Here is a 57,671-nt window from a genome sequence, read left to right on the forward strand (position 1 = left end):
ACCCTGGTCGGAGCGCGGGCCAAGGCGCGGCTGCTGCGGGACCTGGCCGACGTCCTCTGAGCCGTCCGTACGCCCCCGGCGCGCCGACTGCCGCGCGTGCCGGGGGCGCGGCCGGGTGGGGGAGCGCCGGGCCCGCCCTCACGGCCGGATGCCGTCCAGCGTCGTCCGGAAGCCTCGGATCAGGGCGGAGAGGCCTGCCTCGAAGGCGAGTTCGCGGAAGTCGGGCGGGGCGTGCAGGAGGGGTTCCAGCCCGGCCGGCAGCTCCTCGGCCGGCGGCGCGGGTGGGCGCGGCTTCTCCAGGTGGAGGGCCGAGCCGATCAGGAAGTACTCGACGGACTGCACGACCGGGAGCACGTGCTCCTCCGGCCAGCCGGACGCCCGCAGCACGGCGAACGCGTCGGCGTAGGCCTGGAGCGCCGAGACGGCCCGGGTCGGCCGGCCGGCCAGCAGCGGCACCATGTTCGGGTGGGCCGCCAGCGCGGCCCGGTAGGAGCGGGCCCAGCGGTCCAGCGCGGCCGTCCACGGGCGGATGTCCGGGTCGAGCCGCATCTCGGCGACGATGAGATCGCAGATCCCGTCGATGATCTCGCCGCGCCCTGAGACGTGGTTGTACAGGGACGGGCCCTTGACGCCGAGTCGGGCCGCGATCCGGGTGGTCGACAGTGCCGCCGACCCCTCCTCGTCGACCAGCGCGAGCGCAGCCCGCATGATGCCCTCCCGGGTCACCAGCTGCCGCGACGGCCTGCCCATCCGCTCTCCTCGCGCCCTGTCGGCCGCCGTGCGGGTTTCCCGGCACCCGGGGTCGAACGGCAGCTGCGGGCCAGTGTACGGTCGGCCACATAAAACTACTGGCTCTAGTTTTAGGGGCGGGCCGGAGCCGCTCGGCTCGGGCCGACCCCCGCCACTCCCGGTCTCGCCGCTTCCGGCCGGTGTCGCGACTTGCATAGTGCTGACAGGTTGTCAGTAACATGCCAAGGCAAGGCGATCCTGTTCCGCCTTCCCGACCCACACGCTGAAGGTGACCCCTCCGCATGCCCGTGCGCACCCTCGCTCTGCCCGCACTCGTTGCCACTGCCCTGCTCACACTGTGCAGTTGCAACCCGACCACCCCCGCAGCCCCGCCGGCCGACCCCGCCAACGCGGCCGCCCCGGCCGCTGCGGCCCTGACCGGCACGCAGGACCCCACCTCGGACCCCACCTCGGACCCCACGGCGGACCCCGCGGCGGCCCAGGCGGTCACGCTGGTCGTCCCGGCCGATGCCACCCCGGCCACGGGCGCCGACGCCCGGACCACGGGTACCGGAAGCCCGGCGTCCGCGTCCGCCAAGAGCCCGACGGCCGAGCCGTCCGCCTCGGCGCCGTCTGCCCGGCCCGTGGTGGCCGGTAACCCGAACCTCGCGCTCGCCTCGTACGACAAGCAGACCGGCAAGGCTGTTCTCGCGGTCACCGCCACCGCCCCCACCGCCCGTCCCACCGCCACCCCCACCGCGCGGCCCACGGCGACGGCCTCGGCCCCTGCCGCCGCCCCTGCCCCCGCCACGCCGGCCGTTCACCCCGGCGAGCTGATCGACAGCCCGCCGTCGGCCGCCGCGCCGCACGGCGCGCTGCTCGCGATCACCGGCGTCCAGCCGGCCGACCATGGGAAGGTGGAGGTCAGCACCCGGCCGGCCACCATCTCGGAGCTGCTCGGCCGGACCTGGGCCGACGTCCGGACCGCCCTCGACCCGCGCAGCATCAAGGTCACCCCGCAGGTCAAGGACCTCAAGGTCTCGTACGTTCCGAAGCCCGACGGCGGCAGCGGCTCCGCCTCCGCCGCGCTGGAGCTGGACGCGAACAACAGCATCCCGCTGCCGGACGGGTCCTCGGCCAAGTTCTCCGGCGCGCTCCGACTCGACCCGGCCGTCGACTTCTCCTACCAGGGCGGACTTCTCGGTCTCCAGAAGGCGAAGGTCGGCTTCGACCTCGGCGCGCACGCCGACTGGCACGTCACCGCCGGTCTCACCGCCGCCGGTGGGCCGGTCAGGATACCGATCGCGACCCTCGCCGCCAGCCCGGTGGTGATGGTCGGTCAGCTGCCCGTCGTGGTCTCCCTCAACCTCGCCGTCTACGCCGAGATCAGCGCCGACGGCACCGTCACCGTCGACGCGGCGCAGACCGTGGACGGCAACTGGGCGATCCACGCCGACTACACCAAGGCGGGCGGCTGGACGAGCGCCACCGAGCCCGTCACCACCACGGTCTCGCCGGTCCGGGCCAGGTTCGCCGGCAAGGCGGACGTCCGCACCGCCCTGGTGGCGGACGGATCGGTCGCGCTCTACGACACCCTGGGCGTGAAGGCGACCGTCGAGCCGTACCTGCGCGCGGCGGTGGACGGGAAGGTCAGCATCGACACCAGCGGTGCCGCGCCGACCGTCGACGGCACGGCGGGCCTCTACGGCGGGCTCGACGTGAACGGCGCCGTGATGGCGCGGATCGCCATCCTCGGCACCCCGCTCTTCGAGAAGGACCTTCCGTTCGAGATCTACCGGCACGAGTGGCCGATCGTGACCCGGACGGCCGGCGCCGCGCCGGCCCACTGACGGTCACCCACTGACGGTCGCCTGTCGGGCAGGGCAGGTCCGCCCGCACGCCGAACTCCGGGACGGGACCTGCCCGATACGGTCCCAGCCCCTCGTACGCCCCCAGCGCGCCGACTGCCGCGCGCCGGGGGTTCGGCGACGATGGGCGCATGATCCGAATGACCGAGCCCGGCGCTGCCACCGGCCGGATCGGCAGTAGCAGTAGGGGAGTTCGGGCAAGGGCGTGGGCGCGAGATCAGGGCGCGAGCAGCTCGCGGGCGTCGTCCGGGGCGTGCTGGGGGGCGGGCTGCGGGCCGCGCCGGCCGAAGAGCAGGGCGACCAGGGACAGTCCGAGGGCCGCGCCGGCCGTCTGGGCCAGCACGAAGGCCGGGACGGAGCCGGGGGCGATGCCCGTGTAGGTGTCGCTCAGCGCGCGGCCGAAGGTCAGCGCGGGGTTGGCGAAGCTGCCGGAGGACGTGCCCCAGCAGGCCGCCCCGATCCAGGCGGCCACCGCCACCGGTGCGTACCGGCCCCGGCCGCTCCGCAGCAGGCCGAAGACCAGCAGGATCAGTACGCCGGTGGCGAGGCCCTCGGCCAGCCAGAGGTGCCCGGAGGCGCGCTGGTGGCCGGAGAGTTCCACGAACGGGTGCTCGAACATGACGTTGGCCAGCCCGACGCCGACGATCGCGCCGCCCAGCTGCGCCAGCACGTACGCGCCCAGCTCGCGGGGGGTGAGGCCGGTGCCGGCCCGGCGGTCGGTCCACCAGGCGGCGGCGGAGACCAGCGGGTTGAAGTGGCCGCCGGAGACCGGCGCGAGCAGGGCGATCAGGACGGCCAGGGCCAGGACGGAGGCGAGCACGTTGGCCAGCAGCTGCACCCCGCCGTCCGGGCTCAGGCCGCTGGCCTGGATGCCGGAGCCGACCAGGACGGCGGCCAGCACGGCGGTGCCGACGCCTTCGGCGGCCAGGCGTCGGGACAGGGGTGCGCTCATCATGCCGCCATGCTCCCAACCCGGCCCGTCGCGGACAATTGGTTGGTGTACCCAAGCAAGCGGCCCCCGAGGGGTGCTCGGTTCGGAGACTCGTACGGGTGCGGAACCGCGCTTGACCCTGACGCAACGGGAGGCAGCAGGGTTGGCAACGACAAGGAGGGAGAGACCCGGTGAGCAGTTACTCGGTGGGGCAGGTCGCCGCGATCGCGAAGGTGACCGTGCGGACCCTGCACCATTACGACGGGATCGGGCTGCTGTCGCCCGGCGGGCGTACTCCGGCGGGCTACCGCCGGTACCAGGACGCGGATCTGGACAGGTTGCAGCAGATCCTGTTCTACCGCGAGCTGGGATTCCCCCTCGAAGAGATCGCGGCCATCCTGGACGATCACTCGGTCAGCCCGAGCGCGCACCTGCGCCGGCAGCACCAGCTGATCGGTGAACGCATCGAGCACCTCCAGGAGTTGGCAACGGCCGTCGAACGAGCGATGGAGGCACAGAAGATGGGAATTCAGCTCACCCCCGAGGAGAAGTTCGAGGTCTTCGGAGCGGAGTACGACGAGGACTGGGAGGCCGAGGCGCAGGACCGCTGGGGCGGCACCGAGGCCTGGAAGCAGTCCCAGAGCCGCACCGGCGGGTACACCAAGGCGGACTGGGAGCGGATCACGGCCGAGATGCACGAGATCAACTCCCGTCTGGTGCAGGTCTTCGGCACGGGCGCGGCCGCCGACAGCACCGAGGCGACGGACCTGGCGGAGGTGCACCGGCAGCACATCACGGAGCACTTCTACGACTGCCACTTCGCCATCCACCGGGGCCTCGGCGAGATGTACGTCGCGGACCCGCGCTTCGCGGCGAACTACGAGAAGCTGGCACCGGGCCTGGCCCAGTGGTTCCGCGACGCGATCATCGCCAACGCGGACCGGGCCGAGGCGGCCTGACCCCGCCGGCCGGGCCCCCGGAGGACGAGGCAGGGCCTCCCGGTACGACCGGGAGGCCCTGCCTGGCGTGGTGCCGTGTGCTGCCGACTACGGGAGGTAGGGCACGGTGAAGTAGCCGAAGAGGTCGGCGACGACGTCGGTGTTGCCGGTGTGGTTGTAGATGTCGATGCCGCCGTTCTCGGCGACCGGGGTGGTGACGTGGTTCGGGACGGTCTGTCCGGCCGTGAAGTTGAGGTTCGACGTGCCGGGCTTGGTGGTGCCGTCGGCCCAGACGGTGAGGTACCCGCCGGTGGTCGACCCGGTGCTGGTGACGTTCAGGACGGCGGCGCTGGTGCCGGCAGGCGCGCCGGTCGGGACGACGAGCTTGCCGTCCGGGCCGAGCGTGCTCTTGGCGGTCCGGGTGTCGACCAGGCGGGTCGGGGCGACCGGGGTGAAGAAGCTGTCGGCGTTCGGGCTGTAGGAGCCGAACACGTCGGCGATGACGTCGGTGTGGCCGGTGTGGTTGTAGAGGGTGACCTTGCCGTCCGCGCCGATCGGCACGATGACCTGGTTCGGCACGGTCTGCCGGGCGCCGAAGTTCACGTTGCTGGTGCCCGGCCGGGGGGTGCCGCTGGGGTAGGCGGTGAGGAACCCGCCGGTGTCGGAGCCGGTGGCGGTCAGGTTGAGAACGGCGGCCGTCGCGTAGCCCGGGACGCCGTTCACGCCCGCGACCTGGATGCTGATGCTGCTGTCCGGGCCGAGCGTGTTCTTGGTGGTCCGGGTGTCCAGCAGGCGGCTCGGTGCGGTCGCGTCGAACCCGTTGCCCGGGCTGCTCTGGTAGAAGCCGACCACGTCCATCACGACGTCGACGTTGCCGAAGCGGTTGAAGACCGACAGCCGCTCCCAGTCACCGAGCGGGACGGTCACCAGGTTCGAGATGTTCTGGCCGGCCTTGAAGTTGACGTTCGAGGTGGCCGGGACCTTCGGGCCGCTCGGGTACACCGTGAGGTAGCTGTCCTTGTCGCCGCCCACGGCGGTGACGTTCACGACGACCGCGTCCGGGTGCGGCATGCCGGCCGGGAACGCGAGGTACGGGTTGACCTCCATCGACTGGCCCTGGCCGAGCCGGGTGCCGGTGTTGGGGGCCTTCGGGGACCGGGTGTCGAGCACCCGGTACGGGGTGACCGCCGTGTAGCCCATCGGCGCGTAGAGGGCGTTCACGGTGCTGGTGACGGTGGCCTTGGCGCCGGACTCGTCCGTGACGGTGGCGGTGACGGTGTACCCGCCGGGCTTGGCGTAGTTGTGGTAGCTGAGCGCGTTGGCCGAGACGGGCGTCCCGTCGCCGTAGTCGACCTGGAAGCTCTTGAGCCGGTAGGGGGCCGTCGACTTGTTCAGCTCGAACTGGTAGCTCAGCGGCCCGTTGCCGTTGTCCTTGGCCGAGGTGATCTCCAGCTTCGGCACGACCGGGCCCGGGTCGGTGACGGTGATCTGGTACGGCGTCGCCACCTTCGTCACCGACTTGTCCGTGGCATCCGTCGCCGTCACGGTGATCACGTACTGGCCCTTGGCCGTGTACGCGTGGGCCGCCTGCGGCGTGCTGCTGGGGACGGGGTCGGTGCCGTCGCCGAAGTCGAAGCTGTACGTCGTGGTGTCCGGCCAGTTCCGGGTCGACACGACCTTGGCCGTCACCTGCATGGGGTGCGGTCCGTAGGTGTTGTCCGCCTGGACCTGGAAGGTCTTGAACGGCTGCAGCTCGATCGCGCCACGGTCGTAGAAGCCGTTGCCGGTGTCGGGCCGGTTGAGGTCGTCGGCCCGGGGGTTGCCCATCAGGTCGGTGGCCAGCTCGCCGGGCGCGGAGGCGTCGGCGGAGTCCGTCGCGGGCGAGTCCCCCGACGGGACGACCAAGGTGTTCGCCACCTGGGTGACCTGCAGCTTCGGGTCGTCGTTGATGTCGTGCGCGCCCTGGCCGGTGGCCGTGTGGAAGGCCGCCGGGGTCGGGTAGCCGGCCGGGCCCCAGGCGTAGCCGGTGCCGGAGCCGGTCGGGCGGACCACGTTGTAGTCGACCTTGGTGCCGCTGACGGAGGCGGCCGAGACGGAGAGCTCCACGGCGTGGGCCGGGTCCTTCACGCCGAAGTCCGACCCGGTGATGATGTTGTTCTCGACCGTCGCACCGCTGGAGTTGCCCGCCAGCGAGATGCCCAGGCTGTTGTTGCCCTGGAGGGTGTTGCTGGTCACGACCGTGCCGGGCGCGTCGGTGACGACGATGCCGGCGCCCTGGTTCCCGCTGAGGGCGTTGGTGGTGACGACCGTACCGGTGACGCCCTGGTCGACCGCGATGCCGGCGGTGCCGGAGTCGCCGATGCTGTTGCGGCTCACCACCGAGTCGGTCGTCCGGCCGCTCAGCCGGACGGCCGGCGAGTTGGTGAACGTCCCGTTGTAGGAGGAGTTGTGGTCGACCGTGATCCGGTCGGAGTCGGTGACGAGCACCGCCTCCTGCGGGGTGTCGAAGATGAAGTTCCGCACGGTGACGTCGTGCACACCGGACAGCACGAAGGCGTGGCCCGTCTTCGTCTTGCTCTGCCAGTAGTCGATGCCGACCTGCGGCATGTTCTCGGGGAGCGTGCTGTCGCCCGTGAACGTGATGGGGTGCCCCGGCGTGCCGGAGTTCTTGACGGTGACCTGCTCCGGGTAGGTGGCCGGGCCGGCCGTGACCTGGACGGTCTGGCCGGCCTGGACGAGGTTCGCGGCGGCCTGCACGGTGCAGAAGGGCAGGGCGGCGGCGCCCTGCCCGGCGTCCGAGCACTTCCCGGGCGTGTTGTCGACGAAGAGTGTGGTGCCGGCGTCCGCGAAGGCGGGTATCGGCATGCCGATGCCCGCCAGTACGGCGGCGGCGACGGTGGCGAGTCCGGCGCGGCGGCGGATGGACAAGAGATGTTCCCCCTGAAGATGTGACTGTCCGGCCCGCGACGGCATCAACCGCCGTGAGCGTGCACAGCGTTCCACACCCCCCACCCGCCCCCGGCGCCCAGGGTCTCCCCGTCACCGACCGCCGGACGCCCTCCCGCCGGCCGGGGCCCTGCGGGTCGCGGAGCGGCCGCCCGGGGTGTCCCGTCGGCGGTGCAACCGGGGTGAGCCGCACGGCTGTTGTGCGAACCGGCTGCCCGGTACTCCGGGGCCCGCCCGGTGCACGCCTCCGGCTTTCGACAGAGCGGCACCTCATCCCCAGGTCGCATGCCCGCCCGCTCCGCCGCCCCGGACAATTGGCCGATGGCCCGCACCTCCCGAAATCCGTTCACGGCCCCCGGCGAACCGGGCCCGGGGCTGTGGCGCGCGCTCGCGGAAGTGGCCGGCGGCGCGGTGCTGGTGCTCCTCACCCAGCAGATCGTGCGGGGCGCCGGTCCGTCCGGCGGGGTCCAGCTCCTCCTCGGTCTGCTCGCCCTCGCCCTGCTCGCCGTCCGCCGTCGCCTCCCCACGACGAGCCTGCTGGGCGTCTCCGTCGTCGTGGGCCTGCTGCCCGCCGCCGGGCTGCCGGCCGCCGTGACCGCGTACACCACGGCCCGGCACCTGACGGTGCCCCGGCGCCGGAGCACCGTGCTGCTCGCCTCGGCCGTCCTGGCGACGCTGGGCTGCGCCGTCTTCGCACCGGTCATCGGGTTCGGCGGCCACCCCTTCGGGCTCGCCCTCGGCGCCGCACTCGCCGCCACCACGCTGGTGGTGCCGGGACTGCTCGGCAGCTCGGGCGGGCAGGAGGACCGGCTGCTGCGGGCGCTGCGGGACCGGGCCGCCGCCGCGGAGGCGGCCCGCCGGCTCACCGACAGCGAGTCCCGGATGCACGAGCGGTCCCGGATCGCCGCCGAGATGCACGACCTGGTCGGCCACCGGCTCAGCCTGGTCTCGCTGCACACGGGCGGCCTGGAGCTGGCCCTGCAGCAGGAGTCGCCCGAACTGCGCGACGAGGCGGCCCTGGTGCGCCGGGCCGCCGGGGACGCGATGCGGGAGCTGCGCGAGGTGCTCGGTGTCCTGGGCCCGCTGGGGCGGGACACCGGTACGGACGCCCTGACCGACACGACGGGCACCCGGGCCGACATCGAGGCGCTGGCCCGGGAGTCGCGCAGCGGCGGCATTCCCGTCGAGCTCGGCTGGCAGGGCCCCGACCTGGACGACCGCGCGCCCCAGGTGCGGCGTGCGGTGCACCGGGTGGTGCGCGAGGCGCTGACCAACGTGCACCGGTACGCGGCCGGAGCCGCCGTCACCGTCGCGGTCACGCACACCGACGACCGGGTCGAGGTGCTCGTCCGCAACGGGCGTCCGCCGGTGGCCCCGGAGGCGGCGACCGGCCTGGGCTCGGGGCGCGGCCTGGTCGGGCTGCGGGAGCGGGTGGCCCTGCTCGGCGGCACCCTGGAGGCCGGCCCGGCGCCGGACGGGGGCTTCGCGCTGACCGCGCGGATCCCGGCCCGGCCGCACCCGGCGGCGAACCTCGCCACCGCCGGCGCCGCGCCGCCCGGACAGCCCGCCGACTCCTGCCCGGAGCAGTCACCCGACCGGTTCCAGCGCCGTGCCGTGCGCGCCCTCAGCGGGTTCCTCGGCCTCGCGGGCGTGGGCGTGCTGATGATGTGCGGCCTCTTCCTGGTCGTCCGGACCTTCCCGGAACCCGACCAGCGCGGTCAGCAGCGTCAGCACCAGCAGCCCAGGATCGGGATGTCCCGCGCGGAGGTGGAGCAGGCCGTGTACGGGGACAGCACACCGGCGCGGGCGGCGGCGACGGGCCGCGAGCCGGCCCACCCGGCGGCCGTGACCAGCTGCATGTACTCGACGTACTCGGCCGAGGACTCCACGGCCCCGGCCGAGTCCGCCGTGCGGGGCCCCGACCGCCTCGCGATCACCCGTTACTGCTTCCGTGGCGAGACCCTGGCCACGATCGACCACTTCACCGTTCCGATGGTGTCGCAGACGCCGCCCTGGGAGTCACCGTGACCGAACCCCCCGCCCCCGGCAGCCGCCCGGTCCGGGTCCTGCTCGCCGACGACGAGGAACTGATCCGGCACGGGGTCCGGCTGATCCTGCGCCATGCCGAGGGCATCGAGGTGGTCGGCGAGGCGGCGAACGGCGAGGAGGCCGTGCGGATCGCCGGCGAGACCCGTCCGGACGTCGCGCTGATCGACATCCGGATGCCCGTGCTCGACGGGCTGGCCGCGATCGAGCGGCTGCTCGCACTCGACCCCCGGCCGCAGGTCGTCATGCTCACCACCTTCGGCGACGAGCAGAACGTGACGCGCGCCCTGCGGTCCGGCGCCACCGGCTTCCTGCTCAAGGACGACGGCCCGCAGGAGCTGATCAGCGCCGTCCGGGCGGCCGCCGCGGGCGACGCCGTCCTCTCGCCCGGAGTCACCCGCACCGTCATCGCGCAGATGCTCGACGGCGGTGCCGGTACGCCGGGCCCCGGAGGCGGGTCGCCGTCGGCGGCCGGCGCCGACCCCGGCGGGCGGCTCGCGGCGCTCACCGCCCGGGAGCGCGACGTCCTCGTGCTGCTGGGCCGGGGCCTCGCCAACGCGGAGATCGCCCGCCGGCTGGGCATCGGCGTGGGCACGGTGAAGACCCACGTCAGCGCCGTCCTGGTGAAGACGGGCACGGACAGCCGCGTCCAGGCGGCACTCCTGGCGTACCGGGCCGGGCTGCTCTCCTGAGCAGCGGGCCGGCCCCCGGTCTCTGCCGTCGGACAGAGCCGCCCGTCCGCCCAGCGGGCTACCCGCGGCCTCCGGGCCGACCATCGGCAGAGGCCTCGGTCACGCCCTGAGGCCTACGGATCGGGCAGGACGGCGCGTCGAGGATGAGAGGCAGTCGCACCACCTCCTCCTCGTACTTCTGGAGCTGACATGTCAGTGCAGGCAGCCGATCCCGCGCCCGCCCACTCCGGCCGCTCCGCGACGGATTCCGCCGCCGCCCGGGCCACCGGGCTGAGCAAGGTCTACGGCCAGGGGGAGACCCGGGTCGTCGCCCTGGACTCGGTCTCGGTGGAGTTCGGACGCGGCCGGTTCACCGCGATCATGGGCCCGTCCGGCTCCGGCAAGTCGACACTGATGCACTGCATGGCGGGCCTCGACTCGGTCTCCGCCGGCTCCGCACGGATCGGCGACACCGAGCTGTCCGGTCTGAGCGACCGGCAGCTCACCCGGCTGCGCCGGGACAGCGTCGGTTTCGTCTTCCAGGCGTTCAACCTGCTCCCCACACTGACGGCGCTGGAGAACATCACCCTGCCGATGGCCATCGCCGGCCGCAGGCCGGACCAGCGCTGGCTGGACTCGGTCGTGGCGACCGTCGGCCTCTCCGGACGGCTCGGCCACCGCCCCGCCCAGCTGTCCGGCGGCCAGCAGCAGCGGGTCGCGGTGGCCCGCGCCCTCGCGTCCCGGCCGGAGATCGTCTTCGCGGACGAGCCGACCGGCAACCTGGACTCCCGGTCCGGCGCCGAGATCCTCGGCTTCCTGCGGCACTCCGTACGGGAGTCGGGCCAGACCGTCGTCATGGTCACCCACGACCCGGCGGCCGCTGCCCACGCCGACCGGGTGGTCTTCCTCGCCGACGGCCGGCTCACCGACGAGCTGCTCGCACCGACCGCCGAGGGCGTCCTGGACCGGATGAGGCAGTTCGACACCAGGGCCCGTACGAGCTGACCCGGCCGCCCGAGCCCCGTCCGGACTTCCGCTGCCCGCACCAGAGTTGGGACCGCCAGCCATGCCGTCACCCATGCCTTCACCCATGCTGCGCACAGCCCTGCGCAACGTCCTCGCGCACCGAGCCCGACTGGTCATGACCGCCCTCGCGATCACGCTCGGCGTCGCCTTCGTCTCCGGCACCCTCGTCTTCGGCGACACCGTCACCCAGGCCCTGCGCGGCGCCTCCGCCAGGAACTTCGCGGACGTCGCCGTCTCCGTCCAGGCCCGGGTCAGGTGGGACACCGACGGCACGGCGAACGGCGGCCGGTCCACGACGCTCACCGCCGAGCTCGCCGACAGGGTCCGTACGGTGCCCGGCGTCACGTCCGTGCGCCCCACCGTCAACGGCACCGCCACGTTGGCCGCCAAGGACGGCCGGCCGCTGAACGCCGACGACAGCTGGCAGAACCTGGCGACCAACTACGCACCCGACCCCCGGCAGGGCGGCCGGGACAGCCGCTACCCCGTCAGCGCCGGACGCGGCCCCACGGCCGACTCGGAGATGGCCCTGGACCGCCGTACCGCCGAGAAGGCCGGCTACGCCCTCGGTGACTCCGTCCGGTTCGCCACCACCGGCCCCACGCTCACCAAGAAGCTGGTCGGCACCGTCGACAGCGACGACCCGCGAGTCACCGCGGGCGGCAGCCTCGCCCTTTTCGACACCGGCACCGCGCAGCAACTCTTCCTCCGCGCAGGACAGTTCAACGAGCTGCTGGTCGCCTCCGCACCCGGCACCGACAACCAGGAACTCACCGACAGGATCCGCGCGTCGCTGCCCGCCGACGGCCTCACGGTCACCGGCGGAGCCCAACTCGCGCGCGAGCAGGCGCAGCGGATCGCCGAGAGCACCAAGCAGCTCACCCGGATGCTGCTGGCCTTCGCCGGGATCGCGCTGTTCGTCGGCGTGTTCGTCATCGCCAACACCTTCAGCATGCTGATCGCCCAGCGACGCCGTGAGACCGCGCTGCTGCGCGCCGTCGGGGCCCTGCGCGGCCAGGTCGTCCGCGCGGTCCTCGCCGAGGCCGGGCTGCTCGGACTCGGCGCCGCCGCGGCCGGCATCGCGCTCGGGACGGGCGTCGCGGCCGCCATGAGGCCACTCCTCGACGCGGCCGGCGCGGGCCTGCCGGACGGCCCCCTGGTCGTCTCCACGGGCGTGTTCGGCTGGTCCCTCGTGGTCGGCGTCGGCGTCACCGTGCTCGCCGCCTGGCTGCCGGCCCGCAGGGCCGCGAGGGTCGCACCGGTGGAGGCGCTGACCACCGTCGACCAGGCCCCGCCCAAGCGCGGCCTGCTGCTCCGCACCATCCTCGGCGGGCTGCTCACCGGCCTTGGTGTCCTCACCGTGCTGTACGTCTCCACCCAGCGCAGCGGCGGCGACGGCAACCTCGAAACCGCCGGACTCGGCTCGGTGCTCACGTTGACCGGCATGATCGTGATCGCCCCGCTGCTGTCCCGGCCGGTGGTCCGGCTCGCCGGGGCGGTCGCCACCCGGCTGTTCGGCGTCAGCGGCAGGCTCGCCGAGGAGAACACGCTGCGCAACCCGCGCCGCACCGCCGCCACCGCCTCCGCCCTGATGATCGGACTCACCCTCGTCACGGGCCTGACCGTGACCGGCAGTTCGACGGACAGCGCGCTCGAAGCGGCGGCGGTGCGCGGCCTGACCGCGGACTACAAGGTCTCCAACGCCACCGGCGGCGGCATCGACGCCGCACTCGCCGCGAAGGTCGCCGAGGTGCCGGGCGTCGCGGAGGCGGTGCCCGTCGCCGAATCGAGCCTGGCGGCCCGGGGCCAGGGCGGCACGCTCACCGGCGCGGACCCGCAGCGGCTCGCGAAAGTCTTCGACCTGGAGTTCAGCAGCGGCTCGCTCGCCGACGTCGGCCCCGGCAGGGTCGCGCTCTCCGCCCAACTGGCCAGGGCCACCGGCCTGTCGAAGGGCGACACCTTCCAGGGCACGCTGGGCTTCCGCGACGACAGGCGGCTGACCGTCGTCGGCGTCTACCGGCCGAACCCCAACCTCGGCGACGCCCTGGGCACCCTGGACGACGTCCTTCCGTACGCGCGCGGGACGCTCGACGGCATCCTGGTGAAGGCCGCGTCCGGCCGGGCCACGAGCGGCCTCGAACAGGGCGTCCGGGCGGCCCTCGGCAACAGCCCGCTCCTCCAGGTGCGGGACCGGGAGCAGCTGACGAAGGCGCAGTCCGGCGAGGACGGCGCGATGCTCGACATGATGTACGGCCTGCTCGGCATGACGGTGCTCATCGGAGTGCTCGGCGTCGTCAACACCATGGCCATGTCGGTCTTCGAGCGGACCCGTGAGATCGGGCTGCTGCGCGCGATCGGCCTCGACGGCAGGGGCGTCCGGCGGATGGTGCGTCTGGAGTCGGTGGTGATCTCGCTGTTCGGCGCCGTCCTGGGCATCGGCACGGGGATCTTCCTGGCCTGGGGCTGCGGCAGCCTCAGCAGGGCCTCGCTCCCCGGGTACGAACTCGTGCTGCCCTGGGCGCGGCTGGCCCTGTTCCTGCTGCTCGGCCTGGTGGCCGGCGGCCTGGCGGCGCTCTGGCCGGCCCGGCGGGCGGCCCGCCTGGACGTACTGCGGGCGATCGCCGCGCAGTAGCGCGACGCCGGCCTCGCAACGCCGCGTGTAACGCTTCGGAGCGCCGGAACCAAGTAGAGGTGTAAGGCAGTGCTCGTCGTCCCAAGGAGTCGTCCGTGCCAGCGGAGCACCCGATAGCACCACCCTCGCGGGACCCGGCGGAATTCGCCGAGTTCTACCGGCAGCAGTTCGACACCGTGCTCGGATTCGTCACCCGGCGCACCGACAGCGTCCACCTGGCAGCCGATCTGACGGCCGACATCTTCCTGACGGCGCTGGAGCAGGCCGACAGCTACGACGCCCGCCGCGGCGCGCCCGTCGCCTGGCTGTACGGCATCTCCCGCAACGTCCTGGCCGCGCACTTCCGCGGCAACGTCCGCGAGCTCAACGCGGTCGCCAGGATCGCCGGCCGGCGGATGCTGGACGACCAGGACGTGACCGCGATCGAGGGCCGCATCGACGCGGCCCGTGCGGCCCGCGGGCTGGCCGCCCGGCACGCCGCCCTGTCCGAGCCGCTGCGCGCGGTGCTGGACCTGGTGGCCGTCGACGGGCTGGCCGTCCGTGAGGCCGCCAAGGCGCTGGGCATCAGCTCGGCCACCGCCCGGGTGCGGTTGCACCGGGCCCGCAAGGCGCTGCGGGAGGCCGTCCCGCAGGCCGGCACCACCAGCACCACCAACACCACCACCACCACTTCCGTGAACACTCTCCTGGAGGCCGCCTCGTGACCACGCCCCTGCACTTCCAGCAGCAGCTCGGCGCCGACCTCGCCGCCCGTGCCGCGGACCTCCCCGCCGCGGGCACCCCGGTCCGGATCCGGCCGCGCCACACCCGCAGGCTGGTGGCGACCGGCTTCGGGCTGGCCGCCGCGGTCACCGCGGTCGCCCTGATACCGCACGCCGGTACGGCCCCCGCGCCGCAGAACGGCCCCGCCGTCGCCCAGGCGGGCGGTGGCGGCTCGGCCGCGGTGCAGCTCAGCACCGTCTCCTACACGGTGACCCCCAACAAGGACGGCACCGTCTCCTTCCAGCTGATGGGCGCCGACTGGTCCGGGCTGCAGAGCGCCCTGCGCTCGGTGGGTGTGCCCGCGCTGGTCATGACGCCCTCGGCCGACTGCCACGCCAAGGTGGCCGACAGCAGCAAGGGGCTGGAGTCGGTGATGCAGCTGGACCCCACGAACGGCCGCATCGCGATCCTGCACCCCGCCGCCATCCCGCACGGTGAGAGCCTGCTGCTGCTCGACACCGCGCCCAAGGGCGCGTCGGAAACCGTCGCCAACCTGGAGGTCTCGCTGACCAAGGAGACTCCCGGCTGCTACCCGCTCTCCCAGACCAACGTGGTCGGCGTGGGCTGAACCACCCGGTCGGCCCGGCCCGGCTCCGCCACGCCGACGGGTCGCGCCCGCCCGGGCGTGAGCGGGCCGGGCCGGGCGCCGTTCCGTGGCCGGTGTCCGCCGAGGCCGTCTCAGGCCACGCTGTGACCGAAGGTCCGCCGGTAGGCCGTCGGAGACGTCCGCATGGCCCGGCCGAAGTGGTGCCGGAAGGTGGCGGCGCTCTCGAAGCCGACGGCGGCGGCGATCTCCTCCACCGTCCCGTCGGGGGACTCCAGCAGCGGCAGGCTGGCGGCGATCCGCTGGGTGATGACCCACCGCATCGGGCTGGTGCCGTTGCGGGCGGTGAAGTGACGCAGGTACGACCGGTCGGACATCCGGGCCGCCCGGGCGAGCACCGCCACGGTGAGGGGTTCGGCCAGGTGGTCCAGGGCCCACTGCATGCTGCGGGCCACGCCGTCGTCGTCCTCGTCGACCGGGGCGACGGCGGCCTCGATGAACTGGGCCTGGCCGCCGGCCCGGTGCGGCGGCACCACGAAGCGGCGGGCGACGGTGTTGGCGACCTTCGCGCCGTGGTCGCTGCGGATGAGGTGCAGGCAGAGGTCGATCCCGGCCGCGCTGCCCGCGCTGGTCAGGACGTCCCCGTCGTCGACGTACAGTACGTCCGGGTTGACCTGTACCGCCGGATAGCGCTGCTGGAGCAGATCGGCGTAGCGCCAGTGAGTGGTGGCCTCCCGGCCGTCCAGCAGTCCGGCGGCGGCGAGTGCGAAGGCGCCCGAGCAGATCGAGACGATCCGGGCCCCGCGCTCGTGCGCCGTCCGCAGTGCGGCGGTCAGGCCGGGGGAGACCTCGCCGCTGAAGGTGTTGGGCACGGCGACCACGATCACCGTGTCGGCGGCGGCCAGTTCGTCCAGCCCGTGGTGGGCCGTCACCGAGAAGCCGCCGACGGCCCGCAGCGGCACACCGGGCCGGTCCGCGCAGACCTTCAGGCCGTACCAGGGCGCCGCCAGCAGACCGGTCAGCTCGGGCCTGGCCAGGGCGAACACCTCGACCACCACGCCGAGTTCGAACGGCGCCATGCCGTCGAAGGCGTACACCGCGACGGTGTGCACCGGCTCGGGCGGTGGCCCGATCGTCACTGCCACCGGGCCCATCGCGCTCTCCTGTCCTCGGCTGCCCCTGCTCTGCTGGCGGGATCTTGGCGAGTGTAGTCGTTCACGCCACTGTCGGTGGATGGTGTCCGGACCCGAAGATCATCACATCGCCGCAGATCACAGGGAGCCAGGACATGACCGCCACCGCCACCGCCGGCATCACCACCGCCACCTCGCCCGTGACCGAGATCCCGGCCGCCTCCCCCGAGCGGGCGTTCGCCTTCTTCGCCGAGCGTCTCGGCTGCCAGGCCGACCCGGCGGACGTCTGGTACGCGCTGCGCGACGGGCGGCAGGACTTCGTCATCCTCGATGTCCGCCCCGAGGGCGCCCACCGCAAGGCCCACCTGCCGGGCGCGATCAGCCTGCCGATCGCCGCGATCACCGCCGAGAGCGTCGCCGCCCTCCCGCCCGGCCTGCTCGTCGTCTACTGCTGGGGCCCGGCCTGCAACGGCTCGACCAAGGGCGCGATGAAGCTCGCCGCGCTCGGCCGCGAGGTCAAGGAGATGATCGGCGGCCTGGAGTACTGGGTCCGCGAGGGCTGGCCCACCGAGGGCCGCCGCCCGATCGACCCCGCCACCGCCACCCCGGCCGACCTCGGCCTGGTCTGCTGAGAGCCCGGTCTGCCGAGAGCCCGGTCAGCAGAGCCGGTTCACCCTCTGGTTCGGCCTGCAGACGGGCGGTGTCCAGTTCGGCAACCAGTGGAACATCGCGGTCGGTGCGAGCGATGACGACGGCTCGTCGCCGATGACCAACCTGCGGCCCTCGATGACCTTCGCGATGGTGGGTTCCACCCCGTCCGCCGGCACGACCCCGGCCAACTGACGACACGACGACGCCCCCGGCCGGCCGCTCGGCTGGGGGCGTCGTCACACCTGTGGTCAGGTCGTCATACCTGTGGTCAGGTCGTCACACCTGGGGTCAGCCGGTCAGCCCGCCAGCGAGGCCATCCAGGTTTCGACGTCCTCGGCCGTGCGGGGGAGACCGACGGAGAGGTTCTCGTTGCCGTCGGCGGTGACGAGGATGTCGTCCTCGATCCGGACGCCGATGCCCCGGTACTCCTCCGGCACGGTCAGGTCGTCCAGCTGGAAGTACAGGCCGGGCTCGACGGTCAGGCACATGCCTGGCTCCAGCAGCGCGTCCACGTAGTCCTCGCGGCGGGCCTGGGCGCAGTCGTGCACGTCCAGGCCGAGCATGTGGCCGGTGCCGTGCAGGGTCCAGCGGCGCTGGAGGCCGAGCTCCAGGACCTTCTCGACGTCGTAGACCGAGGCGTCCAGCAGGCCCCAGGCGAGCAGGTGCTCGGCGAGCACCCGCTGCGAGGCGTCGTGGAAGTCGCGGAACCGGCCGCCGGGCCTGACCGCCGCGATGCCGGCCTCCTGGGCCTGGTAGACCGCGTCGTAGATCTTGCGCTGGAGCGCGTTGAAGCGGCCGTTGATCGGCAGGGTCCGGGTCACGTCGGCGGTGTAGAGGGTGTGCGTCTCCACGCCCGCGTCCAGCAGCAGGAGTTCACCCGGGCGGACGTCGCCGTCGTTGCGGACCCAGTGCAGGGTGGTGGCGTGCGGGCCGGCCGCGCAGATCGAGCCGTAGCCGATGTCGTTGCCGTCGACCCGGGCGCGCCGCCAGAAGGTGCCCTCGATCCAGCGCTCGGAAGTGGCCACAGCCTGGCCCAACTCCCGTACCACGTCGGTGAATCCGGCGACGGTGGCGGTGCAGGCCGCGCGCAGCTGGCCGATCTCCCAGTCGTCCTTCACCAGCCGCAGGCCGCTGAGGAACACCTTGAGATCGGTGTCCTTCTCCTCGTCCAGCAGGTCGGCGAGCTCGGCCTCCAGGCCGGCGTCGTACGTGCGGACGATCCGGGTCGGCACCGCGGCGGCGGCCTTCAGCTCCTCGGCGGCCTTGCGGACGTCCCGGCAGGGCAGCCCGAGCAGCTGCTCGGCCTCGGCCAGGCTGTGCCGGCGGCCGACCCACAGCTCGCCGTTGCCGTCGAGCCAGAACTCGCCGTTCGCGCGGTTCGAGCGCGGCAGCAGGTAGAGGCTGAACTCGTGGCCGTCGGCGACGGGCTCCGCGACCAGCACCGCGTCCTCGCTCTGGTCGCCGGTGAGGTGCACGTACTCACTGGCGGCGCGGAAGGAGTACTCGGTGTCGTTGGAGCGGGTGCGCAGGTTCCCGGCCGGGACGACCAGGCGCTCGCCCGGGTACTGGGCGGAGAGCTTCGCGCGGCGGGCGGCGGCGTGCGCCGCCTGCTCGATCGGCTGCAGGCCGCGCAGCTCGGTGTCGCTCCAGCCGGACTTCATCGAGGCGGCCAGCTCGTCGGAGATGTCGCCGTACAGGCCGTTCTTCCGCCCCTTGAACAGCTGCTCGGCGTCGCCGTCCACGGCGCCCTCGGGGTTCTCTGCTGCCGCCGGGCTACGGTCCTCGGTCACGTACGTCGCCTCCTTGCGAGTGGTGCCGCCCCGGACCCGTCGGATCGCGACGCGCGTGGGCGGCCGTGCGTCCCATGGTACGGATGCCCGGCCGAACGGATGATCGGACGGCCGGGCGGACGGCGAGCGGGCGGTCGCCGGGCGGTCGGCGAGCGGCTACTCGAACCGGGCCGCGAGCAGCACCAGGTCGTCGGTGGCCGGCGACCCGGGCTTGCCGGGAGCGGCCGGGCAGAGGGCCAGCAGATGGGCGCAGAGCCGGTCCGGGGAGAGCCGCACCTCGCGCGGCGCCTCGGCGGCGGCCCGGCGCAGCGCCGCCTGCCCGGCGTGCAGGGTCGGGCCGAAGCGCCGGGCCAGGCCCTCGGTGTAGAGCAGCAGCAGGTCGCCGCGCTCGGCGCTCAGCTCGACGCCCGGCGCCTCCCAGCAGCTCAGCATGCCGAGCGGGGCGGAGAGCGAGGTCTCGACGAAGTTGGCGCCGTACCGGGTGACCAGCACCGGCGGGCAGTGCCCGGCACCGGCCAGCGTGATCCGCCGCTCGTCGGGCTCGACCCAGGCGTACACGGCCGTCGCCGACCTGGTCGGCTCGGTGGTCTTGAGCAGCAGCTCCAGATCCCCGAGGACGGAGACCGGATCCTCGCCCTCCAGCACCGCGTACGCCCGCAGCGCGGCGCGCAGCCGGCCCATCGCGGTCGCCGCGCCCGGCGCGGAGTCCGGCCCGGCGCCGGGGCCGTCCCCGGAGACGCTGCCGACGGTCAGCCCGATCGAGCCGTCCGGCAGCGCGACGGCGTCGTACCAGTCGCTGCCGACCGCGTGGTCGAGCCCGGCCGGCACCCAGCGGGCGGCCAGTGCCAGCCCGGGGACGACGGGCAGCCGGTCGGGCAGCAGGCCCCGGCGCAGCGCCTCGGCGGTCCGCCGGGCGCGGTCCGCCTCCAGCTGCCCGGCGAGCAGCTGGGCGGCGAAGTCGCAGTACAGCCGGGCCAGGTGCCGGCTGCGCTCGTCGGGTTCGGTGGGCTCGTCGTAGAACCAGACGGCTGCGCCGAGCGTGCCGTCCGCCTCGGTGCGGAGCGGCAGCGCGTAGCAGGCGCCCAGGCCCAGCTGGGCCGCCACCTCGCGGAAGCGCGGGCCGACGGCGGGGTCGTCCGCCAGGTCGGTGACCAGTACGTCCCAGTGGTCGGCGGTGCCGCCGAGCAGGCCGGTGAACGGTCCGTGCTCGGCCGGTACGGTCTCCAGCGCGCCCAGGCTGGCGCGGTCCAGGCCGAGGCCGACGGCCCGGCCGGAGCCGCGCGCGGTGGTGGTGATCAGCCCCCGGCGGGCCCCGAGCAGGGTCGCACCGGACCGGAGCACCGTGTCCAGGGCCTGGGCCGGCCCACGGGCGGCGGCCAGCCGTTCGGTGTGCTCGTGCAGGCTGGTGAAATCGGACAGCCATCCGGCCAAACGGTCCTGCAACCCCACACCGGGCTCCGCGCCGAGCGCCAGGAAGGCCGGATCGGCGGACGCCCGCCCGCCGGGCCCGGTCGTCGGCACCCGGGCGCCGCCCGCCTTCCGGCCGGTGTCCGCCTGCGCCGGTCCGCCCGCCGGCGCGAGCCCGGACGCCTGCGGTACGCCGCAGACCTGTGGCACTCCCGGAGCCTGCTGGATCCCGGCGACCGGCAGATCGAGCGGCCTGGCGTCGGTCATGTTCTGACTCCCCACACACTGGTACGTGTCACGCAGGACTCCCAAGACCGCCCAAAACGATTTCTATCTCTCTACTTCGGCACCAATCCCCCACTTGTACACAGGCCGATCGGGGCATGTCCAGATTCGTCCCGGAGCCCGGACCGTGACGGCGGGCGCCCCCGGTGCACCTCCGAGCGCCCGGCGATCCGACGGCATCCGGCTGGCGAAGGGTCAACGAGCCGCCCGGATCGTATGCTTCAGGTGACCGCTGTCCGGCTTCGCCGGTCCACACTCACTCGTACGGTGGAACCAGCGGCTTCCGAGCGGCGTCCATCCGGTCACATGCGGGATTCTCGTTCCAGGGGCCGACCTTGAGAGCCTGGATGTGAAGCTGCGCCGGGCCCGACCCTCCCTCTGAGGGGCCCGGCCGTCTCATGTCGTGCGCACTGCTCATCGCACTGCACCTCACCTCACCGTCGTGGCGGCAGCACTCCCGTGACGCCGCACCCTCGTCGTGGTCACGGTCTGACGGTCCCGGAGTCCAACGGTCGCGGAAAGGAACGAGCGCCATGCAGCTGATGCTCTCCCAACGGACGTGGTCGCGCCGGAGTCGGCGCGGCCGGAGCCGGTCGTGGCGCGGACTGCTGCGCAGGGCCTGGCTGCGCCTGCCCGGCTGCCGCCGCCGGGCCAGGGCCGCGCTGCTCGGCGCCGCGCTGGCGGCGGCGGGCCGGGGCTGGCCGGTGGTGCCGGGCACCCACGGGCTGCCGGAGCTGCCGGGGGCGTGCTCCTGTGCCGACCCGTGCTGTCCGGCGCCGGGCGCGCACCCGCACGAGCCGCCGCTGCTGGCGGCCAGCACCGATGCCCGGATGGTGAGTTGGTGGTGGGAGCAGCGCAGCCCGGAGTCCTCGGTGCTGGTCGCCACGGGGCGCGCGGTCTGCGCGGTGAGCCTCCCGGCGGACGCGGGCGCCCGGGCGCTGGAGTACCTCACGCTGCACGGGGTGCCGCTGGGGCCGGTGTTGGCGACTCCCGGGCGGTACGTGCTGCTGGTCGCCCCCTACTCGCTGGCCGAGCTGGGCGAGTTGCTCGCCGAACAGCCGTGGGTACCGGGCTCGTTGCGGTACCACGGGCCGGACGGCTACCTGGTGCTGCCGCCCTCGCGGACCGGTGCGGGCGGTGTCCGCTGGGTGCGTGCGCCGATCGAGGACCGGCCGTGGCTGCCTCAGGTGGGCGGCCTGCTCAGCGTGTTGATCGCGGCGAGCGCGACGGCGCCGGACGGCAGCCGGCTGGCGTTCTGACCGGGTGTTCCGGCCGGGTGTTCCGACGGGCGTCGAGGCCGGTCGGGCCGGGTTGTCCGCGCCGGTCGGGCGGGTTGTCCGGGCCTGAATGACACAATCCCACCGCGCCGGGAGTACCACCGGATGTGCGGGGAAGCCCGGGAAAAGAAAAGATCCGGCCGCTGGCGACGGGGGATGCACCAGCGACCGGACTGTTTAAATGGTAACAAAGATCCGCGTCCGAGCCAATTTGTCCATCTGGCTTGCGACCTGGCCATTTCCCCCGAATGGCTGAAATGTGACGCGACTCACTTTCCCCTTTCGGGGGAGGTTTCAGCTGAGCGTCACCTGACGGTTCACCAGGTTGGCGCGCGCCCGGCGCTCCTCGGCGGTGAGCGGTGCCGCGTCGGCCGCGGCCAGCGCCTTCAGGGTGTCGGCCAGCCGCTCGGCGAACTCGGCGGCGGGCTTCTCGCAGTCGGTCGAGGTCATCGTGGTGGGCAGGTCCCAGACCGGCACGGTCAGGCCGTGCGCGCGGAACGAGCCGACCAGCCGGGTGTCCGGGCCGAGCGAGGACTGCTCGGCGGCGGTCAGCCGGGCCAGCGCGTCGAGCAGTTGCTCCTCCGGCACCGTCATGACCCAGCGCAGGTGGTTCTTGTCGCCGGCGGAGCACCAGTACGAGGAGTCCACGCCGGCGAGCTTCTCGGTCGGGATCGCGGACGCGTTGGCGCGCTCCAGCGAGGCGGCGACCTCACCGGTCGAGCTCTCCGCGTCCTCCAGCCAGAACTCGAAGCCGGTGTGCACGGCGGGGGTGAACCCGGCGTTCAGGTCCAGGAGTTCCTGGAGGCGGCGGCCGCCCGGGACGGTCCGGCGGGCCGGCACCGGTGTACCGGGCTCGGTGGCCAGCGCCAGTTCGAGGGCGTCCGCGAGGTCCCGGCTCAGGTCGCCGGAGGAGGACTGGGTCTGCAGCCCGAGCAGGATCGACCCGTCCGCGCGGCGCAGCGCCGGCCAGGCCAGCGGCAGCACGGTCGCCAGGGTCACCGACGGCACCTCGCCGACGGCGCCCTGCATGGCCTCGGCGGTCAGCGTCAGCGGCACGGTGGCGGCGGGGACCAGCTCGCGCAGCGCCACCCAGTCGGCCTCGCCGGGCAGTCCCTCGAACGGGCGGTGCACCAGCTCCTGCACCGCGTGGGCGGCCTCCCGGCCGTGACAGGCCTTGTACCGGCGGCCCGAGCCGCAGGGGCAGTCCTCCCGGGCGCCGACGACGGGGATGTCACCCGTGCTGACGGTGGTGGACTGGCTGCGCTGCGGCGACTTCTTGGCGGCCTTCTTGGCCATGGTGCGGCTCTCCCGGGGACGGTGACACTGTGACCGCCCGGCGGCGGGGCCCGCGTCGTCCCGCGCTCCCCGCTCCCGGCCGGTCTTACTCCCGGCAGCCTACTGAGGTTTCCCGGCCGCCGAGATTCACCGCCGCCCGGCGCCGCGCCGGAGCCCGGGCCCGGTCGGGTCCCGACCGGGGTTCCGATCACGTCATGGCCGGGCCCCGATCACGTCAACGCCGGGCTCCGATCACGTCAACGCCGGGCCGTGGGCGCGGCGCGGTCAGGCGCTCCTGGCGCCCTGGTCGGCGTGCTCCAGCCGTTCGGAGCGTTCGGAGCGTTCGGCGCGCTCCGGGCGCAGGGCCGCCCACACCGTCACCTGGCCGGGCGCGTCCCGGACGCCCCAGGCCGTCGCCAGCTTGCCCACGATGCTCAGGCCGCGCCCACCCCTGGAGGTCAGCGAGGGCCGGGCCGGCAGCGGACGGGTGACCGCGCCGCCGTCCGTCACCTCCAGCGTGAGCGACCCGTCACCGAAGAGCTGCCAGCGGACCAGCAGCCCGCCGCATTCGCGGTCGGCCTCGGGGCAGAGCGCACCGCGCCGGGCGGGGGCGTGCGCGCCCACCAGTACGGTGTCCCGTTCGTCGAGTTCGGCGAGCAGGGCCAACGGCCGGGCATACCGGCAGGAATTGCTGAGCAGTTCGGAAAGGATCAGTACGGCATCGTCGACCACCGCGTCGGGCATCTCGCGCTCACCCAGATCACGGCGCAGCTGCCGGCGCGCGACCGAGACACTGGCCGGCCCGTGCGGCACCGCCAGAGTCGACGACGCCGGCGTCGATACGGCCGACCTCGATGCAGTCGGCACATCGCGCGCAACCATCAGTGCCACCCCCGTACCTCCTTCAGCGATTGCCGAGGGATGGATGCCCCCTGGGAATGCGTCGGAAACGACCGTGGGCCGATCGCGGGCGGACAATTCGGAGCACCGCAACGCACGGTGCGCAAATGGTGATTACTTGCTCACGGACGGTTGTGAAAGTGCTCGGAATTCGACCGGCGCGGGTGCTTCACGCCCCCCGGGCCGCGCCCGCGTACGCCAATTGCCCGGGGTCGCGAAGCGTTGATCGTAGGGTTAATCGCCTATCGTCCGAGTTGCGCCAGCACCTCGCGCGGCCGATTGGTGATGATCGCCTCCACGCCCAGTTCCAGGCAGAGCTCGACATCGGCGGGCTCGTCCACCGTCCAGACGTGCACCCGGTGCCCGGCCCGGCGCAGGGCCGGCACCAGCCCCGGATCCGCCCGGACGAGGTCGATCCCCGGCCCGGCGATCCCGGCGCCGCCGGGCAGCGAGGCGATCCGCCCGCGCAGCGGCAGGCGGCGCTCCAGCAGGTACACGGTGGGGATCGCGGGCGCGTCCCGGCGCACCCGGCGCAGCGACATCTCGGAGAAGCTCATGATCCGGACGGTCGACTCGGCGGGGGTCCGCGGCAGCAGCCCGAAGCGGTCCAGCGTCCGCAGCAGCTCGGCCTCGACCCGGCCCGCCGAGCGGGTGGGGTGCTTGGTCTCGATCGCCAGCTCGACCCGCCGCCCGGCGTCGGCCACCAGCTCCAGCAACTGGGCCAGGGTGAGCACCGGCTCGGGCGTCCCGGACTTCCAGGAGCCGAAGTCCAGCGCGGACAACTGCGCCAGCGTCATCGCGGACACCGTGCCGTGCCCGTCCGAGGTGCGCTGGACCGTCCGGTCGTGCACACAGACCAGCTGCCCGTCGGCGGTCAGCCGTACGTCGCACTCCAGCGCGTCCGCCCCTTCCTCGATCGCCAGGCGGTAGGCGGCCAGGGTGTGCTCGGGCAGCGCGGCGGAGGAGCCGCGGTGCGCGACCACCCGCACGGCGGAGCGGTCGGGCACGCGCGCGTCGGGCGCCGTCGAGTCGAGGTTCCGGGTGTCCACACCGCCAAGCCTACGAGCCCGGGAATGGCCTGAAACCACCGCCACGGGGAACGCACGGTGAACAGATCCCCCCACCCCTCGGGGGCGCGGGGAACCGCGCGGCATCGGAAGGCTGTGCCCCCGTTCGGGTCGGGCTCACCCTTCAGGGGCGCGGGGAACTGCGCGAGCCCGGAAGGTGCGGCGCCGCACCCCCGTTCAGCGCCCGCGTCCCTCGTCCCCCCGGCGAGAGAGGGGCAGCAGCCCGAGGCCCCAGGTGGCCACCCCGGCGACCAGGAAGCTGAAGAGCGAGGCCGAGCTCCACGGCTGCGGGGTGAAGTGCAGCGTCGACTGGGCGCCGGTCCAGAAGTCCGTCCACCAGCCCGCGACCGCGGTCGGGGCCAGGTACTGGTAGGTGGCGAAGCCGAGCGCCCACGGCAGCAGCATCAGCGGCCGGGCGGGTGCGTCCTGGGCCAGGTTCCAGCCGCGTCGGCCGGCGCCGAGGAAGAAGTCGGCGGCCAGGACGGCGAGCAGCGGTACGAAGACCGAGCCGATCAGGCCGAGGAAGGCGTAGTACGAGGCTGTGAACTCCTGGATCTTCAGCGCGAGACCGGTGACCAGGATGCCGATCCCGCCGGTCAGGAGGCGCCGGTCGACCTTCGGGAACAGGTTGTGGACCGACATCGCGGTCGAGTACACGTTCGCGAAGGACTGGTCGGACTCCCGCAGCACCAGCACCAGCAGGAAGGCCCAGCCCGCCGCCACCCCGGCGAACGAGGAGAGGATCTTCGAGGAGTCGCCGTGCGACTGCAGCAGCGCGATCAGGCCGAGCACGTAGCACCAGACCTGGGCGACGGTGTAGCCGGAGAAGGTGCCCCAGAACGAGGCCCGCGCGCTGCGGGAGTGCCGGGTGTAGTCGGCGGCCAGCGGGACGAACGAGATCGACACCGCGATGATCGCGTCCGTCGCGGGCAGGAAGCCCTTCCAGTTACCGGCCCCCGGGTCGGGGAAGCCCTGGCGGCCCAGCTGGACGGTGAAGTAGACCATCGCCATACCGACCGCGATCGCGATGTACTTGCGCAGCACCGCGATCGAGCCCAGCGGCCAGATGGTCAGCACGGTGGTGAGCAGGCCCGCCAGCACCACGAACAGCCAGCGCCAGCCGGTGGTGCCGGCCACGGTCTGCGCGCCCTGCGCGATGATGATCAGCTCGTACACGCCCCAGCCCACGCACTGGGCGATGTTGAGCACGGTCGGGACGTAGCTGATCCGGGTGCCGAACAGTCCGCGCAGCACCGCCATCGCCGGGGCGCCGGTCCGCGCGCCGATCAGCGCGGCGACGCCGAGCATCGCGGTGCCGATCAGGGTGCCGACCACGATCGCCGTCACGGCGGCGGTGAACGAGAGCTCCGAGCCGGGGGCACCGAGCACCGTCGCGGCACTGGCGAACCCGATCAGGCTGACCCCGAGGTTGCCCCAGAGCGCGAACTGGTCGCGGAAGCCGAGGGTGCGGGGTGGGGCGGTGTCCAGCGTCAGCGGTGCTTCGAGGCGCTCCGGCGTTCTGGTGGACGGTTCGCTGAGTGCGGGGGCAGCCGTCATGGCCGATTCTCCCTACGCCGGCATTACCCGGACAGGTTCGAGCGGTCAGCGCTCCTTCGGCCGTGCGGTTTATGATCCGATCGGATGATCGGGTCCCATGCCGTACGGTCGATCCGCGCACTCTCAGCCTGGATGGTCCAAGCTCCCGCGTGTCAGTTTGGAGCGCCAGGCTAACCGCCCGGCCGGGGAACGCCAAGGCCAGGGGGCAGCCGTCCGCATCGCGGACCGGCGCCGAGGGGCGTCGGGGGGCCGTAAGGATTCTTATGAGTTCTTCAGGGGGCTCCTTACGGCAACCGAATCAGAGATGCGAAAAACTATGGCCCAAGGTCCAGTCAGTTATGGAGGTCGTCCGTGAGCACCGAGCACGCGAGTGGTTCCACCGGGTCGGAGGAGGAGCGCCCCTCCACCGGCCAGGGGGCGGTGGGTCCGGCTCCTGACGCGGTGTCGGCCGAGGCCGCGCCCGTCGTCGAGTCCGCGCCGACGCTCTCCTTCAGCAAGCCGAGCGAGGCCCAGGCCCCCCTTCCCGCCCCCGCTCCCTCGTACCTGGACGCGCCGCCGCCGGTCCTCCCGGCCGCGCCCGCCGCCCCGGCCGTACCGGCTGCTCCCGCCGCGCCGCAGCCGCCCGCCGCGCCGCTGTACGCCGACGCGCCCGCGCCGGCCTCCGCAGCAGCCGCCCCGGGCAACCCGTACGCGGCCCAGAGCGCGCCCACCGAGCCGCACCACCCGTTCGGAGCGGGCCAGCCGCTCGGCGGCTGGGGCACTCCGGGGGGCGGCGCCGGTGGTCCCGAGTTCCCGGCCGACTACTCCGGCGCTCCGGCCCGGCCGCCCCGCCAGAAGCGCGGCGGGCTGATCGCGCTGATCGCGGCGGTCGCACTGGTCGCGGGCATCGCGGGCGGGGCGATCGGTGTCGGTGTCGCCGACAACGACGGCAACTCCGGCGGCAACTCCGGCTCCAGCCACTCCAGCACCACCATCTCGGTGGGCGACAACCAGAAGGCCGTCGACCGCTCCCCGGACTCCATCGCCGGGATCGCGGCCAAGGCGCTGCCCAGCGTCGTCACCATCAAGGCGTCGGGCTCCCAGGAGTCCGGCACCGGCACGGGCTTCGTCTTCGACACCGAGGGCCACATCCTCACCAACAACCACGTGGTCGCCCCGGCGGCCAACGGCGGCAAGCTCACGGTGAAGTTCTCCGACGGCTCCTCGTACTCCGCCTCGGTGGTCGGCCGCGCCTCGGGCTACGACGTGGCCGTGATCAAGCTGGACAACCCGGCGAAGGAGAAGCTCGTCCCGCTGCCGCTGGGCGACTCCGACCACGCGGCGGTCGGCGACGCGACGGTCGCGATCGGTGCCCCGTACGGCCTGGAAGGCACCGTCACCAGCGGCATCATCAGCGCGAAGGACCGCCCGGTCGCCTCCGGCGACGGCACGGGCGCCCAGTCCTCGTACATGAACGCCCTGCAGACCGACGCCTCGATCAACCCGGGCAACTCCGGTGGTCCTCTGCTCAACGCGAGCGGCGCGGTGATCGGGATCAACTCGGCGATCCAGTCCAACAACAAGAGCAGCACCGGCCAGGCCGGCAGCATCGGCCTGGGCTTCGCCATCCCGATCAACCAGGCGAAGCGCGTCGCCCAGGACCTGATCAGCAACGGAACCCCGGTCTACGCGATCTTCGGTGTGCTGCGCAACGACGACTACACCGGCGACGGCGCGCAGATCCAGACCGGCCCCGTCCAGGGCACCGCAGCCGTCACCCCGGGCGGCCCCGCCGACCAGGCCGGCCTGAAGCCGGGCGACGTCATCACCAAGCTCGGCAACCACGCGATCGACAGCGGCCCGACCCTCGTCAGCGAGATCTGGACGTACAAGCCCGGCGACAAGGTCACCGTCGAGTACACCCGCGACGGCAAGCCCGGCACCACCACCATCACCCTCGGCGAGCGCAAGGGCGACAACTGACCCGGGCGACGCCGGCACCTAAACGGTGTGCACCGAACCCCTCCGGACCCGTTAGGCTGACCTCCGCCAGGAGAGCTGCCCGAGCGGCCTAAGGGAACAGTCTTGAAAACTGTCGTGAGGTGACCCCTCACCGTGGGTTCAAATCCCACGCTCTCCGCAGCGGAACGGCCCCTGACCGGCAACAACGGTCAGGGGCCGTCGGCTTTCCCGGGTTCGCCCCGCCCTGCTCCCGCCGTGGGCCACGGTGGGCCAGTAGGCCCGGCCCCGGTGGACCCTGTGCGCGTCCTGGGTCCGGCTCTCCCTCTTGCCGTTGGTTCATGACAATGCGTCAATAGGACCGCGTCCGTGCCGGATCGGGCGCGGGTCGGCAGGTGGCAGGGGCGAGGGCCCGTCCGCTCGCCGATTGCCCGGTCGCTGCTCAGGAGGTTCGCGATGGTTGTGCGGAAACCCGCGAAGGTCCTGGTCGGGAGCCTGGTGCTGGCCTGCCTGGGGGCCGGCGGCGCCATCGCGTTCGGAGGGGCGGAGGCCGGGTCGACGCGAGCCGTGGCGACGGCGGCCATGGGGGGAGCGGCCGGGGCGGCGCCGACCGTCTCGGCGTCGCCGCGCGGGGCGAGTCCGGTGATGAAGCTCAGTGGCTTCGACGGGCCGGTCACGCCGGACGAGATCAAGTCGTTCAGGTCGTACGTCCAGACGCTCACGCCGGCGGCGGACAACATCGGCAACCAGTGGGCCCAGGGCCACAGTGGCGAGGACACCAAGGCGATGGGCCTGGTGTACGAGGTCTCCGCCGACCGGGCGGTGCTCGACCGGATGATCGGCTTCTGCGACGCGGTGCTCTCCGAGCGGGACGACCTCGCGGCCCGCCCGGTCGGGCAGCACGTGCTCTGGACCGGCAAGGTCGGCCCCGCGTGGCCCGACGACGTGGCGGTCACGCCCGTCGCCACCGGCGGCGAGCAGGGCGACCCGGTGGGGCACCTCGCGGACTGCGGCCGGCTCGTCCTGCAGACGCCCGCCCTGTGGCACCAGCCCGTGACGACCGGTGACCCGCACGGCTACGGCGCCACCTACCTCGACCGGGCCAAGAGGTTCGTCGCGGAGGCGGACGCCGCCGTTGACCGGCACATCCTGGCCCGGTTGCTGGACGTCTCGAAGGGCGACCGCCAGTACTTCGCGGCGGATTCGCCCTACAAGGGCGGCCAGCCGGTGCCGTGGAACCAGCAGATGATGTTCGACTACGGCTTCCAGAACCTGGCGGTCGCGCACCAGTTGCTGGGCGACGACCCGCAGCGGGTCAAGCGGTACGACCTGCTGGTGCAGACCAGTGTCGACTGGTTCTTCTCGCAGGTGCGCAAGTACACCGACCACGCCGGGAAGCCGGCGTACGCCTGGGTGTACGCCCCCTCGACGGGCGATCCGGAGGACAACGACCACGGCAGCCTGGACTGCGCGGGCCTGTACCGGGCGTACCTGTCCGGCCGGTACGGCATCACCCCGGCCATGATGGCCCCGCTCGCGAACACCTTCGTGGACGTGATGACCAAGGGCCCCCGCCACTACGCGGGACGCGTGGACGGCACCGACGGCACCGGGAACAGCGCGCCCACCGCCGACGTCCGCAGCGGCTGGCTCCTGATGGCCGAGTTCCGGCCCGACGCCTACCAGAAGCTGATGGCCGCCGACTTCCCGCAGGGGACGACGACGGCGGACGACCAGTTCTCGCGCGCCCTGATGCTGAAGTTCCGGCGGAACAAGCCGAAGAGCTGACCCCCGGCCCGGCGTCGAACGGGACCGGTGTCGTCGCGCCCTGGTGTTCCCGGGCCAGGGGCACCGGCGCGGGTCCTCGGCGTCCGCCGCGCGGCGAACATCTGTTCCGGTCCGGGTATTGCTCCGCCGGGCCGACGCCGCAAAGATCGCTCGGGGGTCGGTCGCTGACGGTCGGTCATGAGTGACAGGGGGGCTACTGATGGGTGCACTTGACGGTAGAACGGCTCTGGTGACGGGAGCCAGCCGGGGGATCGGGCGGGGGATCGCGCGGCGGCTGGCCCGGGACGGCGCGCTGGTCGCGGTCCACTACGGCGGCAACGAGCCGGCGGCGCGGGAGACCCTCGCGCTGATCGAGCAGGACGGCGGCCGGGCCTTTCCGGTCCAGGTCGAGCTGGGCGTGCCGGGGGACGCCGAGGCGGTCTACCGGCGGTTCGACGAGGCTCTCGAAGGGCTCGGCGAGCGGCCCGGCCTCGACATCCTGGTCAACAACGCCGGTATGAGCGTGTCCGCGAGCATCCACGAGGTGACCTCGGAGAACTTCGACCGGCTGGTCGCGGTCAACGCCAAGGCGCCGCTGTTCCTCATCCAGCACGGGCTGCGGCGGATGCGGGACGGCGGCCGGATCGTGAACGTCTCGTCGGTCGCCACCCGGATCGCCTTCCCGAGCGGCGTGCCGTACGCGATGACCAAGGGCGCGGTCGAGACGCTGACCCTGGCGCTGGCCAAGGAGTTGGGCGAGCGGGGGATCACGGTCAACGTGGTGCTGCCGGGCTTCGTGGCCACCGACATGAACGCCCGGCGGCGGACGACCCCCGAGGCGATGGCCGAACTCGCGGCGATGTCGGTCTTCGACCGGGTCGGCGACCCGAAGGACGTCGCCGACATCGTCGCCTTCCTGGCTGCCGACGACTCCCGGTGGATCACCGGCCAGCGGATCGACGCGAGCGGCGGCACCCAGCTCTGACCCCGAACCGCTCCCGCCCGGCGCGCAGCCCGCGCCTGCCCTGACCGGCGTCGCTCCCGCCCAGCTGACGAAGTCCGCCGCCGGCGGTTGCGGGCCTGCCGGTGGCTGAGGAGAGTTGGGTGGGCCCGAGCCATGTGCGGTACCTCGGAGAGGAGCCCTGAGTCTTCTGATGACACTTCACATAGGAGGCAGGAAGGGCCGGTTCGAGTGGATCGGGCCTGACGGCAGGGTGGCCGAGGTGGCTTCCGGGCATGACCGTCCGTCCGCTTCGGTGAGCCTCGGTCAGGGCGCCGACGTCGCCGACATCGCGGCTCGCGGTGGGTACGTGCTGGTGGAGGCGGGCGTCGGCAAGGGTGAGGGCGGTAGGAGCGGTGGCGGTCCGGCGGTGATCCTGATCGCGACCCCCGGTGAACTGGCCGTCGCGCTGCGGGCCCGGGAGATCCTGGAATGCGAGGGGACGCCGACCAGGGTGGTCTCGATGCCGTGCGCGAAGTGGTTCGAGGAGCAGGACGCGCAGTACCGGGAGTCGGTCCTCCCGGCGGCCGTCCGGGTCCGCGTCTCGGTCAAGTCGGCGTCGGCGCTGGGCTGGTACGTCATGCTCGGCGCGGCCGGCGAGTCGCCGGGGCTGGACCAGTGCGGCCTCTCCGCGCCGTACCAGGCCCTCCACGAGCAGCTCGGCTTCGCGCCCGAGCGGGTCGCCGCGCAGGCGCGTTCGTGTCTGGCCCAGGAAAGCCGGCGCGGCTGAGCACCCCGGCCGACAGCGGCCACCAGGAGTCGAGCGGGGCCCGATCACCGGCAGCCGAGGTGATCGGGCCCCGCTCCGTGTCCGCCGGTCCCGTCCGCCGGTCCCGTCTGACGGAGTCGGCCCCGGAGTTTCCGGTACGGGCCGCATCTGGCGGAGTCCGACGGCCGGACCGCCGGATCGTGGCCGACGGACGGAAAAGGACGCCGGTATTCACCCGGAATAGTGATGTCCGGGAATATTGAATGGTTTATTTGAAAGCTGCTGACCGCCCGATTCCAGGGTACCTGACGAAGTTTTTCGGCCGCCGTTGACCGGCCCGATCGGCCTACCCAGACTCATGGAGAAAGGGAGTCCGTCGCGAGATCGCCGGTTTACGGGGGTTGCCACGGAATGTCAGCCGACGCACTTGAGAGGAATGAGAGGAAACCGATGGCAATCCCGGCCATCTCCCCCTACCCGATGCCGGGCCTGGGCGACCTGCCGACGAACACCGCGCAGTGGGCGGTGGATCCGGCGCGCGCGGTCCTGCTGATCCACGACATGCAGAAGTACTTCCTGCGCCCGTTCGCCGCGGGCGGGTCCCCGGTGACCGAACTGGTCCGCAACGTCACGCTGCTGCGGGAGCGCTCCGCGGCTCTCGGGATCCCGGTGGCCTACACCGCGCAGCCCGGCGGAATGACGGACGAACAGCGCGGCCTGCTCAAGGATTTCTGGGGCCAGGGCATGGGTGCCGACCCCGAGCACCAGGAGATCGTCGACCAGGTCCGACCGGCCGACGGCGATCTGGTGCTCACCAATTGGCGCTACAGCGCGTTCTTCCGCACCGAACTGCTCGCGTTCATGCGGGCGCAGGGCCGCGACCAGCTGATCGTATGCGGTGTGTACGCGCACATCGGTGTGCTGATGACGACCTGCGACGCCTTCACGTACGACATCCAGCCGTTCCTGGTCGGCGACGCCGTCGCCGACTTCTCCCGGGAGTACCACTGCTCGGCCCTGAAGTACGCGGCCGAGCAGTGCGCGATGACAGTGCTCACCGACACGGTGCTGGCCGGGCTCGGCCGGGTCCGCCGCAGCTGAGAAGAGTCCGCCGGATCTGAGAGGAAAGGGGAGCCGTCATGGCGAACACGGGGGACGCGCAGCCGGTGGGCCGGCCGGACGCGGAACCGTCGGCCCGCGACAAGCCGATGGCCGTACTGATCGGCGCACCGGGATCGGGCAAGACGACGGTCGGGCGACTGCTCGCCCGGCGGCTCGGGGTGGGCTTCCGGGACACCGACGCCGACATCGAGACCGTGTCCGGTCTGCCCGTCCGCGACATCCTGCGGTACGAGGGCGAGGCCCACTTCCGGGTACGGGAGCGGGAGATGGTGCGCCGCGCACTGGCCGAGCACCGGGGTGTGCTCGCGCTCGGCGGCGGCGCGGTCCTGGAGGAGGCGACCCAGCGGCTGCTCCGTCGTCACCTGGTGATCCATCTCGCCGTTCCGGAAGGGCAGTTGGCGCGGCGGCTCGGATCGGCCAAGGGCCGGGTGCTGCTGTCCGACGACCCGCCGGGCCGGCTCCGCACGATGGTCACCGTCCGGACGCCGATCTACCGTCGGCTGGCCACGTACAACGTGTCCGGGGACGGGCCGTCCCGGGCGGTCGCCGCGCGCTGCGGCGCCCTCTTCCCCTGAACCGGTCGACCGTCCTCCCTGGGAGGGGCGAGGGAGGACGGTCGGCCGACCCGGTGGGCGGTTCGGCAAGGGCCGGGTTCGGTGCGCGGGCGCTCAGACCGCGGCGGTCTCCTCGTTGGCCGGCTGCGCGGAGGCGCTGCGCTGGGACGGGATCTGCGCCGAGGCGCTGCTCGGAGCCAGGCGGCGCATCAACGGGTTCTCCACCCCGACGTTCAGCAGCCAGGCCAGCGCCAGGCTGATGCCGAAGAGCAGCAGCAGGACGCCGAAGGCCACCGGTGCGCTGTAGTGGCCCCCGCCCATCGCCGTCCGCCCGACGATCAGGACCGAGGCGTGCACCAGGTAGAAGGCGAAGGAGACCTCACCCAGCCGGACCATCACCCGGCTCCGGAACGGGGAGGACTGCGCCTGGAGGTCGGCGGTCGCGGCCGCCGGGATCACCAGCGCGATCGGGATCACGGTCGCGGCGACCAGCCCGTAGAGCGGCGGCACCGACAGCGCCACCAGGTATCCGGCCACGGCGATCAGCAACGCGGGCTTCAGCCGGAGGTTGATCCAATGCCCGGTCAGCACGATCCGCGCCATCAGCATGCCGAGTACGAACTCCAGCATCCGGACCGGTGGGAAGACGTAGACGAACCAGTAACGGTAGACCGAGGCGGCGAAGTTGGGGGCCATCGGCCCGCCGTGGATCAGGGCCGTGGCGATCGCCGGGAGGCAGATCACCAGCGCGGCCACCAGGCCGGCCCAGAGCCAGAGGCGGCCGGGGGCGATCTTGCGGATGCCGCGGGCCAGCAGCGGGAAGCAGAGGTAGAAGAAGAGCTCGCAGGAGAGCGACCAGCTGGGGATGTTCACGCCGAAGAACGCGCTGAAGCGCGGCACCCAGGCCTGGAGCAACAGGACGTTGGGTATCCAGTCCTGCAGCGCGGTGGTCGCACCGGCGTAGAGGGCCATCGCCGCGGCGAAGGTGACCAGGTGGTTGGGGAAGAGCTTGACGGCCCGGCGGCTCCAGAACCGGCCGTTGTCCGCGCCGGGTTTCGAGCTCCAGAACAGGACGAAGCCGCTGAGGACGAAGAAGAAGGAGACACCGACTCCGCCGAACCGGCTGAAGACATGCCCCACCGCCGTCGCGGTCCGGCCGGAGTACGGGGTGATGGCCGGGTTGCTGAGTGAGGAGTGGAAGAGGAACACCATGACCGCCGCCACGAACCGGAGTCCCGTGAGCGAGGGCAGTCTTGACAGGTGTGTTCGAGGTGCTGCGAGGTCGTGCCCCGACGCCATGCTGCTCATGAAGCGGTCCCCCCTGGGATGTCCGAGTCAGATGTCCGAGTCAGTGGATTGAGACACACACGTGCCGCTTGCTCCCGGTAGGGCGCGTTGCGGCGGTGGTGCAGCCTTGTTGGGCCCAGTGCCTTCGTGCCTTTGTGCGGTCGACGGGGTTCCGGTGGTCGGGAGCCGGGTCGGGCGGTGCGGAGGTGCGAGCTTCCCCCCAGGAAGTGGACACCAGGGTTCCGGACGGCGAGCGTGATCCTACGGGACCTCGTGACCGGTTCGCCTGGCAGCCGGGTCAAGCTTGAAGCAAGAGTCTATGGTGAGTTGGTGACGGTTCGTCAGCAATTTGTTCCGTCCCCCCCGGCGCCGATGCGGGGAAGAGGGCCGCTGGCCTGCGGTGGTGGGAATCGGGCTCGCAATGCCGGTGGGCCGATGGTTTGTACGGTGGTTTGTGCGGAGGTGTGTTCCGGCTCGCCGCATTTCTTCGGACAGGCCGCCCTGACGATCCGCTCCGACGGGCCGTCGGCCGTTCCGCCGGTCGGCGTGTCCGGCGCCGCGCGCGCCGAACTGACCGGCGGGTCACGCCGGTTGGAGTTGCCAGGAGTCGCCGGGAGTCGCCGGGAGTCGATGGGAGCCGGTTCGCGTCGCGTACGCAGCGGCGTCGTCCCGGACGGTCCCCGGTACTCCTCGGTGTCGGGCGCCGCCGTGGCGGCCATCGAGGAGTACCGGTCCCCTCTCAGGGGTGAGGACCTGTCAGGAGCGCGAACGGCGGGCGGGCTTCGAGCCCGCCGGGTTGAGCTCCGGGAGCCGCTCGGGCGGGACCAGGCCCGGCAGGAGCAGCGTCCAGAAGTCCTTCAGTCGGTGGAGCAGGTCACGCCGGTTGGACAGCGCCTGGGAGGTCAGCTGGATGCCGGCGAAGGAGGCGGTGACCGTCTCCGCCACGGCGCTGGGGTCCAGCCCGGGCAGCAGATCGCCGCTCTCCTCCGCGCGGACGACCAGCGACCGCACCAGGGACGCGCTGGCCTGGTAGGCGTCGCGGTCCGGGTTCTCGAAGGTCCCCTGCTCGATCACCAGCCGGACGGCGGCGCGGATCATCGAGTCGTTCAGGAGAGCCCTGGCGTAGGCCATGGTCAGGTCGATGACGGCCTGCATGCCGGGCGCCGCGATGTCCTGCATGTCCAGCCAGGGTGACTGTTCGGCGACGACTGCGAGAGCCAGCTCCTCCTTCGAGGTGAAGTGGAAGTAGACAGCGCCTTTCGTCACGCCGGCCACGGAAATGATCTCGGCCATGGTGGCCGCGGCGTATCCCCGCCGGTCGAAGACATCGGCAGCGGCTCGGAGGATCTCCTGCCGGGTCTGCACTGCTCGGGCCTGCTGGACCATAATTCTCCTGACTCGTGTACCACCCCCTACAAACCGACCGGATGGTACTCTACTCTTGCTTGGGGCGGCCTTGAGACCAGGTTAAGGGGAAGCCCTGGCATCAGGTATCCGCAGGCCGGACGGGGTGTGTCCGAGCCCGCGACGACCACGAGTTCTGGGAATCGGTCCGTCCGTACGGGCCGGTGCTTTCCGGAGTCCGGCCGTTCGGCCGGACTCCTGCCGACGCGGCGCTTGGCGAGGTGGCTGTCCCTCGTCCATCCGAGCTGCCGCCAGCGGCGGGCCCTTCAACAGCTCCATCGGCGAGCCGGTCGGCCGGCTCGCCGAGCGCGTTCGACCAATGGTCAGTAATGCACAGCTACTCGTCTAGGGGGACCACATGGGGTCAGTACTGACGGACGCCACCTGCCTGTTGACCGCAGGGCGGCCGAGCAATGACGATTCCGAGCTCCACCAGCAGACCGTTCCCCGCCGCTACGTCCACCGCGCCTCCGTCTCGGAGGTCCTGCTCACCGGATGGCGGCGGATCGCTCCCAACAGGTTCCTGCTGGGGGCCCAGTGGCCGCGTACCCACAGCCTCTACCGCCCGGTCGCCGGGGTCTACGACCCGCTGATGCTGGCCGAGACGGTGAGACAGTCCGGCCTGCTGATAGCCCACGTGGGCTACGGCGTTCCGCTGGACTACCCGTTCCTGATGTGGGACCTGGCCTACCAGACCGAGCCGGAGTGGATGACCGTCGACTCGGCGCCCGCCGATCTGCTGGTCGCCGTGACCTGCGAGGAAGTCCGCTCCCGGCGCGGGGTCATGGCCGGGATGACCTACCGGGTGGACGTGTACCGGGGCGGTGAGCGGATGGGCGGCGGCAGCGCGCGCTTCGACTGCATGGCGCCCGGCACGTACGCCCGGCTCCGGGCGCCGTTCCTGGCCGGCGGCCCGGTCGGGATGGTGCCGGCCCAGGAGGCCCGCCGCCCCGAGGCCGCCGCCAACACCGTGCTGGTGCCCACGGGTGTGCCGAACAGCTGGCAGATCCAGGCGGACCGGCGCAACCCGGTGCTGTTCGACCACCCCGTCGACCACGTCCCGGGGATGGTGCTGGTGGAGGCGATGCGGCAGGCCGCGGCCAGCCTGTCCGACGGGCGGCCCGTCGCTCCGTTCGAGCTCGAAACCAGCTTCATCCGCTATGCGGAACTGCACCAGCCCGTGCACGTCCGGGTCTGCCCCGGTCCCAAGGGTGAGGACCAGGGGCTCGCGGTCGGGGTGGTGCTGGAGCAGGCCGGCGAGCCGGTGGCCCAGGGCTTTCTCCAGCTCAGGCCGCTGCCGGTCGAGCAGCCCGCCTTCTAGTGGCGAGACGTCCAAATCAGGTGAGTACCAACCGCGTTCTTGTCACGGGAGGCGCCGGGTTCATCGGCGCCGAAGTACTACGGGCACTACAGCTTCTTGTTGATGGTCAGTCAAAGAAGTCTTCGTCATGTTACACGCTGAGGGTGCTGGCGCACCAACGTGACCCGTCGACCCTGCGGGAAAGGGGCACGTCCGGCCCCGCAGGGCCGATGCCGGTCGAGGTGGTGCACGGGGATCTCGGGGACGCCGCCTCGCTGCGCGGCATCTGCACCGGGGTGGACACGGTCGTCCACCTCGCCTCCCTGATCGGGGGGGATGCCGAGTCCTGCCACCGGGTCAACGTGCTGGGGACGGGCGCGCTGCTCGCCGAGGCGCAGCGGGCCGGCGTCCGGCGGATCGTCCAGCTCAGCACCACGGCGGTCTACCGGGACGGCGTCCACCGGGGTGCGACCGAGTCCGCGCTCCCGCTGGAGCCGGGTTCGGTGACCAGCCGCACCCGGCTCCAGGCCGAGCGCCTGGTGCTCGCGGCGGGCGGGACGGTGGTCCGGCCGCACCTGGTCTACGGCAGGGGGGACACCTGGGTGATCCCCGCGGTGGCCGAACTGCTGGGGCGGATGCCGCACTGGATCGACGGCGGCCGGGCCAGGGTCTCCATGATCGCTGTGGACGACCTGGCCCGGGCGCTGGCGGCCCTCGTCCTGGGGCCGCCGAGCCCCGGTGGCGGCCAGGTCTACCACGCGTGCCATCCGGAGCCGGTGCGGGTGCGTGACCTGCTGACCCTGGTCTCGGGGCAGCTGGGCCTCCCGCTGCCGTCCGGCGACCTGCCCTACGAGCAGGCGGTCGCGCGGCTGGTCGCCTCGGAGGGCGCACACTGGGCCAGGCGGCTCTCGCTGCTGGGGGTCGACCACTGGTACGAGAGCTCCCGGCTGTGGCAGAGGACCGGGTGTGACCCGGGCCCCGGCCTGGCCGGTCGTTTTGCGGACCATGCGCCCTGGTACCGCGCGCGGTCCGGGGCCGGAGGGTGAGGTCGGTCGGGTACGGGCCGGCGGGGGAGCCGGTCAGAGCGGCAGCGGCGGCTCGTTCCTGCGGGTCGTCCGGATCCGCTCCCAGTGGTCGGGCGCCATCAGTGCGGGCAGGAGGGCCTGCCACACGCCGGCGGTCACCTGCGGGCTCAGCCAGCCCCGGTCCTGCCGGGACAGGATCTCGATGCCGGCGGTCGCGGAGACCAGCAGCGTGGTCGCCTGGTGCAGCACGGCGTGCGAACTCAGCTCCTGGGCGGCCGCCGCCCGGGCCAGCTGACGGCCGACCAGCTTGGTCCAGCCCGGGTAGGGGCTGGGGGAGCGTTCCTTGTCCAGCCCGGGTTCGTCGGTGAGCCGCAGGCCCGCGCGGAACACCACGTCCCGGTCGAGCTGCTCGGCCAACCCGTGGCTGAGGTCGACCAGGTACTGGACGGCCGAGGTCTCCGGGGTGCGCGAGGCCAGTACGATCCGGCGCAGCTGGTCCCGCGACTCGGCCATCACCGCTTCGGCCAGCTGCTCCTTGGAGCCGAAGTGGAAGTAGAGGGCACCCTTCGACACACCGGCGAGCTGAGCGATCTCGTTCAGCCCGGTCATCGCGAAACCTCTGTGGTCGAACGATGCCGCCGCGGCCTGGATGATGAGGTGCCTTGTGCGTGCGGTCCGTTCCTGGGGGGGCATCACTTCTCCCTCGTGATGGAGCGCGGCCGGGCTGTCGCTACGGTCTCCGTCAGGGGGCCGCCGGGGGAGCCGACCACCTCGGTCCTTGCCGGGGGGTCATGGGCTGGCGCGTATGGGTGGAGCGTTTACGTGTCATCATAACAAACCAACCAAGCGGTATCGATAGGCCGGACCGGATCCGCGAACTCGGCTGGCTGATAACGCTTCAGCTCTAGAAAACCAACCAGTCGGTTCGATATGGTGCTTCATGTCAGAACCTCGCGTCTGGCCTCGGGTGCCGATCCGTGCCCGCAGGCGCCGGCGTCCGTGAGCGCAGAGGAGGAGTCGAGAGCTGTGGAAAGTGTCATAGAGCGGGACGTTCCGGAGCAGCCCTGGGGAGACGTGGCCGATGACTTCGTCACCGAGTTCTCCCGTCGGATGCTGGCCTCCCTCAAGCGCCGCGACCAGCGGGCCCGGGGCGAGTGGTACATCAACGGGCTGCTCTCCGTCCCGGGACGCAAGTCCATGCGGGCACTGGCCTCCGTCGCGGGGCACGGAGCAGCCGAACAGAGTCTGCACCACTTCATCAGCGACTCCTCCTGGGGCTGGCTGCCCGTCCGCCAGGCCCTCGCCCGCCACCTCGACCGGGTGATGCTGCCGCAGGCCTGGGTGCTCAACTCGATGGCCATCCCGAAGGCGGGCGAACACTCCGTCGGCGTCGAGGAGTCCTTCCGGACCGAACTCGGCCGGGTGGTCAACAGCCAGCAGGCGTACGGAGTCTGGCTCGCGCACGAGGACATGAGCGCGCCGGTCAACTGGGATCTGATCCTGCCGCCCGAGTGGCTGGAGGACGCCGAGCGCAGGCGCCGGGCGAAGATCCCCGACGACGTGGCCGCCGCCACCCCCGAGCTGTGCGCGGTGAACACCGTGGTCGCACTCGCCCGGCCCGAATGGGGCCTGCGGCGGCGCCCGGCGGTGCTGGACGCACGCGAACTCGACGCCTCCGTCCTGGTCGAGGAGTTCACCCGGCGGGGTGTGCCGTTCGTGATGCGGGTCAGCGGCTCGACCCGGCTGGTCGGCTACGACCTCAGCCTGCCCGGACGCGGCGAACGCCTCTTCCAGGCCCAGCAGTTGGTCGAGTGGGCGAAGCGGTTCTCCCGTCCGGTCGGCTGGGTGGACCCGGACTACTCGATCACCCGCTCCATCCTGGTCAGCGGCACCCGGGTGACCATGCCCGCCGTCCGCCGCGCGGGCGGCCAGCTGCCGCCGGAGCGCGCCCTGACCCTGGTCGGCGGCTGGTCCGGCCCCAAGGGCAAGCCCGCCGAGCTCTGGCTGTCGAACCTGATCGAGGTGCCGCCGGTCGCGCTGCTGCGGCTCGGCCGTCTCACCCGACGGGTGGCCAAGGACTTCTCCGAGGTCAGCGCGAAGGTCGGCATGCGGGACTTCGAGGGCCGCTCGTACGCCGGCTGGCACCGGCACGCCACCCTCTGCTCGGTGGCACACGCGATCTCGGCCCTCTCCTCCGCCCGCCGCCAGAGCTTCGACAAGTCGCAGGAGCTCTCGGCGTGACGCAGGTCGCCCTGGCGGCGAGGGACAACCCCCTGGGGGCGCGGGGGGTGCCCCCTTCGCGCGCAGTTCTCCCCCAGCCTTCGGCCGGGAGGTGCCCCCACGCGCCCCTGGACAGTAGGGGGGCCGGGGGCGGGGTCAGCCCGCTCGGCGGGTCAGTTCGGCCTGGCCGGCGTCCCGCATGGCGGCGAGGGGGATGTCGGTCCGGCCGGTTATCAGCTGGATCTGGCCGGCGACCTGGTGGGTGAGCAGGGAGAGGCCGTCGACCACGGTGCTGCCGGCGAAGCCGGCGGCCTTGGTGAGCCGGGTCGGCCAGGCCGAGCAGACCACGTCGAAGATCGCCGCCCGTGAGTGCACGATCGCCGCGGCGTAGGCGTCGGCCGCTCCCGCGGGCAGGGTGGAGACGACCAGCCCGGTGCCGTGCAGCAGCCCGTCCAGCCGGTCGAAGGTGTGCACGTCGATCGCCATGCCGAGCCGTCCGGCCGCCGCGTGCGCCTCGGCCGCCCGGCTGCGCTCCCGCACCACCACCACGGGCTCCTTCACCCCCAGCTCGCCGAGCGCGGCGAGCGCCGAGCAGGCGGCCGTGCCGCCGCCCAGCACGACGGCGGAGCCGGGTGCGTGCACCCCGGCCTCCCGCAGCGCGGTGAGGATGCCGTACACGTCGGTGTTGTGGCCGTAGGTGCGGCCGTCGCGGAACACCACCGTGTTCGCGCCGCCGACGTCCATCGCCAGGTCGGTCACCTCGTCGACCAGCGGCAGCACGGCCCGCTTCAGCGGTGTGCAGAGCGAGAGCCCGGCCCAGGAGTCGTCGAGTGAGTCGATCAGGGCGGCCAGGCCGCTCTCCTCGCAGTCGACCGTCGCACTGCTCCAGCCCGGTCCCATGGCCTGGAGCGCGGCCTGGTGCAGGACGGGTGAGAGCGACCGGTCGACCGGGAAGCCGAGTACGGCGGTCCGGCGGCCGGACCGGCCGCCGCGCGGCTCGGTGCTGCCCGTACCGGTCCTGAGGTCCATGGTCCTGAGAGCTGCGCGCATGGTGGGTGGGACTCCTTCCGCTGCGGGGCACGGGGGCCGGACGGACTGCTTCTCGGTTCTCCCATGTTCCTGCCAGCTTAGGGAGCACGGTAGCCGAGGCGGCCGAACTCGATGACACAGAGTCATCTCCGGGCCGAGCTGATGCACCGCCGCCGCTACTTCATCAGCGTCCGGTACGCCGGGGCCGCCCGGGGCGGCGGGGGTGGTTGGGCCGAACGGGAAGCGTGGTTTGGCCCGGCGCCACCGGGTGCGGGACGATTCCGGCGATGTCCCGGTACGCGAGCCGCGACCCCGTTGACCTGGCTCGACGACCGGCTCAGCCAGGAGGTCCGAAGGCGTATGTGCGGTCTGGCCGGCTGGGTCGGCTTCCAGCGGGACCTCACCGGCCGGTCCGGCGCGGTGGCGGCGATGACCGCGACGATGGAGTGCCGGGGTCCGGACGACGGCGGCCTCTGGGCCGGCGCCCACGCGGTGCTCGGCCACCGGCGGCTGGCGGTCATCGACATCGAGGGCGGCCGGCAGCCGATGGCGGCCGGCCGGCCCGAGGAGCCGCTCGCCGTCCTCGCCTACACCGGTGAGGTCTACAACTACCGTGAACTGCGTACGGAGTTGGCCGCGCTCGGGCACGAGTTCCGGACAGTGAGCGACACCGAGGTGGTGCTGCACGCCTACCTGCGCTGGGGCGAGGCCTTCGCCGAGCGGCTCAACGGCATCTTCGCCTGCGCGGTCTGGGACCCGCGCTCCGAGGAGCTGCTGCTCGTCCGCGACCGGATGGGCGTCAAGCCGCTGTACTACTACCCGATCTCGGACGGCGTCCTGTTCGGGTCCGAGCCCAAGGCGATCCTGGCCCACCCGGAGGCGGAGGCGGTCGTCGACACCGAGGGCCTCTGCGAGATCTTCGGCATCGTCAAGACACCCGGCCACGCGGTGTTCCGGGGCATGGCCGAGGTGCGTCCCGGCACGACCGTGCGCTTCGGGCGGTCCGGCCGGACCGGGCGGACGTACTGGCGGCTCCGGGCCCGCGCGCACACCGACGACCTCGACACCACCGTCGCCACCGTCCGCGCGCTGCTCACCGACATCGTCGAGCGGCAGCTGTACGCCGACGTGACCGTCGGCACGCTGCTCTCCGGGGGCCTGGACTCCAGCGCGATCACCGCGCTCGCGGCGCGGACGCTGGCCGCGCAGGGGGCCGGGCCCGTCCAGGCGTTCTCGGTCGACTTCGCCGGCTACCGGGCGGGGTTCCGCGCCAACGCGCAGTGGGACGCACCCGACACCCCCTTCGCCGTCGAGGTCGCCGAGTTCGTCGGGGCCGAGCACACCGTCCTGCTGCTGGACAACGCGGACCTGCGCGACCCGCAGGTCCGCGCCGACGCCCTGCGGGCCCAGGACCTGCCGGTCTCCAGCGGTGACATGGAGTACTCGCTGCTGCTGCTCTGCCGTGCGCTGAAGCAGCGGATGACGGTCGCCCTGTCGGGTGAGGCGGCGGACGAACTCTTCGGCGGCTACCCGTGGTTCCACGACCCGGCGGCGGTCGGCGCCGACACCTTCCCCTGGCACCACCCGTTCGAGCAGCTCGGCGGGATCGGCGCGCTGCGCGCCGTCGGCCTCTGGGACCGGCTGGGCCTCGACGCGTACGTCAAGTCCCGCTACGCCCAGGCGCTGGCCCAGATGCCCAGGCTCGCCGGGGAGACCGGCCACGAGGCGCGGATGCGCGAGGTCACCTACCTCAACCTGACACGGTGGGAGAACTTCCTGCTGGACCGCAAGGACCGGCTGAGCATGGCCGCCGGCCTGGAGGTCCGGGTGCCGTTCACCGACCACCGCCTGGTCGAGTACGTCTACAACACCCCCTGGGCGATGAAGAGTTTCGACGGCCGCGAGAAGAGCCTGCTGCGGGCCGCGATGCGCGGACTGCTGCCCGACTCGGTGCTGGAGCGCCGCAAGAGCCCGTACCCCTCCACCCAGGACGAGGGCTACGAACGGGCCCTGCGCGCCGAGTTGGCGGCGATCCTGGTGGAAGGATCCCCGTTGCTCGGGCTGGTCGCCGAGCCGGACGTCCGCGCGCTGCTGGCCGCCCCGGCCGGGGCGTACGGTGTCGGCGGGCCGTGGAGCGCCCGGGCCGTGCTGGAGCGGCTGGTCGAGTTCGACGGCTGGGTTCGCGCGTACCGGGTCCGGGTCGAACTCTGAGGCCGGGCGGCCGGCCGCCCGCGTCCGGGAGCTGCCGGGAGCTGCCGGGAGTGGCCGAGGGAGGCCGAACTCTGCTGTCCGGCAAGAGTTCTGACGAAGTATGCCGACCGTCGTTGCCGCCCCCGGGTGGGTCGGACAGAGTTCTCCGGGAGAGCGGTCGGCAGGTTTCTCAGGGGGAGAGTGCGATGTCAGGGATAACCGTGTCCTGGACCCGTGCGGTCGGCACCGGCAGTACGGGTGGCGACGGCGAGTACGGCTCCGAGACCGCGTCGCTCGACGCGCGGCAGCTCTGGGCGCAGCTCCTCCACAAGGCCGAGAACCCGGTCCCGTACACGCCGGCGATCACCCGGTGCACCATCCTGGACCGCTTCCCCGGCGGCTTCACGAGGGAGATCGTGCGGGACGGCCGGCCGGTCTTCCAGCGGGTCGAGATCGGACCGGGGGAGCGGATCGTCTTCCGCCAGCCCGGCGACCCCGAGACCGAGTTCATCACGAACGAGGTCGGCCGCGACGAGGACGGCCGGCTCGCGCTGACGATCTCCGTCCGACTGGCCCCGGGGGCCGCCGCGAAGGCGCTCCGGGAGAGCCGTCTCCTGGAGGCGGCCGACGCCTACTTCACCGACGCGCTGCACTCGGCGGTCGAGGAGATCCGCGCCACGGCGGGCGGGTTCACCACACTGTCCGCAGTGGCCTGAGGGAGACTCAGATGAGCATGGACCTAGCGGTGGCCGACGTCCGGACCGAGCCGGCGACGGCGCCCCGCGCACTGACCGCCCGGATACCGGGCTCGAAGAGCATCACCAACCGGGCGCTGCTGCTCGCCGCGGCGGCCTCCGGGACCACCCGGCTGGACGGCCCGCTGGACAGCGAGGACACCGTCGCCTTCCGCAAGGCCCTGACCGACCTCGGCGTCAAGGTCGAGACCGGTCCGGACGCCTGGCTGGTGCACGGCACCGGCCGCGCGCCCACCGGCCCGGCGCGGATCTGGTGCGCGGACGCGGGCACGGCGGCGCGCTTCCTGCCGGTGCTCGCCGCCGCGGGCCGGGGCGAGTTCCTCTTCGAGGGCAGCGAGCAGCTGACCGGCCGCCCGCTCGGACCGCTGGTCAAGGCACTGGCCGAGCTCGGCGCCGAGGTCCGGCCCGGCGCCGGCGGCGGCCTGCCGCTGACGATCGACGCCCGGGGGCTGACCGGCGGCGAGCTGCTGCTGGACGCCTCGACCAGCAGCCAGTACCTGACCGGCCTGCTGCTGTCGGCGCCACTGATGCGCGAACCGCTCACCATCGCGGTGAACGGCCTGGTCAGCCGCCCGTACGTCGCGATGACCCTCGCGCTGATGCGGAGCTTCGGCGCCGAGGTGACCATCCTGACCTGCCGCCAGGGCGGCTCCGTCCGGGTGGAGCCGGGCGGGTACACCGGCCGCACGCTCCGGATCGAGCCGGACGCCTCCACCGCCTCCTACTTCTTCGCGGCCGCCGCCGTGACGGGCACCCGGGTCACCGTGCCGCACCTGGGCCGCGACAGCCTCCAGGGCGACCTGAGGTTCGTCGAGGTGCTGGCCAAGGCCGGCGCCGAGGTGGAGGTCGGGGCCGACGCCACCACCGTGACGGGCACCGGCCCGCTGCGCGGCGGCTTCGAGGTGGACATGGGAGACATCTCCGACACCTTCATGACGCTGGCCGCCGTCGCCCCGCTCGCCGACGCCCCGATCACCGTCCGGGGGATCGGCCACGCCCGGCTCAAGGAGTCCGACCGGATCGCCGCCGTCGCCGGCAACCTGCGGGCGCTCGGCATCCAGGTGGAGGACGGCCCCGACCGGCTCACCGTCCACCCGGGACGCCCGGCGGCGGGCACCATCGCCTGCCACCGGGACCACCGGATCGCGATGGCCTTCTCGGTACTCGGACTGCGGGTGCCGGGCCTCGTGCTCGACGACCCGCGCTGCGTGGGGAAGACCTTCCCCGGCTTCCACGAGGAGCTCCGCCGGCTCTTCGGCGAGCAGGCCCGCTAGCGGGCTCCCTCCGGAACACGCCTGCGGAGCAGGCCCACAGGAGCACGCCTGCGAGCCGCGAGCGCGACTCTGGGCCGCCGCAAGGCCGCCGTACCATCCTGGGCGCAGAACGCCGCCCCCTGAACCAGGCCGAGAGCCGCCGCCGCACCGAAGACTCCCCCAGCTGACGGTGCGGCTGGATCTCGCGCCAACCGGTCCGGACTGTCACCCCCCCGACAGCCCGGACCCGGCCCCGAGGACCGGGCCCGGCACGGTTCCCCAAAACCGCGCCGGGCCCGGCCACCTCTCCCACCCCGGCCGGCCCTTCCGCGCTGGCCGGCCCCTCCACCCCGGCGCCCCTTCCACGCGGCCCGGGCGGGGCCCACCGCGACGGCGCCCGACGGTCTTGCCTCCGGCCGTGCCGAGGGGCAGAGTGCGAGCCCGGGCACCATGAGCGTGGAGGCTGTCGTGAGCGATCTGACCGATCGGCTGGTACGGGGTCTGCCGCCGGGCGCCGTCGTGGTGGATCCGGACGTCACGGCGGGGTACCGCCACGACATGGCGGGGTTCTGCGAGGCCGGGGAGCCGGCCGTGCTGGTCTTCCCCGAGACGGTCGAGCAGGTGCAGCACGTGCTGCGGACGGCCACGGAGCTCCGCGTGCCGGTGGTGCCGCAGGGCGCCCGGACGGGGCTGTCCGGCGGCGCCAACGCGGTGGACGGCTGCATCCTGCTCTCGCTGGTGAAACTGGACCGGATCCTGGAGATCGACCCGGTGAACCGGATCGCCGTCGTCCAGCCGGGCGTGGTGAACGCCGAGCTGTCCCGGGCGGTGGCCGGACACGGGCTGGCGTACCCGCCGGACCCGTCCAGCTGGGAGTCCTGCACGATCGGCGGCAACATCGGCACCGGCGCGGGCGGGCTGTGCTGCGTGAAGTACGGGGTGACCAGCGAGTACGTGCTCGGGCTGGACGTGGTGCTGCCGGACGGCCGGCTGCTCACCACCGGCCGTCGGACCGCCAAGGGTGTCGCGGGCTACGACCTGACCCGGCTGCTGGTCGGCTCGGAGGGGACGCTCGGGGTGGTGGTGCGGGCGGTGCTCGCGTTGCGGCCCGCGCCCGCTCCGCAGCTGGCGCTGGCGGCGGAGTTCCCGAGTGCGGACGCGGCCTGCGCGGCGGTCTGCGAGGTGATGGCCCGGGGGTTCACCCCGTCGCTGATGGAACTGATGGACTCGACCACCGTCCGGGCGGTCAACGCGATGGCGCGGATGGGCCTGCCCGACTCCACCCGGGCGCTGTTGCTGGTCGCCTTCGACAGTGTCGATCCGGCGGCCGAGCTGGCGGCGGTGGCCGAGCTCTGCCGGGCGGCCGGAGCGACCGAGGCGGTGCCGGCCGAGAGTCCGGCGGAGTCCGAACTCCTGCTCCAGGCCCGGCGGCTGGCCCTCCCCGCGCTGGACCGGCTGGGCACCACGATGATCGACGACGTGGCGGTGCCGCGCTCCCGGATGGCGGAGATGCTGCGCGGGGTGGCCGGGATCGCCGAGCGGCAGGCGCTCACCATCGGGGTGGTCTGCCACGCGGGTGACGGCAACACCCACCCGGTGGTGGTCTTCGATCCGGCCGACCCGGCGGAGACGGACCGGGCCCGGCGGTCCTTCGACGAGATCATGGCGCTCGGCCTCGCCCTGGGCGGCACCATCACCGGGGAGCACGGCGTCGGCCTGCTCAAGCGGGACTGGCTGGCCCGCGAGCTCGGCCCGGTCGGGCTGGAGGTCCAGCGCGGGGTGAAAGCGGTCTTCGACCCGTTGGGAATCATGAATCCGGGTAAGACTCTCTGAAGGTCATTAAAATAACCGTCCTACGCATTCGGCGCCCCGGCTGAAACCGACGGGAAGAATGGCCGGTTACTCCTTCCGAGGGGCGGGTGCCTGGCCGAATGCGCCGGGGGCGATACGCCTCCGCTCGCCGATCCCGCGTACGCGCCCCCCGAATGGCCCCCGAGGATGCGGCCGTTCGGGGGAAATACCAGGTGATCGGTGGTGCGTCCGCCCGGAGGTGGCTATTCCCCGGCCATGCGGCCCGGCCCCGAAGTCACGCTAACGGGCGAAAAAGACAACGCGTGCTGGCGGTACGCCGATCCGCCGAGGCAGTCTTTCTCTCGGCGTCGCAGCCCGCAGGAGTTCGTCTGGCCGCGAACTCCCGCATACAGCAAGAGATTTAGGCACCACTTGTCTTGCAGCTCTGACGGGCTGTCAGCTCCCTGGAGGCATACATGGCTCGTACTCGCACCACTCGACTGGTCGGTCTGCTCGTCGCCGCCCCGCTCGCCGCGGGCCTGCTGTTCGCCGGTGCCGGAGCGGCCGCGGCGGACGACGGCGCCGCGGCCGGCCACGGATCGAACAGCAGCGTCGTGGACAACTACGGCAGCGGCAACATCTTCGGCTCGGTGGACGGAAACTACAACGCGACCCAGCAGACCGCCACGGGCGCGGGTGCCTCCAACCAGAACAACAACCTGCAGGTGAAGGACAACTCCGGCCTGGTCTTCGCCGACCAGTCCAACAAGAACTTCCACTTCGTCTTCGCGCCCGTCTTCAACTGACGGCGGGGCGCCGGCGGCGGGGGCGCCGCCGGTGCGCGCCGGACGCCCGGGTGGATGAGCTGAGCATCCGCCCGGGGCGTCCCGGCGCGGGGAGAGAACGCAGGACTCGGGGAGCGGGAAGGGTCACCGGCCCCTGAGGTGCACGGTGGGCGGTGCCGGCGCCGGCACCGCCCACCGTCACATCCGCCCGGGGGCGGTCCGGTTCACCGCCGCCCGGCGAGGGTCGCCCCGACGCTGGCCGCCACCACGCAGCCGATCCCGGCCAGCTGCGGCCACCCCAGCAACTGCCCGAGCACCGCCAGCCCCACCAGCGCGCTCACCGCGGGCTCCAGGCTGACGATCACGCTGAACACCCGCTGCGGCATCCGCCGCAGGGCCGTCATCTCCAAGGCGTACGGGATCACCGGCAGCAGCAGCGCCACCCCGGCCACGCCCAGCAGCAGCGTCCCGGGCGAGTCCGCCCCGGCCAGCCCGTGCCAGGCCTGGCCGAGTCCGAACGGCGCGAGCGCCAGGGCGCCGATGCTGATCGACACCGCGAGCCCCTCGAAGCCCTGGAAGGCGGCGCCGACCTTGTCGGTGAACAGGATGTAGGCGGCGTAGCAGGCCGCCGCGCCGAACGCGTACAGCAGCCCGACCGGGTCCAGCGCGCCGCCGGTGCCGCCGCCGCCGGAGTCCCCGGCGGACCCGAACAGGGTCAGCAGTGCGACCCCGCCCCCGGCCAGCAGCGCCCACAGCAGGTGGGTCGCCCGCCGGGACAGTGCCAGGGCCACGCCGAGCGGGCCGAGGAACTCGATGGTCGCCGCGGTGCCCATCGGCAGCCGGTCCACCGCGCCGGCGAAGAGCAGGGTCATCCCGGCCGAGGCGAGCCCGAGCACCACCGCCGAGCCGAGATCCCGCCTGCTGCGGCCGCGCAGCTTCGGCCGGGTGGCGGCGAGCAGTACGCCGGCGGCGGCCAGCAGGCGCAGGAAGGTCGTGCCCTCGACGCCGAGCCGTCCGAACAGCGGCTTCGAGAACGCGATGCCGAGCTGCACCGCGAACATGGCGGTGACGCAGAGCAGCGGCGCCGGGATCCCTCCCTGGCGTCGCAACGGGTTCGAGGCGGCGGACGGCTCGTAGGAGCTGGCGGTGGACATACCGGAGTTTTACGTAATGACCGCTCATCGTGCAAGCCCATTACCATCAGCTGGACGGGCACCGCTGACCAGGTGAACGGGCACCGCGCCCCCGGCGCGCCTCGGGCCGTTCGGTGACGACGGATCAGTACCAAGAGAAGATGCGCTACTTAGGCTCGACGGCCCTCACGGCGGCCACGCTCGTCCTGCTCATCGCCACCGACCACCCCGTCCGTGAGGCGGCCGCGGCCACCGGACCGGTCCGCACCGTCCAGCTGGCCGCCTCGGCCACGGCGGTGCCCCGCGCCCCGCTGCCGCCGCCGACCGTGCTGCCGGACCCGGCCCGGCGGCGGGACGCCCCGCCGGGCCGGACCTTCACCGGCGCCGGGTTCGACACCTGCACGGCGCCGCCCCTCGGCACCATGAAGGCCTGGCGCGGATCCTCCCCGTACGGCGCCGTCGGCATCTACAGCAGCGGCAGCCGGCGCGCCTGCGACCAGCCCCGGCTCACCGCCGAGTGGGTGCGGCAGGTGCGGGCGATGGGGTGGCAGCTGCTCCCCACCCACGTCGGCCTGCAGGCGCCGTGCAGGGCGACGAAGGAGAAGACGGGACGGATCGACCCGGCCCGCGCGGTCGACCAGGGGCGGAGCGAGGCGGCGGAGGCCGTGCGCGGGCTGCGCGCGCTCGGGCTGGGCCGGGGCAGCGCGGTCTACCTGGACATCGAGTACTACCCCGGCGGTGACGCCGGCTGCGCCAAGGCGGTGGTCGACTTCACCCTCGGCTGGACCCAGGCCCTGCACGGCGCGGGCTACCGCGCGGGCTTCTACGCCGGCGCGGACTCCGGCATCCGCGACCTGGACGCCGCCGCCCGGGCCGGCGCGGCCCCGATGCCGGACGCCGTCTGGTACGCCCGCTGGGACGACCGGGCCGCCGTCGACGGCAGCGGGTACCTGCACCCGGACCTCTGGGTCCGGCACCAGCGCGTCCACCAGCACCACGGCGACGTCGAGGAGACCTATGGCGGCGCGACGCTCACGATCGACCGCGACCAGCTGGACGCGCCGGTCGCGCTCTGAGCGTTCTGAGGGCCCTGAGGGGTCCGAGGGCTCCCCGGGGCCCGGCCGCTTCGGTGGGCTCGTGCGCCCGGAGTGAGCCGCTGGTCTCACTCCGTCGCCAGTAGCTGACATCCGGCGCCCCGGGCGCCACAATCGGGCTTGGACAGTCCCGGCTACCGGCCAGTAGCGGGCTGCCGTCCAGCCCGCCCGGTCAAGGAGGACCCGCGTGTTCAGCACGATGCAGGACGTCCCGCTCACCGTCGCCCGCATACTCGTCCACGGGTCCACCATTCACGGCCGCTCCACCGTGACCACCTGGGACGGCACCGGCCCGGTCACCCGCAGCTACGCGGAGGTCGGCGCCCGGGCGGCCCGGCTCGCGTACGCGTTGCGCGACGAGCTCGGGGTCACCGGCGACCAGCGGGTCGCCACCTTGATGTGGAACAACGCCGAGCACCTGGAGGCGTACTTCGCCGTCCCCGCGATGGGCGCGGTGCTGCACACGCTCAACCTGCGGCTGCCCGCGCACCAGCTGGCGTTCATCGTCAACCACGCCGCCGACCACGCGATCATCGTGGACGGCTCGGTGCTGCCGCTGCTCGCGGGCGTCCTGCCGCAGCTGGACCCGACCCTCAAGCACATCGTGGTCAACGGCCCGGGCGACCGCTCGCTGCTGGCCGGCTTCGCCGGAACCGTCCACGACTACGAGACGCTGATCGCCGGCCGGCCCGACGACTACCCCTGGCAGACCGACCTCGACGAACGCCGGGCGGCCGCGCTCTGCTACACCTCCGGCACCACCGGGGACCCGAAGGGCGTGGTCTACAGCCACCGTTCGGTCTACCTGCACTGCCTCCAGGTCAACGCGGCGGACAACTTCGCGCTCACCTCGCGGGACACCGCGCTGCCGGTCGTGCCGATGTTCCACGTGAACGCGTGGGGGGTGCCGCACGCCGCCTTCATGTCCGGCGCCAACCTGCTGATGCCCGACCGCCACCTCCAGCCGAAGCCGCTCGCCGAGATGATCTCGCAGGTCCGGCCGACCGTCGGCGCCGCCGTCCCGACCATCTGGAACGGCCTGCTGGACGAGCTGGACGCCGGTGACTACGACACCTCCTCGCTGCGGATGGTGGTGATCGGCGGCTCGGCCTGCCCGCCCGCCCTGATGCGCGGCTTCGAGGAGCGGCACGGCATCAGGGTGGTGCACGCCTGGGGCATGACCGAGACCTCCCCGCTCGGCACCTTCGCCAGCCCGCCCGGCGGCCTGACGCCCGAACAGGAGTGGCCCTACCGGGTCACCCAGGGCATCTTCCCGGCCTCCGTCGAGGCCCGGCTGGCCGGGCCGGGCGGCGAGTTCGTGCCGCACGACGGCGCCAGCGCGGGCGAGCTGGAGATCCGCGGGCCGTGGATCGCCGGTGCGTACTTCGGCGGCGCCGGGCAGGACCCGGAACGCCCGGACGATAAGTTCAGCGAGGACGGCTGGCTGCGGACGGGTGACGTCGGCACCATCACGCCCGACGGGTACCTGACCCTCACCGACCGGGCCAAGGACGTCATCAAGTCCGGCGGCGAGTGGATCTCCTCGGTCGAGCTGGAGAACGAGCTGATGGCCCACCCCGAGGTCGCCGAGGCCGCCGTCGTCGCCGTCCCCGACGAGAAGTGGGGCGAACGCCCGCTGGCCACCGTCGTCCTCCGCCCCGGCGCCTCGGCGGACCTGCGCGACCTGCGGGCCTTCCTGGCCGAGCGGATCGCCTCCTGGCAGCTCCCCGAGCGCTGGACGATCGTCGAGACCGTCCCGAAGACCTCCGTCGGGAAGTTCGACAAGAAGGTCATCCGTGCCCGGTACGCCGCAGGCGAGCTGGACGTCACCCTGCTCGGCAAGGAGTAGCGACCGCCACCGGTACGGTCCGGCCCCCGCTCGCGGGGGCCGGACCCGCACGGTGACCGGCACCTGCCCGGCCGTCGGCCGCACCCCGCCCGGCTCCTTCGGCCCGGGCCGTGCCGTCCGGCGGTCGACCTCGGCAAACGGCCCGCCCGGCAAGCTCTTCTGAGTGACTGTCAGACCTTCCGTCTAGCGTTTACCGCATGGACCTCAACCTCTCGCACGTCATGCTCCTCGTGAACGACCAGGACGAGGCGCTCGCCTTCTACCGCGACACCCTCGGCTTCGAGGTGCGCAACGACGTCAAGTTCGAGCAGATGCGCTGGGTCACCGTCGGCCCGAAGTCCCAGCCCGAGCTGGAGATCCTGCTCGAAACGGCGGACACCCGCTCGCCGGCCGACCGGGAGGCGATCCGGGAGCTGGTGGCGAAGGGCTCGCTCGGCACCCTGATCTTCACCACGCAGGACTGCGACGCCACCTTCGAGAAGCTCCGGGCCGCGGGCGCCGAGGTGACGCAGGAGCCGGTCGACCAGCCCTACGGCGTCCGCGACTGCGCCTTCCGCGACCCGTCGGGCAATCACATCCGCTTCTCGCAGCACTTCAAGAGCTGACCACGCCCCGGAGCGGTTCCGGCGCGGGGCGGGCCTGCTCAGCGCGCCGTACTGACCTCGCCCATCGCGCCGATCCGCCCCAGCAGGTCGACGATCCGGGACTGCACGTCCTCGGTCGTCGACCGCTCGGCGAGGAAGAGCACCGTCTCGCCCGTCCGCAGCCGCGGCAGCTCCTGCGGGTCGAGGTCGACCGCGGTGTAGACGACCAGCGGGGTGCGGTGCAGCCGGTCGTTGGCGCGCAGCCAGTCCAGCAGCCCGACCCGGCGGCGGCGGATCTGCAAGAGGTCCATCACCACCAGGTTGGGCTGCACGCTGCTGGCCCGGGAGACGGCGTCGTTCTCGCTCACCGCGTGCTCGACGTGCATCCCGCGCCGCTCCAGGCTGGTGATCATCGCGGCGGCGATGTCGGGGTCGGCCTCGACCAGCAGCACCCGGGGGGCGTGCTGCTCGCTGTCGCGCGGCGCGAGCGCCCGGAGCAGGACGGCCGGGTCCGCGCCGTACGCGGCGTCCCGGGTGGCCTGGCCGAGACCGGCCGTGACCAGCACCGGGACCCGGCTGTTCAGCGCGGCGGTGCGCAGCGACTGGAGCGCCGTCCGGGTGATCGGCCCGGTCAGCGGGTCGACGAAGAGCGCGGCCGGGTACGCGGCGACCTGAGCGTCCACCTCCTCGCGGGAGCGGACGATCACCGGGCGGTAGCCGCGGTCCTGGAGGGCCTGCTTGGTGGACGGGTCCGGCTCGGGCCAGACCAGCAGGCGCCGGGTGCCGCCGTCGACGGCCGGCGCCACCATCGTCGGGTAGTCCGGGTAGGCGCCCGGCTCGGCACGGTCCGGCCCGGACTGCTCCGCACTGGAGCGGGCCAGCTCCGACACCGGGCGCGGCGGCGTACGGGTCCCGGCCGCTCCGGCGGCCTCGGGCGCCTCGGACGTGACGGACGCCACGGCGGGCGGCAGCGCGGCCCGGACGGCGGGGACGGCGGTGGGTCCGGCGGCCGGCTGCGCCGGAAGCTGCTCGGTGGGCGGCTCCGGCTGCGGGAACGCGTTCGGGAAGGCGCCGGCGAACCCGCCGAGCGGACGCGGCGGGGACAGCTCCCCGAGGCCGCTGCCGACCGGCCGGGGCTCGGACACCTCGGTGGGAGCGGGGACGGCCGGCGGGACCGACGGCCGCTCGGGGAGCTGCGACTTGGCGAGCTCCAGCTCGGCGCCGCCACCGGGCGCCGTCGGCTGTGCGGGCAGCGCGAGCCGGCGCCGACGGCCGGTCGGTGGGACGGCCGGCGCGGCGTCCGACTCGGGCGGCGCGACGGGTACGGGCGGCAGTGCGTGCTCCAGGCCCGGGTAGAGCGGCGTCCCGGGGTCGGGGATGCCGGGGAGCGACAGCGCACCGGAGGACTCCGGGCCCGCGGCGGCGGCCACCGCGCGGCGCCGCCGTCCGGGACGTCCCTGCTCCTCCGCCGGGCTCTCCGCCTCGGCCGGTTCCGCGTCCCTCGGTTCCTCCGACGGGCCGGGGCCCAGCGCGATCGGCCCCAGGGCGATCGGGCCGCGCGCGGCGGGCTCCTCCGCCCGGCCGGACCGAGCGGGCCGGTCGGTACCGGGTCGGTCGGCGCCCGGTCGTTCGGTACCGGGCCGGTCGGCCTCGGCCGGAAGGTCCGTGGCGTCCGGACGCCCGGCCTCCGCCTCGGGTGCGGCGGCCGGCTCCTCGGGCCCCCGCCGCTCCGGCGGTGCGGGCCGGACCTCGGGGAGGTCCGGCAGCATCGCGGTGTCGGTCTCCTTGGGGACCCGCTGCTGCACGCCCTTGGCGGCCTTCGCCGCCGCCGGGTCGAGCGGCAGTTCCACCACGTACGTCGTCCCGGCCCGGTTCGGCAGCTCGTGCTGCTGGAGCACGCCGTTGTGCCGCTCCACGATGGCGCGGGCGATCGGGAGGTGCACCGGGCTGCTGGTCCGGGACGGGCCGCGGACCTCGATCCGGGCGACGTCGCCGCGCTGCGCCGCGGCGAGCACGACCATCGGCGCCTCGCCGCCGGCCGGCGGCAGCGCGGGTACGCCGAGCGAGGCCGAGGTGGGCTGGGGCACCACCGGGCCGTCGAGCGAGAGCGCCACGCCGCTGACGTCCGCCACCAGGTGGGCGAGCGCCTGGGCCAGCCGCTCCCGGTCGGCCGTCACCTCGACCGAGGCCGCGTGCACCGAGTAGCGCACCCGGCCGGCGCCGACCAGCTCACCGGCCCGCTCGACCGCCCGCTGGACAATCTTGTCGAGCCGGACGGGCTCGCGCTCCAGCGACTGCCCGCCGGTCTCGGCCTCGTCCTCGAAGCGCTGGTGGGTCAGCACGCCGTCTATCAGGGTGCCGAACCGGCGGCACTCGTCCGCGAGCCGGCGCAGCGTCCAGTTGGCCTCCGGCCAGAGCTGACCGGCCGGGTCGGCCGCCAGGGCGTCGATCCGCCGGTGCAGCGCGGTCAGCGCGGTGCCGAGCTCGCTCTCCAGGACGGCCGTGAGGTGCTCGTTGCGGGCGATCAGGGCGAGTTCCCTGGTCCGGTCGGTGAAGGTCATCACCGCGCCGACCAGCTGGTCGCCGTCCCGGACGGGAGCGGTGGTCAGGTCCACCGTCACCGGCTGGCCGTCCTTGCGCCAGAGCACCGTGCCGCGTACCCGGTGCTTGCGGCCGGAGAGCAGGGTGTCCAGCAGTGCCGAGCCCTCCAGCGCCAGCGGGGTGCCGTCCGCCTGCGAGTGCTGGATCAGCGGGTGCAGCTCGCGCCCGCCCAGCTCGCTCGCCCGGTAGTCCAGGATGTGTGCGGCGGCCGGGTTGACCAGCACCACGCGGCCTTCGAGGTCCACGCCGAGCACGCCCTCGGCGGCGGCCCGCAGGATCATCTCGGTCTGCTTGTGCTGGCGGCGCAGCTCCGCCTCGACCCCGAGCCGGCTGGAGAGGTCGCGGACGAGCAGCAGCAGCAGGTCGCTGCCGGACTTGCTGCCGTACCCGGCGCCGGACGAGAAGGTGTAGCCCCGGCCCTCGCTGCCGAGGCCCTCGCTCGCGCCGTCGTCGGCGAAGTCGTTGCCGGAGACCTCGACCGGGAAGGCGCTGCCGTCGGTGCGGCGGGCGGTCATCCGGACGGGGTGGTCCAGGCCCTCGGGCTCGCGCGGGGCCGGGCGCATCGAGCCGGGGATCCGGCTCGGGTCGAACTCGGGGAGCAGATCGAGCACCCCCATCCCGACCAGCGAGGTGCCCGGCGCCTGCAGGCTCTGCACGGCGGCCTGGTTGGCGTCGACGACGGTGCCGTTGCTGTTGACCAGCAACAGCGCGTCCGGCAGCGCATCGAGTATCGCGGCGAGGCGAGCAGCGCCTCGGATCGGCCTGCTGCTCACGTCGACAGGTCTCCTCACGACTTGCGTCACGGCTTGCGACTCGCGGCTCGCGCTCTCCTCGGGAGACTGGAGTATCTCATTCTTCTTTGCGCTGCGGATGACCCGCCTAGTAACGTTGTCGGTGGTTGGTGTTGGAGCCCCTGGCTGTGGCATCATCACATTCGCACGGAGTGCGCCGGGTGAACCGGTGCGATCCGCGCGGAGGAGGCTTCGCCTAGTCCGGTCTATGGCGCCGCACTGCTAATGCGGTTTGGGACTTCAATCCCATCGAGGGTTCAAATCCCTCAGCCTCCGCCTCCGAGAGCCCCGTCGGCAGTACGCCGGCGGGGCTCTCCGCTTGTCCGGCCCCGGGTGCTCCTGCGAGTGCCCCCGCAGGCCGCCGTCCGGGGTGGTCGCTGTCCGGGATCAATCGATTTCGCCCCACGTCGCAGGTCATGTAATGTTGTCCCCGCACCGCCCCGCTGGTTCGAACCGGCAGGGCGAGCGCTCATAGCTCAACGGATAGAGCACTTGACTACGGATCAAGAGGTTGCAGGTTCGAATCCTGCTGAGCGCACCGCAATCGAGAGGCTCCGGGCTTCGTCCCGGGGTCTCCTCGTTTGCTCCGCGCAGTACAGCACGCAGTACCACGAGCGCTCATAGCTCAACGGATAGAGCACTTGACTACGGATCAAGAGGTTGCAGGTTCGAATCCTGCTGAGCGCACAGACCGAAGGCCCCGGGCGGATCGCCCGGGGCCTTCGTCGTGCCCGGGTGCCGTGCCCGCTCCGGGCGGGCGGTTTCCGGGGGTCATCCCAGCTCCGTCCGGTTGATCCAGGCGACGTCGCGCCGGTCGAGGAACCACTCGGACGAGGTCAGCGGCCGCCGCCGGTTCAGGGTCAGCGGGACGGGGTCGTGCCGGATCAGCTCGGGCTGCGCGCCGAGCCGGAGCAGCAGCCCGGTGAGTTCGGGCGCGAGGTCCGGCGGCCCGCTGAGGTGGATGTCGTGGCCGGCCCAGCCGCCCCGCTCGCACAGCCCGTGCCGCAGCAGCTCGGACGCCTGCTCCCGGCCCGCGCGCGGGCCGGGAGCCGTGG

45 protein-coding genes and 4 tRNA genes (2 of these 49 cut by a window edge) are annotated in these 57,671 nt (G+C 73.0%); 32 read left to right on the plus strand and 17 right to left on the minus strand.

Translation table 11 applies throughout. The features are described 5' to 3' along the window. Positions 1 to 60 carry the 3' end of a thioredoxin gene (gene trxA / locus ABD330_RS13920; RefSeq protein WP_344464612.1) on the plus strand. It extends 279 nt beyond the left edge of the window, so only the last 60 of its 339 coding nucleotides appear in the window; its start codon lies beyond the left edge, outside the window; the stop codon is at positions 58 to 60. A 78-nt stretch (positions 61 to 138) separates the two neighbouring features. Here the strand turns inward: trxA and ABD330_RS13925 are convergent, their stop codons facing one another. Further along, positions 139 to 750 (minus strand): TetR/AcrR family transcriptional regulator C-terminal domain-containing protein, encoded by a 612-nt coding sequence (locus ABD330_RS13925; RefSeq protein WP_344464614.1) that lies wholly within the window; start codon positions 748 to 750, stop codon positions 139 to 141. A 281-nt stretch (positions 751 to 1,031) separates the two neighbouring features. Here ABD330_RS13925 and ABD330_RS13930 point away from each other — a divergent pair, with 281 nt between their 5' ends. Beyond that, a complete protein-coding gene (locus ABD330_RS13930) occupies positions 1,032 to 2,579 on the plus strand; it encodes a hypothetical protein (RefSeq protein WP_344464616.1) in 1,548 nt (515 codons plus the stop codon). A 235-nt stretch (positions 2,580 to 2,814) separates the two neighbouring features. Here the strand turns inward: ABD330_RS13930 and ABD330_RS13935 are convergent, their stop codons facing one another. Beyond that, complete coding sequence (locus ABD330_RS13935) at positions 2,815 to 3,552, minus strand: aquaporin (protein WP_425555524.1); 738 nt, start codon at positions 3,550 to 3,552, stop codon at positions 2,815 to 2,817. A 167-nt stretch (positions 3,553 to 3,719) separates the two neighbouring features. On the opposite strand from ABD330_RS13935, the gene ABD330_RS13940 reads away from it, so the two are divergent. Beyond that, positions 3,720 to 4,487, plus strand: coding sequence for a MerR family transcriptional regulator (locus ABD330_RS13940; RefSeq protein ID WP_344464618.1), 768 nt, complete (start codon positions 3,720 to 3,722; stop codon positions 4,485 to 4,487). Between the two features lie 87 nt (positions 4,488 to 4,574). On the opposite strand, the gene ABD330_RS13945 is transcribed toward ABD330_RS13940, so the two are convergent. After that, positions 4,575 to 7,394: a PKD domain-containing protein gene (locus ABD330_RS13945; RefSeq protein WP_344464620.1), complete on the minus strand. Its 2,820-nt coding sequence runs from the start codon at positions 7,392 to 7,394 to the stop codon at positions 4,575 to 4,577. Between the two features lie 339 nt (positions 7,395 to 7,733). On the opposite strand from ABD330_RS13945, the gene ABD330_RS13950 reads away from it, so the two are divergent. From ABD330_RS13950 to ABD330_RS13975, 6 genes are all read left to right on the plus strand, one after another. Next, on the plus strand, positions 7,734 to 9,440 hold the full coding sequence (locus ABD330_RS13950; protein WP_344464622.1) for a sensor histidine kinase: 1,707 nt from the start codon (positions 7,734 to 7,736) through the stop codon (positions 9,438 to 9,440). After that, positions 9,437 to 10,150 carry a response regulator gene (locus tag ABD330_RS13955; RefSeq protein WP_344464624.1) on the plus strand — a complete coding sequence of 238 codons (714 nt, stop codon included), beginning with the start codon at positions 9,437 to 9,439 and terminating at the stop codon, positions 10,148 to 10,150. Before ABD330_RS13950 ends, ABD330_RS13955 begins: the two co-directional genes overlap by 4 nt. A gap of 189 nt (positions 10,151 to 10,339) precedes the next feature. Beyond that, a complete protein-coding gene (locus ABD330_RS13960) occupies positions 10,340 to 11,134 on the plus strand; it encodes an ABC transporter ATP-binding protein (RefSeq protein ID WP_344464626.1) in 795 nt (264 codons plus the stop codon). Positions 11,135 to 11,219: 85 nt separating this feature from the next. Further along, entirely contained in the window at positions 11,220 to 13,787 is a 2,568-nt protein-coding gene (locus ABD330_RS13965; protein ID WP_344464628.1) for an ABC transporter permease, read from the plus strand. A gap of 95 nt (positions 13,788 to 13,882) precedes the next feature. Continuing rightward, complete coding sequence (locus ABD330_RS13970; protein WP_344464630.1) at positions 13,883 to 14,491, plus strand: RNA polymerase sigma factor; 609 nt, start codon at positions 13,883 to 13,885, stop codon at positions 14,489 to 14,491. Next, positions 14,488 to 15,117, plus strand: a complete 630-nt coding sequence (locus ABD330_RS13975; protein WP_344464632.1) for a type 1 periplasmic-binding domain-containing protein — start codon at positions 14,488 to 14,490, stop codon at positions 15,115 to 15,117. The genes ABD330_RS13970 and ABD330_RS13975 overlap by 4 nt, the downstream gene beginning before the upstream one ends. A gap of 110 nt (positions 15,118 to 15,227) precedes the next feature. Here ABD330_RS13975 and ABD330_RS13980 read toward each other — a convergent pair whose 3' ends face one another. Further along, complete coding sequence (locus ABD330_RS13980) at positions 15,228 to 16,247, minus strand: helix-turn-helix domain-containing protein (RefSeq protein ID WP_344464634.1); 1,020 nt, start codon at positions 16,245 to 16,247, stop codon at positions 15,228 to 15,230. A gap of 134 nt (positions 16,248 to 16,381) precedes the next feature. On the opposite strand from ABD330_RS13980, the gene ABD330_RS13985 reads away from it, so the two are divergent. After that, positions 16,382 to 16,858, plus strand: a complete 477-nt coding sequence (locus ABD330_RS13985; protein WP_344464636.1) for a rhodanese-like domain-containing protein — start codon at positions 16,382 to 16,384, stop codon at positions 16,856 to 16,858. 315 nt (positions 16,859 to 17,173) lie between these two features. Here ABD330_RS13985 and ABD330_RS13990 read toward each other — a convergent pair whose 3' ends face one another. Beyond that, on the minus strand, positions 17,174 to 18,667 hold the full coding sequence (locus tag ABD330_RS13990; protein WP_344464638.1) for an aminopeptidase P family protein: 1,494 nt from the start codon (positions 18,665 to 18,667) through the stop codon (positions 17,174 to 17,176). A 156-nt stretch (positions 18,668 to 18,823) separates the two neighbouring features. Further along, positions 18,824 to 20,341, minus strand: a complete 1,518-nt coding sequence (locus ABD330_RS13995) for a PP2C family protein-serine/threonine phosphatase (RefSeq protein ID WP_344464640.1) — start codon at positions 20,339 to 20,341, stop codon at positions 18,824 to 18,826. A gap of 551 nt (positions 20,342 to 20,892) precedes the next feature. On the opposite strand from ABD330_RS13995, the gene ABD330_RS14000 reads away from it, so the two are divergent. After that, positions 20,893 to 21,618, plus strand: a complete 726-nt coding sequence (locus tag ABD330_RS14000) for a bifunctional DNA primase/polymerase (RefSeq protein WP_425555525.1) — start codon at positions 20,893 to 20,895, stop codon at positions 21,616 to 21,618. 312 nt (positions 21,619 to 21,930) lie between these two features. Here the strand turns inward: ABD330_RS14000 and ABD330_RS14005 are convergent, their stop codons facing one another. The 4 genes from ABD330_RS14005 to ABD330_RS14020 form a co-directional block, all read right to left on the minus strand. Continuing rightward, positions 21,931 to 22,932, minus strand: coding sequence for a DUF5926 family protein (locus ABD330_RS14005; protein WP_344464642.1), 1,002 nt, complete (start codon positions 22,930 to 22,932; stop codon positions 21,931 to 21,933). 264 nt (positions 22,933 to 23,196) lie between these two features. Further along, positions 23,197 to 23,724 carry an ATP-binding protein gene (locus ABD330_RS14010; RefSeq protein WP_344464644.1) on the minus strand — a complete coding sequence of 176 codons (528 nt, stop codon included), beginning with the start codon at positions 23,722 to 23,724 and terminating at the stop codon, positions 23,197 to 23,199. A 329-nt stretch (positions 23,725 to 24,053) separates the two neighbouring features. Further along, on the minus strand, positions 24,054 to 24,818 hold the full coding sequence (locus tag ABD330_RS14015) for a glycerophosphodiester phosphodiesterase (protein ID WP_344464784.1): 765 nt from the start codon (positions 24,816 to 24,818) through the stop codon (positions 24,054 to 24,056). Positions 24,819 to 25,055: 237 nt separating this feature from the next. Next, positions 25,056 to 26,435, minus strand: coding sequence for a purine-cytosine permease family protein (locus tag ABD330_RS14020; RefSeq protein ID WP_344464646.1), 1,380 nt, complete (start codon positions 26,433 to 26,435; stop codon positions 25,056 to 25,058). 351 nt (positions 26,436 to 26,786) lie between these two features. Here ABD330_RS14020 and ABD330_RS14025 point away from each other — a divergent pair, with 351 nt between their 5' ends. The 7 genes from ABD330_RS14025 to ABD330_RS14055 all read left to right on the plus strand — a co-directional run bounded on the left by ABD330_RS14025 (position 26,787) and on the right by ABD330_RS14055 (position 33,546). After that, positions 26,787 to 28,397 carry a S1C family serine protease gene (locus ABD330_RS14025; RefSeq protein ID WP_344464648.1) on the plus strand — a complete coding sequence of 537 codons (1,611 nt, stop codon included), beginning with the start codon at positions 26,787 to 26,789 and terminating at the stop codon, positions 28,395 to 28,397. A gap of 69 nt (positions 28,398 to 28,466) precedes the next feature. After that, positions 28,467 to 28,554 (plus strand) — tRNA-Ser (locus ABD330_RS14030). Between the two features lie 275 nt (positions 28,555 to 28,829). Continuing rightward, a complete protein-coding gene (locus ABD330_RS14035) occupies positions 28,830 to 30,161 on the plus strand; it encodes a hypothetical protein (RefSeq protein WP_344464650.1) in 1,332 nt (443 codons plus the stop codon). A 199-nt stretch (positions 30,162 to 30,360) separates the two neighbouring features. Further along, positions 30,361 to 31,125: an SDR family oxidoreductase gene (locus ABD330_RS14040; RefSeq protein WP_344464652.1), complete on the plus strand. Its 765-nt coding sequence runs from the start codon at positions 30,361 to 30,363 to the stop codon at positions 31,123 to 31,125. A gap of 271 nt (positions 31,126 to 31,396) precedes the next feature. Beyond that, positions 31,397 to 31,870 carry a transketolase-like TK C-terminal-containing protein gene (locus ABD330_RS14045; protein ID WP_344464654.1) on the plus strand — a complete coding sequence of 158 codons (474 nt, stop codon included), beginning with the start codon at positions 31,397 to 31,399 and terminating at the stop codon, positions 31,868 to 31,870. A gap of 429 nt (positions 31,871 to 32,299) precedes the next feature. Beyond that, the gene (locus ABD330_RS14050) at positions 32,300 to 32,950 is read left to right on the plus strand and encodes an isochorismatase family protein (protein WP_344464656.1); all 651 of its coding nucleotides are present in this window, start codon (positions 32,300 to 32,302) and stop codon (positions 32,948 to 32,950) included. 38 nt (positions 32,951 to 32,988) lie between these two features. Then, positions 32,989 to 33,546 carry a shikimate kinase gene (locus tag ABD330_RS14055; RefSeq protein ID WP_344464658.1) on the plus strand — a complete coding sequence of 186 codons (558 nt, stop codon included), beginning with the start codon at positions 32,989 to 32,991 and terminating at the stop codon, positions 33,544 to 33,546. Between the two features lie 93 nt (positions 33,547 to 33,639). Here the strand turns inward: ABD330_RS14055 and ABD330_RS14060 are convergent, their stop codons facing one another. Both ABD330_RS14060 and ABD330_RS14065 read right to left on the minus strand, forming a co-directional pair. After that, complete coding sequence (locus tag ABD330_RS14060) at positions 33,640 to 34,737, minus strand: acyltransferase family protein (RefSeq protein ID WP_425555526.1); 1,098 nt, start codon at positions 34,735 to 34,737, stop codon at positions 33,640 to 33,642. 831 nt (positions 34,738 to 35,568) lie between these two features. Continuing rightward, positions 35,569 to 36,198 (minus strand): ScbR family autoregulator-binding transcription factor, encoded by a 630-nt coding sequence (locus tag ABD330_RS14065; RefSeq protein WP_344464662.1) that lies wholly within the window; start codon positions 36,196 to 36,198, stop codon positions 35,569 to 35,571. A 376-nt stretch (positions 36,199 to 36,574) separates the two neighbouring features. Between ABD330_RS14065 and ABD330_RS14070 the strand changes: the two genes are divergently transcribed. Next, a complete protein-coding gene (locus tag ABD330_RS14070) occupies positions 36,575 to 37,537 on the plus strand; it encodes a ScbA/BarX family gamma-butyrolactone biosynthesis protein (protein WP_344464664.1) in 963 nt (320 codons plus the stop codon). Positions 37,538 to 37,557: 20 nt separating this feature from the next. Beyond that, complete coding sequence (locus ABD330_RS14075; RefSeq protein ID WP_344464666.1) at positions 37,558 to 38,562, plus strand: NAD-dependent epimerase/dehydratase family protein; 1,005 nt, start codon at positions 37,558 to 37,560, stop codon at positions 38,560 to 38,562. 33 nt (positions 38,563 to 38,595) lie between these two features. On the opposite strand, the gene ABD330_RS14080 is transcribed toward ABD330_RS14075, so the two are convergent. Further along, complete coding sequence (locus ABD330_RS14080) at positions 38,596 to 39,234, minus strand: ScbR family autoregulator-binding transcription factor (RefSeq protein ID WP_344464668.1); 639 nt, start codon at positions 39,232 to 39,234, stop codon at positions 38,596 to 38,598. Positions 39,235 to 39,567: 333 nt separating this feature from the next. Between ABD330_RS14080 and ABD330_RS14085 the strand changes: the two genes are divergently transcribed. After that, positions 39,568 to 40,782 (plus strand): IS701 family transposase, encoded by a 1,215-nt coding sequence (locus tag ABD330_RS14085; RefSeq protein WP_344464670.1) that lies wholly within the window; start codon positions 39,568 to 39,570, stop codon positions 40,780 to 40,782. A gap of 135 nt (positions 40,783 to 40,917) precedes the next feature. Here ABD330_RS14085 and ABD330_RS14090 read toward each other — a convergent pair whose 3' ends face one another. After that, a complete protein-coding gene (locus ABD330_RS14090; protein WP_344464672.1) occupies positions 40,918 to 41,811 on the minus strand; it encodes a shikimate dehydrogenase in 894 nt (297 codons plus the stop codon). A gap of 339 nt (positions 41,812 to 42,150) precedes the next feature. Between ABD330_RS14090 and asnB the strand changes: the two genes are divergently transcribed. From asnB to ABD330_RS14115, 5 genes are all read left to right on the plus strand, one after another. Continuing rightward, positions 42,151 to 44,001, plus strand: a complete 1,851-nt coding sequence (gene asnB / locus ABD330_RS14095; RefSeq protein ID WP_344464674.1) for an asparagine synthase (glutamine-hydrolyzing) — start codon at positions 42,151 to 42,153, stop codon at positions 43,999 to 44,001. A 185-nt stretch (positions 44,002 to 44,186) separates the two neighbouring features. Then, positions 44,187 to 44,696, plus strand: coding sequence for an AtaL-like protein (locus ABD330_RS14100; protein ID WP_344464676.1), 510 nt, complete (start codon positions 44,187 to 44,189; stop codon positions 44,694 to 44,696). A gap of 17 nt (positions 44,697 to 44,713) precedes the next feature. Then, on the plus strand, positions 44,714 to 46,009 hold the full coding sequence (gene aroA / locus ABD330_RS14105) for a 3-phosphoshikimate 1-carboxyvinyltransferase (RefSeq protein ID WP_344464786.1): 1,296 nt from the start codon (positions 44,714 to 44,716) through the stop codon (positions 46,007 to 46,009). A gap of 447 nt (positions 46,010 to 46,456) precedes the next feature. After that, complete coding sequence (locus ABD330_RS14110; RefSeq protein ID WP_344464678.1) at positions 46,457 to 47,821, plus strand: FAD-binding oxidoreductase; 1,365 nt, start codon at positions 46,457 to 46,459, stop codon at positions 47,819 to 47,821. 434 nt (positions 47,822 to 48,255) lie between these two features. Continuing rightward, positions 48,256 to 48,585: a hypothetical protein gene (locus tag ABD330_RS14115; RefSeq protein WP_344464680.1), complete on the plus strand. Its 330-nt coding sequence runs from the start codon at positions 48,256 to 48,258 to the stop codon at positions 48,583 to 48,585. A 203-nt stretch (positions 48,586 to 48,788) separates the two neighbouring features. Here ABD330_RS14115 and ABD330_RS14120 read toward each other — a convergent pair whose 3' ends face one another. Beyond that, complete coding sequence (locus tag ABD330_RS14120; protein WP_344464682.1) at positions 48,789 to 49,718, minus strand: EamA family transporter; 930 nt, start codon at positions 49,716 to 49,718, stop codon at positions 48,789 to 48,791. Between the two features lie 140 nt (positions 49,719 to 49,858). On the opposite strand from ABD330_RS14120, the gene ABD330_RS14125 reads away from it, so the two are divergent. The 3 genes from ABD330_RS14125 to ABD330_RS14135 all read left to right on the plus strand — a co-directional run bounded on the left by ABD330_RS14125 (position 49,859) and on the right by ABD330_RS14135 (position 53,245). Beyond that, positions 49,859 to 50,773 (plus strand): DUF1906 domain-containing protein, encoded by a 915-nt coding sequence (locus tag ABD330_RS14125; RefSeq protein WP_344464684.1) that lies wholly within the window; start codon positions 49,859 to 49,861, stop codon positions 50,771 to 50,773. A 205-nt stretch (positions 50,774 to 50,978) separates the two neighbouring features. Further along, positions 50,979 to 52,640 (plus strand): long-chain fatty acid--CoA ligase, encoded by a 1,662-nt coding sequence (locus tag ABD330_RS14130; RefSeq protein ID WP_344464686.1) that lies wholly within the window; start codon positions 50,979 to 50,981, stop codon positions 52,638 to 52,640. 197 nt (positions 52,641 to 52,837) lie between these two features. Further along, positions 52,838 to 53,245: a VOC family protein gene (locus tag ABD330_RS14135; RefSeq protein WP_344464688.1), complete on the plus strand. Its 408-nt coding sequence runs from the start codon at positions 52,838 to 52,840 to the stop codon at positions 53,243 to 53,245. 38 nt (positions 53,246 to 53,283) lie between these two features. Here the strand turns inward: ABD330_RS14135 and ABD330_RS14140 are convergent, their stop codons facing one another. Continuing rightward, entirely contained in the window at positions 53,284 to 56,598 is a 3,315-nt protein-coding gene (locus ABD330_RS14140) for a hybrid sensor histidine kinase/response regulator (protein ID WP_344464690.1), read from the minus strand. A gap of 203 nt (positions 56,599 to 56,801) precedes the next feature. On the opposite strand from ABD330_RS14140, the gene ABD330_RS14145 reads away from it, so the two are divergent. The 3 genes from ABD330_RS14145 to ABD330_RS14155 all read left to right on the plus strand — a co-directional run bounded on the left by ABD330_RS14145 (position 56,802) and on the right by ABD330_RS14155 (position 57,303). After that, a tRNA-Ser gene (locus ABD330_RS14145) sits at positions 56,802 to 56,892 on the plus strand. Positions 56,893 to 57,081: 189 nt separating this feature from the next. After that, positions 57,082 to 57,154: transfer RNA gene (locus ABD330_RS14150), tRNA-Arg, on the plus strand. A gap of 76 nt (positions 57,155 to 57,230) precedes the next feature. After that, a tRNA-Arg gene (locus tag ABD330_RS14155) sits at positions 57,231 to 57,303 on the plus strand. Positions 57,304 to 57,387: 84 nt separating this feature from the next. On the opposite strand, the gene ABD330_RS14160 is transcribed toward ABD330_RS14155, so the two are convergent. Beyond that, positions 57,388 to 57,671 carry the 3' portion of a globin domain-containing protein gene (locus ABD330_RS14160; RefSeq protein ID WP_344464692.1) on the minus strand. Its footprint extends 916 nt past the window's final position, so the window shows 284 of its 1,200 coding nt (coding positions 917–1,200); its start codon lies beyond the right edge, outside the window; it ends in the stop codon at positions 57,388 to 57,390.

It is taken from the genome of Kitasatospora kazusensis (assembly GCF_039529945.1).
Classification (GTDB): domain Bacteria; phylum Actinomycetota; class Actinomycetes; order Streptomycetales; family Streptomycetaceae; genus Kitasatospora; species Kitasatospora kazusensis.

Coding starts and splice junctions, on each gene's coding strand:
- ABD330_RS14020 (WP_344464646.1), bottom strand. CDS start 26,435: ATGACGGCTGCCCCCGCACTCAGCGAACCGTCCACCAGAACGCCGGAG.
- ABD330_RS14080 (WP_344464668.1), bottom strand. CDS start 39,234: ATGCCCCCCCAGGAACGGACCGCACGCACAAGGCACCTCATCATCCAG.
- ABD330_RS14055 (WP_344464658.1), top strand. CDS start 32,989: ATGGCGAACACGGGGGACGCGCAGCCGGTGGGCCGGCCGGACGCGGAA.
- ABD330_RS13995 (WP_344464640.1), bottom strand. CDS start 20,341: ATGACCGACGCCAGGCCGCTCGATCTGCCGGTCGCCGGGATCCAGCAG.
- ABD330_RS13980 (WP_344464634.1), bottom strand. CDS start 16,247: ATGGGCCCGGTGGCAGTGACGATCGGGCCACCGCCCGAGCCGGTGCAC.
- ABD330_RS14035 (WP_344464650.1), top strand. CDS start 28,830: ATGGTTGTGCGGAAACCCGCGAAGGTCCTGGTCGGGAGCCTGGTGCTG.
- ABD330_RS14100 (WP_344464676.1), top strand. CDS start 44,187: ATGTCAGGGATAACCGTGTCCTGGACCCGTGCGGTCGGCACCGGCAGT.
- ABD330_RS13965 (WP_344464628.1), top strand. CDS start 11,220: ATGCTGCGCACAGCCCTGCGCAACGTCCTCGCGCACCGAGCCCGACTG.
- ABD330_RS14005 (WP_344464642.1), bottom strand. CDS start 22,932: ATGGCCAAGAAGGCCGCCAAGAAGTCGCCGCAGCGCAGCCAGTCCACC.
- asnB (WP_344464674.1), top strand. CDS start 42,151: ATGTGCGGTCTGGCCGGCTGGGTCGGCTTCCAGCGGGACCTCACCGGC.
- ABD330_RS14060 (WP_425555526.1), bottom strand. CDS start 34,737: ATGGTGTTCCTCTTCCACTCCTCACTCAGCAACCCGGCCATCACCCCG.
- ABD330_RS14040 (WP_344464652.1), top strand. CDS start 30,361: ATGGGTGCACTTGACGGTAGAACGGCTCTGGTGACGGGAGCCAGCCGG.
- ABD330_RS14090 (WP_344464672.1), bottom strand. CDS start 41,811: ATGCGCGCAGCTCTCAGGACCATGGACCTCAGGACCGGTACGGGCAGC.
- ABD330_RS14065 (WP_344464662.1), bottom strand. CDS start 36,198: ATGGTCCAGCAGGCCCGAGCAGTGCAGACCCGGCAGGAGATCCTCCGA.
- ABD330_RS14125 (WP_344464684.1), top strand. CDS start 49,859: ATGCGCTACTTAGGCTCGACGGCCCTCACGGCGGCCACGCTCGTCCTG.
- ABD330_RS14135 (WP_344464688.1), top strand. CDS start 52,838: ATGGACCTCAACCTCTCGCACGTCATGCTCCTCGTGAACGACCAGGAC.
- ABD330_RS13925 (WP_344464614.1), bottom strand. CDS start 750: ATGGGCAGGCCGTCGCGGCAGCTGGTGACCCGGGAGGGCATCATGCGG.
- ABD330_RS14050 (WP_344464656.1), top strand. CDS start 32,300: ATGGCAATCCCGGCCATCTCCCCCTACCCGATGCCGGGCCTGGGCGAC.
- ABD330_RS14115 (WP_344464680.1), top strand. CDS start 48,256: ATGGCTCGTACTCGCACCACTCGACTGGTCGGTCTGCTCGTCGCCGCC.
- ABD330_RS13935 (WP_425555524.1), bottom strand. CDS start 3,552: ATGATGAGCGCACCCCTGTCCCGACGCCTGGCCGCCGAAGGCGTCGGC.
- ABD330_RS14120 (WP_344464682.1), bottom strand. CDS start 49,718: ATGTCCACCGCCAGCTCCTACGAGCCGTCCGCCGCCTCGAACCCGTTG.
- ABD330_RS13930 (WP_344464616.1), top strand. CDS start 1,032: ATGCCCGTGCGCACCCTCGCTCTGCCCGCACTCGTTGCCACTGCCCTG.
- ABD330_RS13960 (WP_344464626.1), top strand. CDS start 10,340: ATGTCAGTGCAGGCAGCCGATCCCGCGCCCGCCCACTCCGGCCGCTCC.
- ABD330_RS14070 (WP_344464664.1), top strand. CDS start 36,575: ATGGGGTCAGTACTGACGGACGCCACCTGCCTGTTGACCGCAGGGCGG.
- aroA (WP_344464786.1), top strand. CDS start 44,714: ATGGACCTAGCGGTGGCCGACGTCCGGACCGAGCCGGCGACGGCGCCC.
- ABD330_RS14000 (WP_425555525.1), top strand. CDS start 20,893: ATGCAGCTGATGCTCTCCCAACGGACGTGGTCGCGCCGGAGTCGGCGC.
- ABD330_RS13985 (WP_344464636.1), top strand. CDS start 16,382: ATGACCGCCACCGCCACCGCCGGCATCACCACCGCCACCTCGCCCGTG.
- ABD330_RS13950 (WP_344464622.1), top strand. CDS start 7,734: ATGGCCCGCACCTCCCGAAATCCGTTCACGGCCCCCGGCGAACCGGGC.